The 55,515-nt window shown below is 58.9% G+C and carries 55 protein-coding genes, 1 tRNA gene and 1 pseudogene (1 of these 57 only partly in view); 31 read left to right on the top strand and 26 right to left on the bottom strand.

All coding sequences use genetic code 11. From position 1 onward, the window contains the following. From DTW90_RS11975 to DTW90_RS11955, 5 genes are all read left to right on the top strand, one after another. Positions 1 to 864, top strand: the final stretch of a protein-coding gene (locus tag DTW90_RS11975) for a hypothetical protein (RefSeq protein WP_149338560.1). It extends 1,581 nt beyond the left edge of the window; only the last 864 of its 2,445 coding nucleotides appear in the window; its start codon lies beyond the left edge, outside the window; the stop codon is at positions 862 to 864. Further along, entirely contained in the window at positions 861 to 2,804 is a 1,944-nt protein-coding gene (locus DTW90_RS11970) for a hypothetical protein (RefSeq protein ID WP_149338558.1), read from the top strand. The genes DTW90_RS11975 and DTW90_RS11970 overlap by 4 nt, the downstream gene beginning before the upstream one ends. 211 nt (positions 2,805 to 3,015) lie before the next feature. Beyond that, on the top strand, positions 3,016 to 3,357 hold the full coding sequence (locus DTW90_RS11965) for a hypothetical protein (protein WP_149338556.1): 342 nt from the start codon (positions 3,016 to 3,018) through the stop codon (positions 3,355 to 3,357). Between the two features lie 24 nt (positions 3,358 to 3,381). Then, entirely contained in the window at positions 3,382 to 3,618 is a 237-nt protein-coding gene (locus tag DTW90_RS11960; protein WP_149338554.1) for a hypothetical protein, read from the top strand. Positions 3,619 to 3,641: 23 nt separating this feature from the next. Beyond that, complete coding sequence (locus tag DTW90_RS11955; RefSeq protein ID WP_149338553.1) at positions 3,642 to 4,091, top strand: hypothetical protein; 450 nt, start codon at positions 3,642 to 3,644, stop codon at positions 4,089 to 4,091. 451 nt (positions 4,092 to 4,542) lie between these two features. Here DTW90_RS11955 and DTW90_RS11945 read toward each other — a convergent pair whose 3' ends face one another. From DTW90_RS11945 to DTW90_RS11930, 5 genes are all read right to left on the bottom strand, one after another. Further along, entirely contained in the window at positions 4,543 to 5,256 is a 714-nt protein-coding gene (locus DTW90_RS11945) for a hypothetical protein (RefSeq protein WP_149338549.1), read from the bottom strand. A gap of 153 nt (positions 5,257 to 5,409) precedes the next feature. Then, a complete protein-coding gene (locus tag DTW90_RS11940; protein WP_149338547.1) occupies positions 5,410 to 5,895 on the bottom strand; it encodes a hypothetical protein in 486 nt (161 codons plus the stop codon). 202 nt (positions 5,896 to 6,097) lie between these two features. After that, the gene (locus tag DTW90_RS37100; protein ID WP_188079933.1) at positions 6,098 to 6,262 is read right to left on the bottom strand and encodes a hypothetical protein; all 165 of its coding nucleotides are present in this window, start codon (positions 6,260 to 6,262) and stop codon (positions 6,098 to 6,100) included. Positions 6,263 to 6,679: 417 nt separating this feature from the next. Continuing rightward, entirely contained in the window at positions 6,680 to 7,057 is a 378-nt protein-coding gene (locus tag DTW90_RS11935; RefSeq protein WP_149338545.1) for a hypothetical protein, read from the bottom strand. Further along, positions 7,058 to 7,384: a transcriptional regulator gene (locus DTW90_RS11930; RefSeq protein WP_246664937.1), complete on the bottom strand. Its 327-nt coding sequence runs from the start codon at positions 7,382 to 7,384 to the stop codon at positions 7,058 to 7,060. It lies immediately after the preceding gene. Positions 7,385 to 7,902: 518 nt separating this feature from the next. Here DTW90_RS11930 and DTW90_RS11920 point away from each other — a divergent pair. The 3 genes from DTW90_RS11920 (at position 7,903) to DTW90_RS11910 (ending at position 10,464) form a co-directional block, all read left to right on the top strand. After that, complete coding sequence (locus tag DTW90_RS11920) at positions 7,903 to 8,433, top strand: hypothetical protein (protein WP_149338542.1); 531 nt, start codon at positions 7,903 to 7,905, stop codon at positions 8,431 to 8,433. A 91-nt stretch (positions 8,434 to 8,524) separates the two neighbouring features. Further along, a complete protein-coding gene (locus DTW90_RS11915) occupies positions 8,525 to 9,007 on the top strand; it encodes a hypothetical protein (RefSeq protein ID WP_149338540.1) in 483 nt (160 codons plus the stop codon). A 776-nt stretch (positions 9,008 to 9,783) separates the two neighbouring features. Next, on the top strand, positions 9,784 to 10,464 hold the full coding sequence (locus DTW90_RS11910) for a hypothetical protein (RefSeq protein ID WP_149338538.1): 681 nt from the start codon (positions 9,784 to 9,786) through the stop codon (positions 10,462 to 10,464). A 107-nt stretch (positions 10,465 to 10,571) separates the two neighbouring features. Here DTW90_RS11910 and DTW90_RS11905 read toward each other — a convergent pair whose 3' ends face one another. Then, positions 10,572 to 10,766, bottom strand: coding sequence for a hypothetical protein (locus tag DTW90_RS11905; RefSeq protein WP_149338536.1), 195 nt, complete (start codon positions 10,764 to 10,766; stop codon positions 10,572 to 10,574). A gap of 1,273 nt (positions 10,767 to 12,039) precedes the next feature. Here DTW90_RS11905 and ligD point away from each other — a divergent pair. After that, on the top strand, positions 12,040 to 13,092 hold the full coding sequence (gene ligD / locus DTW90_RS11900; RefSeq protein WP_149338534.1) for a non-homologous end-joining DNA ligase: 1,053 nt from the start codon (positions 12,040 to 12,042) through the stop codon (positions 13,090 to 13,092). Here the strand turns inward: ligD and DTW90_RS37095 are convergent. Together DTW90_RS37095 and DTW90_RS11895 are read right to left on the bottom strand one after the other, a co-directional pair. Continuing rightward, complete coding sequence (locus tag DTW90_RS37095) at positions 13,079 to 13,240, bottom strand: hypothetical protein (RefSeq protein ID WP_188079932.1); 162 nt, start codon at positions 13,238 to 13,240, stop codon at positions 13,079 to 13,081. The two genes, ligD and DTW90_RS37095, sit on opposite strands and share 14 nt — an antisense overlap. Before the next feature lie 68 nt (positions 13,241 to 13,308). Next, complete coding sequence (locus tag DTW90_RS11895) at positions 13,309 to 13,584, bottom strand: hypothetical protein (RefSeq protein ID WP_149338532.1); 276 nt, start codon at positions 13,582 to 13,584, stop codon at positions 13,309 to 13,311. Between the two features lie 47 nt (positions 13,585 to 13,631). On the opposite strand from DTW90_RS11895, the gene DTW90_RS11890 reads away from it, so the two are divergent. Continuing rightward, positions 13,632 to 13,892, top strand: coding sequence for a hypothetical protein (locus DTW90_RS11890; protein ID WP_149338530.1), 261 nt, complete (start codon positions 13,632 to 13,634; stop codon positions 13,890 to 13,892). A gap of 272 nt (positions 13,893 to 14,164) precedes the next feature. On the opposite strand, the gene DTW90_RS11885 is transcribed toward DTW90_RS11890, so the two are convergent. The 7 genes from DTW90_RS11885 to DTW90_RS11855 all read right to left on the bottom strand — a co-directional run bounded on the left by DTW90_RS11885 (position 14,165) and on the right by DTW90_RS11855 (position 19,320). After that, positions 14,165 to 14,797 carry a hypothetical protein gene (locus DTW90_RS11885; RefSeq protein WP_188079931.1) on the bottom strand — a complete coding sequence of 211 codons (633 nt, stop codon included), beginning with the start codon at positions 14,795 to 14,797 and terminating at the stop codon, positions 14,165 to 14,167. Positions 14,798 to 14,948: 151 nt separating this feature from the next. Then, on the bottom strand, positions 14,949 to 15,437 hold the full coding sequence (locus DTW90_RS11880) for a hypothetical protein (RefSeq protein ID WP_149338526.1): 489 nt from the start codon (positions 15,435 to 15,437) through the stop codon (positions 14,949 to 14,951). Next, positions 15,434 to 15,913, bottom strand: a complete 480-nt coding sequence (locus DTW90_RS11875; protein WP_149338524.1) for a helix-turn-helix transcriptional regulator — start codon at positions 15,911 to 15,913, stop codon at positions 15,434 to 15,436. Before DTW90_RS11875 ends, DTW90_RS11880 begins: the two co-directional genes overlap by 4 nt. A gap of 15 nt (positions 15,914 to 15,928) precedes the next feature. Next, entirely contained in the window at positions 15,929 to 16,303 is a 375-nt protein-coding gene (locus DTW90_RS11870) for a hypothetical protein (protein WP_149338522.1), read from the bottom strand. 171 nt (positions 16,304 to 16,474) lie between these two features. Continuing rightward, the gene (locus tag DTW90_RS11865) at positions 16,475 to 17,638 is read right to left on the bottom strand and encodes a hypothetical protein (RefSeq protein WP_149338520.1); all 1,164 of its coding nucleotides are present in this window, start codon (positions 17,636 to 17,638) and stop codon (positions 16,475 to 16,477) included. A 153-nt stretch (positions 17,639 to 17,791) separates the two neighbouring features. Continuing rightward, positions 17,792 to 17,876: transfer RNA gene (locus DTW90_RS11860), tRNA-Leu, on the bottom strand. A 145-nt stretch (positions 17,877 to 18,021) separates the two neighbouring features. After that, positions 18,022 to 19,320, bottom strand: a complete 1,299-nt coding sequence (locus DTW90_RS11855; protein ID WP_149338518.1) for an MFS transporter — start codon at positions 19,318 to 19,320, stop codon at positions 18,022 to 18,024. 243 nt (positions 19,321 to 19,563) lie between these two features. On the opposite strand from DTW90_RS11855, the gene DTW90_RS11850 reads away from it, so the two are divergent. Then, on the top strand, positions 19,564 to 20,160 hold the full coding sequence (locus DTW90_RS11850; protein ID WP_149338516.1) for a TetR/AcrR family transcriptional regulator: 597 nt from the start codon (positions 19,564 to 19,566) through the stop codon (positions 20,158 to 20,160). 23 nt (positions 20,161 to 20,183) lie between these two features. Here the strand turns inward: DTW90_RS11850 and DTW90_RS11845 are convergent, their stop codons facing one another. Next, positions 20,184 to 20,978, bottom strand: coding sequence for a class I SAM-dependent methyltransferase (locus DTW90_RS11845; RefSeq protein ID WP_132521728.1), 795 nt, complete (start codon positions 20,976 to 20,978; stop codon positions 20,184 to 20,186). 192 nt (positions 20,979 to 21,170) lie between these two features. Beyond that, on the bottom strand, positions 21,171 to 22,151 hold the full coding sequence (locus DTW90_RS11840; RefSeq protein WP_149338514.1) for an aldo/keto reductase: 981 nt from the start codon (positions 22,149 to 22,151) through the stop codon (positions 21,171 to 21,173). Between the two features lie 260 nt (positions 22,152 to 22,411). On the opposite strand from DTW90_RS11840, the gene DTW90_RS11835 reads away from it, so the two are divergent. Beyond that, positions 22,412 to 24,103: an AMP-binding protein gene (locus tag DTW90_RS11835; RefSeq protein WP_149338513.1), complete on the top strand. Its 1,692-nt coding sequence runs from the start codon at positions 22,412 to 22,414 to the stop codon at positions 24,101 to 24,103. Here the strand turns inward: DTW90_RS11835 and DTW90_RS11830 are convergent. The 3 genes from DTW90_RS11830 to secA form a co-directional block, all read right to left on the bottom strand. Beyond that, positions 24,081 to 25,352: a GNAT family N-acetyltransferase gene (locus tag DTW90_RS11830; RefSeq protein WP_149338511.1), complete on the bottom strand. Its 1,272-nt coding sequence runs from the start codon at positions 25,350 to 25,352 to the stop codon at positions 24,081 to 24,083. The genes DTW90_RS11835 and DTW90_RS11830 overlap by 23 nt on opposite strands. A gap of 2 nt (positions 25,353 to 25,354) precedes the next feature. Next, entirely contained in the window at positions 25,355 to 26,770 is a 1,416-nt protein-coding gene (locus DTW90_RS11825; protein ID WP_149338509.1) for a polysaccharide biosynthesis C-terminal domain-containing protein, read from the bottom strand. A gap of 215 nt (positions 26,771 to 26,985) precedes the next feature. Next, positions 26,986 to 29,709 (bottom strand): preprotein translocase subunit SecA, encoded by a 2,724-nt coding sequence (gene secA / locus DTW90_RS11820; RefSeq protein WP_149338507.1) that lies wholly within the window; start codon positions 29,707 to 29,709, stop codon positions 26,986 to 26,988. Positions 29,710 to 29,950: 241 nt separating this feature from the next. Between secA and DTW90_RS11815 the strand changes: the two genes are divergently transcribed. From DTW90_RS11815 to DTW90_RS11790, 6 genes and pseudogenes are all read left to right on the top strand, one after another. Next, a complete protein-coding gene (locus DTW90_RS11815; RefSeq protein ID WP_149338505.1) occupies positions 29,951 to 30,865 on the top strand; it encodes a peptidylprolyl isomerase in 915 nt (304 codons plus the stop codon). A gap of 53 nt (positions 30,866 to 30,918) precedes the next feature. Beyond that, complete coding sequence (argJ, locus tag DTW90_RS11810; protein WP_149338503.1) at positions 30,919 to 32,160, top strand: bifunctional glutamate N-acetyltransferase/amino-acid acetyltransferase ArgJ; 1,242 nt, start codon at positions 30,919 to 30,921, stop codon at positions 32,158 to 32,160. After that, a pseudogene (locus DTW90_RS11805) lies at positions 32,141 to 32,949 on the top strand (GNAT family N-acetyltransferase). The gene argJ and the pseudogene DTW90_RS11805 overlap by 20 nt, the downstream one beginning before the upstream one ends. Further along, on the top strand, positions 32,946 to 33,359 hold the full coding sequence (gene mutT / locus DTW90_RS11800; RefSeq protein ID WP_149338499.1) for an 8-oxo-dGTP diphosphatase MutT: 414 nt from the start codon (positions 32,946 to 32,948) through the stop codon (positions 33,357 to 33,359). The pseudogene DTW90_RS11805 and the gene mutT overlap by 4 nt, the downstream one beginning before the upstream one ends. A gap of 147 nt (positions 33,360 to 33,506) precedes the next feature. Beyond that, the gene (locus DTW90_RS11795; RefSeq protein WP_132522597.1) at positions 33,507 to 33,821 is read left to right on the top strand and encodes a hypothetical protein; all 315 of its coding nucleotides are present in this window, start codon (positions 33,507 to 33,509) and stop codon (positions 33,819 to 33,821) included. A gap of 69 nt (positions 33,822 to 33,890) precedes the next feature. Beyond that, entirely contained in the window at positions 33,891 to 34,064 is a 174-nt protein-coding gene (locus DTW90_RS11790; RefSeq protein WP_132521717.1) for a Flp family type IVb pilin, read from the top strand. Positions 34,065 to 34,096: 32 nt separating this feature from the next. On the opposite strand, the gene DTW90_RS11785 is transcribed toward DTW90_RS11790, so the two are convergent. Then, positions 34,097 to 34,981 (bottom strand): methyltransferase domain-containing protein, encoded by an 885-nt coding sequence (locus tag DTW90_RS11785; RefSeq protein WP_149338497.1) that lies wholly within the window; start codon positions 34,979 to 34,981, stop codon positions 34,097 to 34,099. A gap of 96 nt (positions 34,982 to 35,077) precedes the next feature. Here DTW90_RS11785 and DTW90_RS11780 point away from each other — a divergent pair, with 96 nt between their 5' ends. From DTW90_RS11780 to DTW90_RS11765, 4 genes are read left to right on the top strand one after another with little or no spacing between them, the layout of a single operon-like run. Beyond that, positions 35,078 to 35,854 carry a ComF family protein gene (locus DTW90_RS11780; protein ID WP_149338495.1) on the top strand — a complete coding sequence of 259 codons (777 nt, stop codon included), beginning with the start codon at positions 35,078 to 35,080 and terminating at the stop codon, positions 35,852 to 35,854. Positions 35,855 to 35,886: 32 nt separating this feature from the next. Then, positions 35,887 to 36,144 (top strand): glutaredoxin 3, encoded by a 258-nt coding sequence (gene grxC / locus DTW90_RS11775; RefSeq protein ID WP_149338493.1) that lies wholly within the window; start codon positions 35,887 to 35,889, stop codon positions 36,142 to 36,144. Positions 36,145 to 36,154: 10 nt separating this feature from the next. Then, positions 36,155 to 37,012, top strand: coding sequence for a carbon-nitrogen hydrolase family protein (locus tag DTW90_RS11770; protein ID WP_149338492.1), 858 nt, complete (start codon positions 36,155 to 36,157; stop codon positions 37,010 to 37,012). Beyond that, positions 37,009 to 37,437: a DUF1178 family protein gene (locus tag DTW90_RS11765; protein WP_149338490.1), complete on the top strand. Its 429-nt coding sequence runs from the start codon at positions 37,009 to 37,011 to the stop codon at positions 37,435 to 37,437. The genes DTW90_RS11770 and DTW90_RS11765 overlap by 4 nt, the downstream gene beginning before the upstream one ends. A gap of 60 nt (positions 37,438 to 37,497) precedes the next feature. On the opposite strand, the gene ubiG is transcribed toward DTW90_RS11765, so the two are convergent. From ubiG to DTW90_RS11750, 3 genes are all read right to left on the bottom strand, one after another. After that, positions 37,498 to 38,256 (bottom strand): bifunctional 2-polyprenyl-6-hydroxyphenol methylase/3-demethylubiquinol 3-O-methyltransferase UbiG, encoded by a 759-nt coding sequence (gene ubiG, locus DTW90_RS11760; RefSeq protein ID WP_149338488.1) that lies wholly within the window; start codon positions 38,254 to 38,256, stop codon positions 37,498 to 37,500. An 86-nt stretch (positions 38,257 to 38,342) separates the two neighbouring features. Further along, positions 38,343 to 39,572: a YbfB/YjiJ family MFS transporter gene (locus tag DTW90_RS11755; protein WP_149338486.1), complete on the bottom strand. Its 1,230-nt coding sequence runs from the start codon at positions 39,570 to 39,572 to the stop codon at positions 38,343 to 38,345. An 84-nt stretch (positions 39,573 to 39,656) separates the two neighbouring features. After that, entirely contained in the window at positions 39,657 to 40,274 is a 618-nt protein-coding gene (locus DTW90_RS11750; protein ID WP_149338484.1) for a TetR/AcrR family transcriptional regulator, read from the bottom strand. A 287-nt stretch (positions 40,275 to 40,561) separates the two neighbouring features. On the opposite strand from DTW90_RS11750, the gene DTW90_RS11745 reads away from it, so the two are divergent. Then, the gene (locus tag DTW90_RS11745; protein WP_132521699.1) at positions 40,562 to 40,864 is read left to right on the top strand and encodes a hypothetical protein; all 303 of its coding nucleotides are present in this window, start codon (positions 40,562 to 40,564) and stop codon (positions 40,862 to 40,864) included. 44 nt (positions 40,865 to 40,908) lie between these two features. On the opposite strand, the gene DTW90_RS11740 is transcribed toward DTW90_RS11745, so the two are convergent. Continuing rightward, positions 40,909 to 41,844, bottom strand: a complete 936-nt coding sequence (locus DTW90_RS11740) for an AEC family transporter (RefSeq protein WP_149338482.1) — start codon at positions 41,842 to 41,844, stop codon at positions 40,909 to 40,911. A 97-nt stretch (positions 41,845 to 41,941) separates the two neighbouring features. On the opposite strand from DTW90_RS11740, the gene DTW90_RS11735 reads away from it, so the two are divergent. From DTW90_RS11735 to clpB, 8 genes are all read left to right on the top strand, one after another. Beyond that, on the top strand, positions 41,942 to 42,838 hold the full coding sequence (locus tag DTW90_RS11735) for a LysR substrate-binding domain-containing protein (RefSeq protein WP_149338480.1): 897 nt from the start codon (positions 41,942 to 41,944) through the stop codon (positions 42,836 to 42,838). Positions 42,839 to 42,918: 80 nt separating this feature from the next. Beyond that, on the top strand, positions 42,919 to 43,266 hold the full coding sequence (locus DTW90_RS11730) for a hypothetical protein (RefSeq protein ID WP_132522593.1): 348 nt from the start codon (positions 42,919 to 42,921) through the stop codon (positions 43,264 to 43,266). Positions 43,267 to 43,507: 241 nt separating this feature from the next. Further along, entirely contained in the window at positions 43,508 to 44,761 is a 1,254-nt protein-coding gene (locus DTW90_RS11725) for an aspartate kinase (protein WP_149338478.1), read from the top strand. Positions 44,762 to 44,852: 91 nt separating this feature from the next. Next, positions 44,853 to 47,120, top strand: a complete 2,268-nt coding sequence (gene ptsP, locus DTW90_RS11720; protein WP_132521691.1) for a phosphoenolpyruvate--protein phosphotransferase — start codon at positions 44,853 to 44,855, stop codon at positions 47,118 to 47,120. A 28-nt stretch (positions 47,121 to 47,148) separates the two neighbouring features. Continuing rightward, entirely contained in the window at positions 47,149 to 48,228 is a 1,080-nt protein-coding gene (gene prfA, locus DTW90_RS11715; RefSeq protein ID WP_132521689.1) for a peptide chain release factor 1, read from the top strand. Next, a complete protein-coding gene (gene prmC, locus DTW90_RS11710; protein ID WP_149338476.1) occupies positions 48,225 to 49,097 on the top strand; it encodes a peptide chain release factor N(5)-glutamine methyltransferase in 873 nt (290 codons plus the stop codon). Before prfA ends, prmC begins: the two co-directional genes overlap by 4 nt. Before the next feature lie 336 nt (positions 49,098 to 49,433). Continuing rightward, the gene (locus DTW90_RS11705; RefSeq protein WP_132521685.1) at positions 49,434 to 50,126 is read left to right on the top strand and encodes a DUF4167 domain-containing protein; all 693 of its coding nucleotides are present in this window, start codon (positions 49,434 to 49,436) and stop codon (positions 50,124 to 50,126) included. Between the two features lie 294 nt (positions 50,127 to 50,420). After that, on the top strand, positions 50,421 to 53,024 hold the full coding sequence (clpB, locus tag DTW90_RS11700; RefSeq protein ID WP_149338474.1) for an ATP-dependent chaperone ClpB: 2,604 nt from the start codon (positions 50,421 to 50,423) through the stop codon (positions 53,022 to 53,024). Positions 53,025 to 53,091: 67 nt separating this feature from the next. Here the strand turns inward: clpB and DTW90_RS11695 are convergent, their stop codons facing one another. Continuing rightward, positions 53,092 to 55,041 (bottom strand): M23 family metallopeptidase, encoded by a 1,950-nt coding sequence (locus DTW90_RS11695; RefSeq protein WP_149338472.1) that lies wholly within the window; start codon positions 55,039 to 55,041, stop codon positions 53,092 to 53,094. Between the last annotated feature and the right edge of the window lie 474 nt (positions 55,042 to 55,515).

Raw genomic sequence — 55,515 nt, 5'->3', positions numbered from 1 at the left:
CCGGTATCCGGCAGGGTTATCGCCGACTACAGCAGCCCTTCCACAAGCACAGTGGACGGCACGGTGATTGACAATCGGACGGGTCAGCCGATCTACCAGAGTCACACGCCGATGAACGTCAACGGTCACCTGATAGACCCCGTCACCAGGCAGGAGATCGGCGACTACAGCAATCCGAATGTCTCGGACGTCGATGGTGCGCTGGTCGATCAGCGAACTGGGAATGTGATCTACCAGGGCGCACCTAAGGGTGTCAGCGTCGAACCCGGCAATACGCTCGTCAATCCGCAGAATGGCAAGGTGCTCTATCAGGGTACGGGTTTCAAGCCGGGTGACGTCTCCGAGATGCGCAAGGAATTCGAGAGCCTGCCGAACTACAAGGCCTACCAGCAGGCCGCGCCGGTTTATCAGTCGATGATCGACACGGCGAAGACGGACAGCAAGGCATCTGACCTCAACCTCGTCTACGGCCTTGGCAAGATCATGGACCCTAATTCTGTCGTCCGCGAGGGCGAAATGGTGATGGTCAACAACACATCCAGCCTGCCTGACTGGTTCATGGGTGCGATCAACAGCGTCAACGGCGGATCGAAGTTGGAGCCACCCACGCGCAAGGCCATCCTGAACGAAGCCCGTAGTCGCATGGGCGCTTACCGCGGCGCTCTGGATAACGACATCAACCAGTATACGGGCATTGCCCAGCGTCGAGGCATGAACCCGCAGGACATCATTCCCGTGGTCAACCCGATCGCCGATGTACCGGATCTGACGTCAAAGGCCGACGCCGGCCCTGCACCTGACGGGGTTCCATCTGATGTGTGGGGGGTGATGACACCTGAGGAGCGTAAACTATGGCAGAAATGACGCTCGATCAGCAGAAGGCCCTGGCGCTAGCGACGGCGCGTCTCAGGCTCCAGCAGCAATTGAACTCCGACCCGCAGCCGCAGGGCGGCGCCCTGTCGGCAGACAATGCCACCAGGGCGGTCGCGACCGGTGTTCCAATCATCGGCGGTTTGCTGAACAAGCTCGATGCGGCCACAAACGCCACGCTTGCGCCTGCGGTAGATCCGGTGCTGCCCGACAGCTTCCAGAAGCTTCCCGAACAGAACTGGAACGACCGCTATCAGCACGCTCTCGACATTCAGCAGGGCAAAGACGAGGCTTTCCATCAAGAGCACCCATACGTTGACACCGGCCTACAGGTCGCGGGAGGCGTTGCCGCTACCGCTCCCGTCATGGCGGCGGCTCCTGGTCTTTTCGGCCTTGGACAGGGTTCTCGCGTCGCGAAGATTGCTGCTGCGGGCGCATCTGGCATGGGGATTGGAGCAACGGACAGCGGCATTCGTTCGGACTTGGATCCGCGGCAAACGGCAACGGGCGCAGTAGTGGGGCTTGGAGCTGGCGCTGCCGGTCCGTATCTTGGACAGATGATTGGTTCTGGCGTGCGTTATTTCACCAGTGCCGGAGAGGATGCCTTGTCCGGGCTGTCAAAGGCAGCTCAGCGTTACATTTCGGATACACTTGGCTCCCCGGACAAGGTGGCTCAGTTGCGGGATGCGCTGTCGAGGCTGGGCGATAATGCGATGCTAGCGGATGCATCGCCAGAGTGGCTAGGCGTGGCCAGAGGCTCCGCTGCGCAACCCGGTATGCGCGATGCTATCGTCACTCCTCTCGCCGAGCGAGCTGCCGGTGCAAATTCCCGACTTGCCACTGCCATGGATGAGAATCTCGGTCCAAATGTCGTACCGTCAGAGGTCCAGAGGGGCATCGAGGCAAACCAGCATGCCGTGGGTCCGAGTTATCGGGAGGCGTTTCGAGATGGTAGACCCTACGACATGCAGCCGATAGCAGATGCGATCGACGCCGACATCGGGCGTCTTCGCGGTCCCGCGCAGAACTCGTTGCGCCAGGTGCGCGGTATGCTCAACGTCAACGGGACACAGCAATTGTCGAGCGATCCGAATGTCATGTTCGAAACCCGCCAGGCCATCGATGGGATGCTCCAGACAGAACAAAACGTTAAGGCAATAAGTGCGCTGGTGGACGCGCGGCAAATGCTTGACGACGGTCTGACGCGGGCCGTCCCTAGCATCAAGGAACCAGATGCCGTGTATGCGGAGCTGGCCCGGCAGAAAGCCGCCCTGGGACGAGGCCAACAGGTTCTGGACAGCGGGCGGACGTCCCCGCGACCCTCCGAGCTTGCTCAGGAAGTCGAGCAGGGCGTCCAGCCGCAAGGGCTTCAGATCGGTCCATCTGCTGTTCCGTTACGGCTGTCACAGGGTGCCCGCGCTGAAGTCGATCGTATTGTCGGCACTAATGCCAACGATGTCGCCCGAATGAACCAGCTTATCAAGGGCGACGGCGACTGGAACAGATCCCGTCTGGCTACGCTTTTCGGGCAAGAGAAGGCCGACCGGTTGTTCCGTGTTCTGGAGGGCGAAAAGATTTTCGCAGATACCAATAACCGGGTGACGCGGGGGTCAGACACAGCAATGGCTAATCGATTCGGCGCGATGCTCGACGATGTGTCCAAAACCTCGGAAATACCTGCTGATACGACGCTGACAGGCCTTGGGCTGCGTGCAGCTCATAAAACGATCAAGAGCGCTCTTGAGGAGCGAGCGGAGCAGGCTGGAGCACGGTTCGCAAATGACCTTGGCCGGGTTTCCGTCGCTCAGGGGGCGCAGCGTGACGCCATCGTGCAAGCCTTGGTCCGCCGTTCACAGTTGCCGCCGACTGATCCTCGGATCCAAGCACTCGTGAACGCAGTTACGACAGCGAGCGCGCGGCAGGCATCACGATAGGTTCCGGAAGTCCTTCGATATGATCCCAAAGCCACCAATGGCCAAGAGAAGTCCCGACGCAAACCCCAAGGCGTATTCGAGGCCCATGAACTTAAGGAACCACGTCAGGCCAGCCATCAGGACGGCAAGAAGTACAAAACAAACGCAGATCAGCAGATTCTTACGGTCAGCGGACATCCTGGCACCACAACGAGAAGACGAGGCAATATAGATGACACCTGTTACGGCAAATATCAAATCGGTCGCGGAGCAGATTGCCGATATTCATTCCATCCGAGCTTTCCCTGCAACGTCAGAGCAGCGCGAGAAGCTTCAAATTGCCACGGATCGTCTGACTGTGACGCCATGCCAGACCGTTGATGATGCAATGGCGCTTATCTCGTTTTCCGGGCTGCTTTCGGAACTGCTGTTCAACAAGGTGGCTGCCGATCCAGACAGCGAGGAGGCGGCGCTTGCCTGCTACCTCTACACCTATCTTGGCCGAGCTGCGTCCTTCCTCGAAACGATCCTGAAAGACCATGCCGTCCAGAACGGTGTGGCAACTCTCAACTAGCCCGAAGGCGAACAGGAGGCAGCGATGCAATCCATATCAAAGCGGCTCGAAAAACTTGAAGCCTCTTCCGGCATTCGAAAAGGACGCTCGATCATCATAGAAGCCGCGGCTGACGTCGCTGACGAGGAGATTGACGAAATGCTCTCCTCGCACGGCCTCACCAGGACTTCCCATGATCAGACGATCATCTTTCAGATCGTGGCGCCGGCCGGCGAAGTGATGGACCGCCCGGCACCAAGGCTAGTGGCCTGCCATCCGTGATGAAAACAATCAGGAAATATTGAATGGCGAAAATCGGAGGCGCGAGAGCAGGGGCAGGACGAAAACCGGGGTCGCTGAACCAGCGAACGGTTGAGATGGCGGCTGAGATCCTCGGTTCCGGGAAGTCGCCGCTTGCATACCTGCTGGAGGTGATGATGGACGAAACCGCCGAGCAGAAGCGCCGCGATTGGGCAGCCGAGAAGGCCGCAGCCTATCTGCATCCACGTCCCGCGCCGATTCCGCGATCGATCAATATCGAAATGCCCGCTGTCGGTAATGCCAGCGAAGTCGCGGCCGCCATCGGGGTTGTGGTCGATGCCGTCGCCGGCGGCAAGGTGTCACCAAGCGAGGGCCAGAGCCTAGTCTCGATCCTCGAAGCCCAGAGGAAGGCGATTGAAACTGAGGACATCGTCAAGCGATTGGACGACCTTGAGGCCAGGTTGGGTGACCGTAAGCGAGGGACAAATGACTGACACTAGAGTAGTGAAATCTACCGCGCGCAAGCCACCGAGAGCCGGTATGGGTCGCGTCAAAGGTACGCCAAACAAGACGACGGCTGTCCTCAAGGATGCAATTCTTTTAGCCGCGGACAGCGCCGGGCAAGACATGAACGGCAAGGACGGGCTCATGGGATATTGTCGCTTCCTGGCAGAGAAAGAGCCCCGGGCATTTGCCTCTCTATTGGGCCGCGTCATGCCCCTACAGTTGTCCGCCGCAGTCTCAGTGGACGACGGCGTGGCGGAACTGCTGAGACAACTCAACGGCCGAACCCGAGGATTACCAAGCGAACAGTGACGCCAATTCGCCCGACAACCTAAGAGATTTGCCGACGTCGCGGGTGATCTCCTGGAGCGGCTAGAAGCTCGCGAAGCTGGCTCCGGAGGAGGTGGGCGTCTAAAGCGGAAAAACCAAAGCATTGCGAAACTAGTCGATGGGATTGCTGACAAATTTGAGGAATCTGTCCCCGGTTTCTGTCGTGCGCTTGGTCAGCATTGACTCTCCGCCGGTCATCATACCGCTCAATGAGCCGTCAATGAACCTGTCCTGACTGAGATCCTGCAGGACGTTGGCAAAGACTTCTTCCGACATTTCTTGATTGGTGATTTCTGCTCGGATAACGGTGGATTGTGAACCTGCAAACATAGATCTGGCCGAGGTCAGGCACCTCTCGTAACCTCTCGGGTTGCTCAGAACCGAGAGCACTCTAATGTGCGCGTCAGAATAGCGATCGATGCATGAAATGAATCGGCCGCGAAGCGTCTCGTCGAGCGAGAAACCAAGCGCCGTATTGACTATAGCATTCTTCAAGGCTTGCCGTTTGAATTCGCGGTGGGTCTTCATTGCGAGATGAGTGGCTTCGTAGACGCAACTGACGAATTCTTCGTTCTCTGAAAGAGAGGACGGATCAAATTCTTCGACCGTTCCTTGGAGGTCGAGAATAGCCTGTCCCACAAGTCTGAACCACTCCTCTCGTCGCTTTGCCAGTGGCTCGCCGACGAGGTGACCAACTATCTGCTGAAGAGCGTAACCTGCTCCTGGCAAAACAATATCAGCGCTACCGAGAGCTGTTTGGGCAACATGATAGCCAATGCCTCTGGCATCTTCTTCCGGAAAATCTGGCAACTTGCTCTCGGTCATACAGTGCTCCTTCAAAGACTTTGATTGGCCAGGGGGTGACTGCAAGGGTAGTTGGTTGCCGACACAGCACCGGGCTCCATGATGGCCCGTATCATCGCGGCCATCATGAACAAGCATTTCGGCAGACTGTGCGCAGCGACAATCCTAAACATGTCAGCTCGCGCAGGTAATCACGCCGTCCTTCACGATATCCGCCCACTTCGGCCCCAGCGTCTGCTTGGCTGACAGGGCGTTTTGGCTTCCTAGCTCGCCTTCCTTGAACATGTGAACGGCTAGGTTCTGGTGATGATGTCCCGCAACAAACATCGGGCCTGGCTGGTAGACGGTATTGGCTTGATAGAACCCGGTGTTTCCGGAGAATGACGCGGTGCCGGTGGTGGAATATGACCCCGGCATCTGGACGAGATGAGTGGTGTCCTGCCCCTGCTGGCCTATGATGATGTACCGATCGTATCCCGCCTTGATGGTTTCGATCGCGGCCTGCTTTTCGGCGACCTTCAGCGCGCCCTCATCGCCACAGACAGGCGCCGCGGTCGTGCTGATAATCGCCTCGTTTTGGGCCGTTCGGATCGCACTGGACCGAGCGCAGCCGACCGTAAGCAAGCAGACGCCTACCGCAAAAATCGCCCTATGACTCATGAATATTTCCCCTGACCCTTCGCCATAAGGTTGATTGACCAGGCGCATAAGTCAACCGAAGCCGATCACTCGGCGGCGGCCCTAAACTTCAAAAATCATCAGGCGCGATTTTATTGCAACTGTTCTCAGCGCCCGAGAGGCTTGAAGTATCTTCGGCGGAAAGCTTAAAGGAAGACGACACCTCCAGGTGCCTCAGCGGGGCTCAAGAATCCGCGGCTTTGCGTTTTCCCTCGTCGTATCCGTGCTGGTATTCTGTCTTTCCCGCTGGAATCGCGTGAGCAGGAATGCCCGGCAATGCTGCTCCGGCACCTTTTACAGAGCGATAGCCATCAATAAAGCCCTCACTAAATGTTTTCTGCTGAGACATCTTTTTTCATCCTCCACTCTTCGATTCTCGCAAAATAGGAACTGCCGATCCGCGAAGTAAAGTTCATTCCGGCCGTTGGTTATCGAGAGCCACGCATCGAGCGCCGTCGCCGCTTCCTGGCCGCAGAGATATAGCTTGTCGTTCTGATAAGTACAGATTTGATCGTGCTCGGGAGCGTCAACCCCACTTAGTCGGATACGTGTTTGACCGATTTCCAAAGTGTCCCCATCAATGACGGTCGCGCGTCCAATGATCGGGCTCGCGGTCGCTACTGACGGAAGAAGAAACGAGAGAGAGAAAATCGCACCGATCATTTGCGTTCGTCTGAGGGTGCGACGCATTCCCCCCATTACTTCATACTCAAGAATCGGGTTTGTCGAATCATGAATCATGAAAATCGAGTTTTGAATCGGTGCTTCACGCCTGCCTGTGGACGCGACCTGCGATAAACATGCACCATTTTACGGTCCGGATGATCCACGCGCAGAGATAAACGAGGACAGCGAAAAAGGCTTCCAAGAGGATAGGTACCCCTATCAAGCCGTCTGCCGGACCTCCGGTCTCCTCGTCATGCATTGTGGGCATGCCCACCACGGAAAAAATAACAACCGAGCAAAGCACCCACAGGAATGCGATAAAATGGGGAAGCCACGTAAGCGACTTCATACGGCGGCTGATAAACAGCGCGATGCACGGAATTACTAAGTTTGACGCAAATACGATAACAAGAGCGAGGCCAGGAGGAAGAACCGTCGGATATGCCGGATCGATGTCCAGAAAAGGAATCATCGCCAACTAACCGCCACTTCCGGGGCCGCCGTCACCGTCCTTGAATTCGGGGTACTGAACGACCTGCTGCTCATTGGTATCGAATTGACGAGAAGAGGGTTTCGCAAGGCGTACCCCGGGTCCCCCGCCGTTTTCCGGAATAAATTGGACCCCTGCCTTCTCCATAGCAACTCTAATCGCTTCGACGGTGCTCACGCGCGTGGCAGTAAGTGGCCCGTCCATCTGCTCAAGCCTTTTGATCGAAGGCAACGATACGCCTGCCCTCTCAGCCAACTCTTTCTGTTCCATTCTGAGCAGGGCGCGGCCAGCTCGGATTTGCTCGGCAGTAAGCATTTAACCCTCAGGTATAAAAAAATGTCCGCAAGGGATTGACGACGGTGCAACGCGGAATTATTCTCTAGGTATAAATTGAAAGCCCTGAGGAAGCAATTCTACAAAAGCTACACCCTCAGGAAATTGAGAACATTATAGCTTCTGGAGCAACCGATGCCGAACAGTCGAGTTCAGGGCGCCGCCGAAGGTATGCCAAAATTTAGTCCTCGCAGCATCATGGGTGAGGCTTGGTCCATCTATCGGCGAGAAACGACGGGCTGCCGTCCCAAGTTCGCGAAAGACCGCAGGAAGCTTTTCGCTCGCTGCCTTCGCACCGCTTGGGCGTGGGCAAAGCATCGGATTGCCGAAAGCCTCAAGACGTTGGAGCAGCGCGCCGCGGAACGAGTTCAGGAACTTTCGCTTGAACTCATGCGGATCGATGCCAGGCCGTGGAAGATGCACGTCATTGCCGATCGAGCCACCATCCTTTCCGAAATTGCCAATCTGTCCAGGAGCTGAACATGCAAAGGAGAAACGTTTTGAAAGCTGCCGTCGCACTTGGTGCATTTTCCGTTAGCAGTTCGGGCGGCGCTACGCCCGAAGAGGTAAGTATACCACCAGCTCCGAGCCTTGGGATGCTATCGGCCATCCAAGCCTATGAGCATGCGTACGATGCTTGGTTGGCTTCGACCGATGATGATGAAGAGAACTGTAACGGTCCGCTCTACAGAGCGTTCGATGCTGCCGAAAATGATCTTTACTCGTTCCCCTGCCGGTCATCTGCTGATGTCGCGACAAAGGTCCGGTACCTTTTTCTTCAGGAAAACCAAAAAGCAAAAGGCGCCTTCGAAGGTCTCCTCAACGCAAAATGGGATCTTCGGCAGTTTCTGAACTCTTTGCTCGGAAATGAGCCGCTGGTTTACGAACCCAAGCCCACGCCCGACGCGCCAGAGGAGAAACAGAAGCCTGACGTAGTGGCTCAGGTCGAAATGCCACATCCTTATCGGACCTGGCGCGACATTCCCGAGGAGTACCGCACGCTGAATTGCGCCATGCCGAATTGGACGTAAGAGCGGCATACGAAGCTATCGACAGGGCTTGGGACAACGCTAGCCGCATAGCGCAGCCTATTCTGACCTCGCTCAATGGAGGGATCGCGGCATGACGGCGAAAACCAAAGACAACTCCAACAAGGCTCTCTTGATCGGCCATTATGATCCTTTGGTCCCTACCGGGCGCGGTTCATGGGTGCCTTACAGCCAGACCTCTCTCGAAGATCTGTTGTTTAAATTCGATCGGGCATATCCCGAGTATACCGACGAACCTCGGGAAGATGTCATCGCGGCATGGGAAGCGGCCAACGAAATGATGACGGATACCCAACTCTTGCACCTGGAAGAGGAATTGAAGAGCGCCTGGGCGTACGAGAAACGTGCTGAAGATGAGGATTTTGCGGCGGCCTATGCCGTCTCCGAAGCCATTGTGAACCGCATGCTGAAAATCGAAGCGCATACATTGCGGGGCTTCAAAGCAAAGGCGCTAGCTATCTCCTGGTGCCACAATGGCGACGAGATAGACTTCGGTGAAGAAACCACTGACCTGCAGTTGGTGGTCAGTATTATCAACGATCTACTGGCCGCCTAAACAGGCTGCCTGAACCATCTCTTAATGTCGAAGGAAATTCCAATGTCAAACCACATGGTTTTGGCACAACGTTCGCCTTTCTCGGCTACCGCCAGGATGGCCCATCCGATGGGTTCCAGCTGGTTCCTACTCTTCCTTGAGAGAGCCAAAACCTTTTTCGCGCAGCTGTTGGGCAAACGCGCATTTACCAGTGATCTGGAGTTCGCGCAGTGATTATCCCTTTCCCCATGAGGCTCCGCGGCCCGGACATTCGTAGGTGCGCCAAGTCCCTGATGCGGCTCGGTAGTCAGGAGGGAGCCAAATATTTCCGCCGCGAAGTGGCGGATGCCGCCGCTTTGATGAGGAGTCAGGGTGTCAACGAGTCCCGAATTGCAAAGGAAGTTGCGGAATTTTCGATGGCGGTCCAGTTGGTCCTCCGACACCTACATGATGCCGCCATCGCCCGCAGAGTGCTCGATCGCCACAACATCCCGAAGGAGGATTGAATTTTCAGCGAGAGTTGGCTTTGATGACCTGCATCATCAAGCTCGGTCCCGCCAATGTCAATTTCACTACGACACTATCTCTTTCCGGACGGAGCGGAGCCGCTCCGCATGTCTCAGCGGCTAGTCGAGGGGCTCGTCCATGGACATGACGCCATGCCGCAATATGCGGGCACACAGCAGCGAGTGATTTCGGCGGCTGTTCGCAACGAAGATGGGCGCCCCGCGGAGATAACGAGGACGTCAGGATCGATTTGGACATTCGATACCGATGGGGGCATTCGGAAAGGCCTTTTGGAAGGCGCTTCCCTTGCGATGGAATTCGCGGAGCAGGCGATATCGCCGAGTTCGTCGGATACCGTCGTTTCGATCCGGCCCCAGCTCAACAAAAAGAAGCTGGCGGAGAAATTCCGCTGGAATCCTTCCAACGCCGATCTTGATCGGATCGTAAGTGATATCTGGCCAAAATCGAAAGCCGATCGGCTCAAGGATGCGAAAGGTATTTCCAGGCGTAGGCCGCCGCTAACGTCCGAAGCGCAGTATGCTCTCCGTGAGATGACGGAGGGGTTTTTTAAGATTTCGTTCAGGATGGACGAATTGACGGAGCCGGCCCTCAAGGGGTTGGCGTTCGAACTGCGGCAACGGGCTGATGATTTTCGAGAATCTCGCCATTTGTATAATGCGTTGGCAAGCATGGCGGATGATCAGATAGAGCTTATTCGCCGGAAGCGCTCCGGCAAAGGCATATGGTATGCCAATGTCGAGGTCACTTACTGGCGTGAAGAAAGCGAGGGTGAGATCCTCGAAAGATTCCACGAGCGTTGCGAAGGCAAAGCTGCAGCACTGGAGGCCGCTCGTCGGCTGTTCGTTGAAAACGCCCATAAGTTCGCGGACCAGATCACGGTTTCCGCTGAAGTGCTCACTGACATCGAATGGGAAACGGCGCGCTATGGGGATAGTCCTGTCCTTCGATAACCTCGACAATGGGGAAGAACAAATTCATCGATTGGAGGCCGGTGGTCGAGACGCAGTGTGGCGTCGCCCTAACCAAAAATGGGGGTTGTTCCGGCTAAATGGGAACGTCATCGAATAAGACTGCCGACCAATTCAAGAATATCCACTAGCCGCATGCATCCCAGAACCAGACCGCCGAGCGCTCCAAGCGGGGCGAAGAGGATCATGGCGATAATGCCTGCCAGGTGAAAGCCGAGCCAACCTGCAAGGACAAGGCCGACGCAGCTGAAGGTGAACGCAACGATTTTGCGCACCTTTGACATTCGATCCAATCCAGGTAGCGAGGTCATGTATTCTTCGGAGCGTTGATGGCTGATTGATCGCAAGTCATCCATGCGAGAGAGAGTTCGTTGAGAAATTGATCGTTGGGCGTTCCGGGCAATCTCGAAACCCCACCTTAGAAAATCAATCACAACGTCCTCAAGGGTATGTTGCTCTTTATAGAGAGCAACGGATCGGGAGGTCGCACATTCGATGACGCCCCTCACCAAGCAATTTCGGTACCCGCCCATCCCACTCAAAACCTTGATATCGCTTCCCTGTGTATCGCAATGCATATGCGCAATTTGATTCACTGCAATATCGTTGGAGTGCAAATTGCGGCAATTCGCAGCCTGACGTTGAGATTTAAGTCGCATTCCGAGCGTGGATGTGCGATAAGGTATTTTAGAGATATCTCATGTAAATCCACAAAAGCTTGTCGGTAGGAGAGTGCCAATGCGCCCCTTCATACTTTGCCTTGTATTTGCACTTCTTCCCTTGGCCGCAGCCAATGCGCAGTGCGCCATCGAGTATGACTACAGGTCATGCGGTACTGGAAATTTCGGAGATTTGGCCTATCAGAAAAACAATTCTTCCACGCACCGCTATAGAGTAACATCACGCATGGATCAAAACGGAAGTTTTTTTAGGAATGACACCAATAATGTAGACGCAGGCGATAGAGCGGTTGTCGGATGTACGAGGGGAAGTGGAAACGATACATACACATTTCGTATAACTGGTTGCGTTAGTCTTGACAACTAGCTTCGGAAGGATCTGACAATGTTGAAGTATGCTGTGCTTTTGACGTTTGTTGTATTAGCCACTCCAAGCTCTGGTGGAGCTCAGGATAACCTCTCGTGCAGTGGGCCCTATGGTCAGTCCGACAAGGAGCCGATTATCAGCGCCAGAAAAGACGTAGCGCCCGGTGCCTCGGCGGAAATTTGCACCGATGTCGCGAGCGATAAGCAGATCGTCGAGGTTCTTTGCTACATCACGCGCGGCCACGGCGCTAATCGCAAGATATACCGGTGCCCTCTTGATCAAAACTGTTCATCATTGGGAACCTTCACTGAGCTTGTTAGGCGTGTAACTGGAAACGCGAAGCCTGATACAGTCTGCATCACTCATAAGAACACTAGTGCTGCAGAAAACGGTGCGGCTTTCAGAATTAAGACGCCATAGTCGCGCGGCTATCCTTGGATCTTCCAGGGTGGTTCAGCAGCCGCTGTAACAGACTCGACTCTCTCGCCGTTCTCTGTTGCACTTTGGGACATGACAAAGGTTCCGCGTAAGTCATCCCAACCGCTCCTTCGTGAGACCGACGCGCCCCTGCGCAGCCAGGCGCGCAAGCCGCGCGATCCGGATCAACCGCAGCTGCAGTTGGATCCCATGCCAGACAGGATCGAGCCCTGCTTGGCGCTGTTAAAGCCAAAGGTGCCGGTCGGGCCGGATTGGCTCTATGAGATCAAGTGGGACGGCTATCGGTTGGCGGTGCACATCGAGCCGGGACACGTCCGGATCATCACTCGCGGTGGGCACGACTGGACCGATCGCTTCCCCTCGATCGCCGAAGAGGCGGTCTCGATCGGCACAACCGCCATTCTGGACGGCGAGGCGGTCGTTCTGGATGAGCAGGGCCGATCAGACTTCGGCGCCCTGCAGCAAGCCCTTGGAGGCCGGAGCGGCAAGCGTCATGCGTCGGAGGCTATTTTTTTAGCCTTCGATCTGCTTTATTTCGATAGTCATGACCTTTCGCGGCTTGACCTGAGCGACCGCCGGCACTTCCTCGAAGACCTCCTTGAAGGGAGTGCCGGCGGCATCAGACTGTCCGAAGAATTCGAAGGCAATGGGCAGGCACTCTTTGATGCCGCTTGCGAGCACGGCCTGGAAGGTATCATCGCAAAACGGCGTGATTCCCCTTATTGTTCCGGCCGTCTGGGCGATTGGGTCAAGGTCAAATGCATCCAGAGCGACAGCTTCTTCATCGTTGGATACGAACCGTCGACCGCGGCGTTGGGCGGTATCGGCCGACTGCTGCTGGCGGCATACAAGGGCGACAACCTAGTCTATGTCGGCGGGGTAGGGACTGGCTTCAAAGAGCGACCCACGTTGAAGCTCCGCGCCGATCTCGATCGCCTCAAGACATCTCGCCCGCCGATCGACCTGAAGCGCAAGGGCGTGGTCTGGGTTCAGCCGACGCTCATAGCGGAAATCGAGTATCGAGCATGGACGGATGACGGGAAGCTTCGCCACGCCTCATATAAGGGGCTACGGGACGAACAGGATAATGCTGCCGTCTATCAGGTGGACCCTACCGCTTCTTGATCTCGTCGAGAACCGCACTGACCCGGCCGTCAGCGATCAGGGCGAGCATATTGTTGTCCGCAAGGTTGACCACGGCGGTGGCTATCTCGTTGTCACGCCAACCGAGCGATTTGGCCCGCTGCACCAGCAGCAGGAACTCAGCTTGCATGGCGAACTCGCACCAGACAAGACGGTCAGGGTGATCTTCAGTGACGATTGGCGGCAATATATCCATCGCTACAGAATGGTGCTCCGCGCTTTATCTTCAAGTCCGTTGTGGGCGAGCAGCCGATCATAGTACTCCTCGGCCTTGGCGGCGGCAGCGCGGGGCGTTTTCTCATAGCCTTGGTGCGGCAACAGCCGTTCACGCACCGCTGGACCGTGGCCGCTCCACTGCCAGTAACCTTGTTTCGGACCATTCGCCTCGTAGCGGATGCGCCCGACCTGGGTATCGCCATCCCAGCCCTGAAAATCGGTTTTCCAGCTATCGCGGTCGAAATGGTCGGTGAACACTTCATCGACTGGACTGCGACAGTTCGAGCGACCGGAGGACTCCGCTCATGAACGCATTCCCATGCATGGCCCAATTCCGCCGAGCCGTCATCGAAGGATGGATCGAGCAGCTTATCGCGCTGCTCGACGAGCTCGACGGAGACGAGAACATGGAGTCCGAGCTTGCGGGCTTCAGTCCGGAATGCATGGATGACCGCGAGGGAGACGACGAGCGGGAAGACGAACCGGCCGAAATGGGCATCGGGGACCAAGACGGCATTGCTGAACAGTTCCCTAGTTTTGCCGGCGGCTGGGGGTATGCCCTTTGAGGTGTTCTTGCGGCCTTTGGGCGCTGCTGCCAGCTAAAAAGACTGAAGATTGCTGATCCGGCAGTGAACCTCTCTGGATTCGGCTATCTTGACTGGATCTTGACGGATCTCGGCTCAAGCTTCAGCTAATTGCATGTTTTTCAACAATTTCCTGAATTTTCGCCGATCGCCGGTCAAGAACTAATGCTGGATCCGATCTTGCGAGAGGCAACCGCCTGCTAAGAAGTGCTAGGTGGATGCTGCAATTTCGACCTAGATGAAGCCGTTCGTCGCTACTCAGGGTTTTCGCGAAAATCCTTAATGGCCGCATCGAGGAGATCCCACGATTCAGAAGGAAATAAGGGAGTTCGAGCGCGTCCCTCGGCGAGTTCGTCAGCCGTTAGGTATTTCCTCTCTTCCAATATCTGCGAGACGAACTCAACGACCGCCCAAACACTTGCCTGTTTCATCAAGTGGGTCGCGATGGCAACGTAGGCATCCAAATCCGTCCACTGGGTTTCCCCTAGCTTTTCCATATGGCGCCTCGCATTGGAAAAGTCGGAATTGGTCCCCTTTAGTATGGCATGAGGATTCGTCGGCAGCGATCCGGCATGAATGCCATCCGCGGCAACGCCGCCGGTGGCTATCAAAGTCAGTGATTTTAATGCCCGCCTATCGTCGGCCGCGATTGCAGATGCTTGACCCTCCGAGAACTCCCACCGCACGTGGCCTTTGCTGTTATAGACAACGCTGGGGACTGTTGTGATCTCGACCACCTTGACCCCAAGCGCCCACGCCATAACAGCGTGCCCTGCTTCATGGTAAGCAGTCACGACGTCGTCTTCGCGCTCGACAAATTCATCAGTGCCTACCATAAGAAAAGCCTTTCCCAGGGCCGAATGGACATATCGCGGTTCGTGTTCCATGGAGCAGCCAGCTTTGGCAAATAGCCTGGGCTCGTCATCACCTCGGCGACCCTGCAGCGCAGTGCGATGAGAGTTTTCAAAAAACCTGCATCTCATCCCCTTAAATAGAATCGACTGGCCATCAAGGTGAGCGCATTTCTGCAGAAGGCTGCTATTTCAGAACAGGCATGATCGGGAGTTCGGCACTCGACTCCCACGAGAGATGAGACACCAGCCCCCGAAAATAAGGATAGGTAGCAAACCGGCCGACCTTGCCCATGTAGGCTTCTAAATGCTGTCGATCAACGGGAGGTACATCCGAGTATGTAATGTAGTATTCCGCATCGATGGAGAGAACTTTTTTCTTTTTGATGTTGACCCGCGTGGACCACAAGAATTTGCCGATAAGCAAATTCATGCTCTCGTCATAATTCATCTCTGATAGATCAGACTCAAACGCATGCTCGAGACGGCCGTCTTCATTTTCGGCCTGCGAAAGAGCGTTGAAATACTCGTGCTTAACCTTGAATTTTAGATCAACTAATCGAAGATCCAGCAGCGAAGCGTGCTGCACGATGTCGTTGTAAGCGGCTAGCGCCTCTTCCTTAGAGAAAGTTTTCTTGGCGGGGCTGTCATTGCCCGCTTTCGCGACGTCGCTCATGCAACTTCCATAACAAGGTTCGCGAGAGGGGCCGAGTGGTCGTTTGCCACGACCACCGGACGCCTGACCCTAGCACTGCTCTGAATGGCTGCGAACAACATTCCAGCGGTGCTGTTCGCGCTCAAAACCTTAATTTCAGCGCTGATGTGCTGCTTTACTTCTCGCCATGCTTCCGCGGCCTGAGGTCCGGAGGTCTGATCGGTATTTTCGATGTTCTCCTCGGCCGGAACATAGCTCAGCTTAGGCTGATAACCGCAGGCTCGGAAGAATCTTGCGACGCTTTCCGCGGTAAGATTCGCATCGTCTCCAAGAATCTGAGACACCTGAGCCGCGCTGATTCTCATGCGCTTCGCGAGCTCGGCCTGGGTCAAGCCAGCGGCCTTCATCGCTCGGAGCATTTCATATTGGATATCGGCGCGGTACTCTTCAACAGCGAAGATTTCAGCTTCACGCTCATCAATAGGTCCGAATCCCATGTTCAAATCTCCCAATCACAAGTAGCCCGCCAGCTTCTTAGCTGCGAGGCTGAGCAGATGCTGGTCTGCTCCGTCCTGTTTTTTTGCTGTATCAATCTCGGTGGCGATAAAAGTGTCGCCGTTCACCAATCCGCCGTACACACGGAGCTGCCAAGCTTTGAACGCAAGTATCGCAACTTTCGTTCCTGACTTTTCTCCGGTGGAAAATTTGCCCTCATGGCGCAACTTTTCTTTATCAAGGTTGTCCTGCCCATCTTCAGCGAAGAACTCCATCCACTTGAGACAGCGAGCTCGCTGCTTAGGGTCGGCTTGTTTGAACTTCTTCGCGACTTCCGGCGTCATCTTCACTTTAAAGCGCTTGCCAGCGCATACGTCGATCAAATCATCCATACTGCGCTTAGCCGACGATTAAGTTAAAACTTAATTCTTGACAACAGGTGAATCAAGGGCTGCGTTGGGATTACTTCGATGTGATAAGATAACAACATCCATTCCTCGCCCTCACGATGGTAGAGGAATCATTTATGTGCTTCTCTCTCAAATTGCAACGCACGGCCACTTTCATAACTTCGGCGCGCGCAAATGGCTGATATACTGGCCGGATAAAATTGGATCGATCTGGTCCGCTTGCTCTGATGCCCATTTTTCCCACGCCTCAAGAGTTGCTGAATCTACGTCCGCCGTCCCGTTGATCATTGCTGAGCGAACACGATTTATTAGCGCTCTGATATCCTCCGCTTGCCGTAGCAGCTCACCCGAGGTCGCGAGGTCCTTCAAGCGCTGCTGATTTAAAGCCTTGAGATGCTCTAAGCGGCGCCTTTCAGCCTCCAGATGTTCTTTTTCTTCGCGCTCTTCAGCCTCTCGCAACGATCGGCGGAAGCTTGCTTCGCCCTCGACGATGATGGATGCAGCAATCGTTGCAAGCTTGTCCTCTAGGTTCCCGCCCTTATCGTCTTGCCATGTCTTTGCAGCACTTCCTTCGAAGCCACGCGAGAGGCTGAGTGTAAGCGGAGTGGACAACGGCATACCTACTGCGAGGGGCTGCCAATTTTGTCGGCGCGGATCTTTACCGATAACTGCTAAATTGATCCCAACACGCGTGTCGCCAATTACAGCGGAGCCGCGGATGAATCCGTCTTGTTCAAAGACGTGGCCCTCATGTTGGCGTTTAGTCAGCGCCCGGCACAGCGCATTGAGAATTCGCAATTGACGTTTCGCAACTGGGCTATCAAAGAGTGGCGCGTCGGTGCTCCATCCACGTTCTGAGAATTTGGCTCGACGCTTTTCTTCCTTCCGCAACAGATCAAGCAAAGCGGGGTGAGGGCGGTCGAGGGTCTTGGGAACGGCTACGTGGCCAATCGCCTTCAGCTCTTGGGAATAAAGTTCCTCAAGGCTTTCCGGCGTTTCGCTTGAAGCAAAAGGCCCCGTCGAGGGTAAATGACCCGCGAGGGGAATAACCTTTCGAAATTGCTTGTCGACCTTGAGGCGCCCAACTTGTCCCGGCCGCCTCGGCTCCGGTAGAGGGGTGGGAGGCAAAGGCTTTCCGGCATGAACTTTGTTCCAGTAACCTTGCGGTGGTAGCGGCACTCCGGAACCGTTCAACTTCTTTCGCAGCCCAACATCTGAAAGGCCGACCTGAGGCGCCAGGTCTCTCATTGGCGCCGACCAGGCAAAAGCTATCATATCTTCCGGTAACACCAATATCGTATCCCACCATTGCCCCATCGGTGATCATCCTCACAATTAAACTGATTCACTGGCTCAACAACGCAGTCAGCTAGGTGGGCCACGAAACCACAAAAGGTGGGCGGAAGGGTGGATCCAATATTTTAGGATTAACTAAATATAAAGCTTTATCATGGACTTAATGAGATTTAATGGTGCCCCATGCCGGAGTCGAACCAGCACTTCTTTCGAAACTCGATTTTGAGTCGAGCGCGTCTACCAATTCCGCCAATGGGGCAACGGGATACTGACGAGCGCGGTGTCTAGCATGTGATCGCCGGGGCGCGCAAGACGGGTGGGCGAACTAATGGCGAGCGTTTTCGGATAGTTGGCTTTTCGTACATGGCGGCTGATGCCGCCATGTACGTTCGGGTTTACCGATCTCAGTGGGCGACGGCAGCGCCCCTGATCGTGATACCTGGCTTGCGAAGGGTGATCGCAAGGATCGCGGCGAGCAGGCAGAAGGCGCCGGCGACGAAGATACCGGGCAGGTAACTTTCGAGCTCGGTGCGCGACAGGCCGGCGCCGAAGGCTGCGGTGGCGGCGCCCAGCTGGTGGCCGGCGAAGACCCAACCGAAGACGAGCCCTGCCTTTTCGCGACCGAAGCGATCGGCGGCGATCTTCACGGTCGGCGGCACGGTCGCGATCCAGTCGAGGCCGTAGAAGACGGCGAAGATCGACAGGCCGTAGAAGGTGAAGTGGCTGAAGGGCAGGTAGAGCAGCGACAGGCCGCGCAGACCGTAATACCAGAAGAGCAGCCAGCGATTGTCGAACCGGTCGGAGAGCCAGCCGGAGCCGATCGTGCCGAAGAAATCGAAGATGCCCATGACGGCGAGCATGCTGGCGGCTGCGACCGGCAGGATGCCGAAATCGCCGCAGAGCGTGACGAAATGCGTCTGGATGAGGCCGTTGGTGGAAAGGCCGCAGATGAAGAAGGTGGCAAACAGGATCCAGAAGGTCGATGTGCCGGATATTTCCTTCAGCACTGCGAGCGGCGAGGCGAGCAGCGTCGCCAGTCCGGTCGCCTGCGGCGGGGCGGGCGTCACGTGGATTTCGCCGACCAGCGGCAGGTTGAGATCGGCAGGCCGATCGCGCATCAGCGCCAGCACGATCAACGCCGCCACGGCGATCATTCCGCAGACGAAAAGGACGGTGGCGCGCCAGCCGTAGCGCTCGGTCAGCTCCGCCATCAGCGGCAGGAAGACGAGCTGGCCGGTTGCCGAGCTTGCGGAGAGCATGCCGACAACGAGGCCGCGATGCTTGGTGAACCAGCGCGTCGAAACCGTGGCCCCCAGCACCATGGCGGTTAGGCCCGTTCCGAAGCCGACGATGACACCCCAGAACAACAGAAGCTGCCAAAGGTGTGTCATGAACAGCGAGCCGACGAAGCCGACGCCGATGGTCGCAAGTGCGAAGACGATGACGCGGCGGACACCGAAGCGGTTCATGAAGGCGGCGGCGAAGGGACCCATCAGGCCGAAAAGGATCAGGCGGATGGCGAGCGCGGAGGAGATTTGCGATGTCTCCCAGCCGAACTCATCCTGCAACGGCTTGATGAGAACGCCCGGCGCGCCCATTGCGCCGGCGGTGACCAGCATGGTGAGGAAGGTAGCCGCCACGACGACCCATCCATAATGGATGTTGCGCCGGGCGAGAGTGGAGGCAAGTGCTGTGGAGACCATGTCGTCCTTCCAATCACGCGTTGAGTTCTGGTGTGCTGTCCAAGAAGACGGCCCGTAAGATCAGTTTTTGTAGTCGACAAATTCCACTGCTCCGCTCGGTGAGCCGGGCGCAGACGGATACGGCATAATCACTCTTCTGCCTTGAACGATTGTGCAGAAGATTTAGATGATAGCCATCATATTTGTTGCTTATTGATGATGGCTGTCATATAAATTGTCAAGCAGCAATTTTGGAGACTGTCGATGAGAGTGAGCCGCGAGAAATTCGCGCAGAACCGGGAAAAGATCATTGAGGTCGCGGGCGAGCTTTTCCGGAAGAAGGGCTTTGACGGCATAGGCGTTGCCGAGATCATGAAGGCAGCCGGGCTGACCCATGGCGGTTTCTACGGCCACTTCGATTCCAAGGACGAGCTTGCCTGCGAGGCCAGCAAGAACCTAGTCATGCGGACGGAAGAGCGCTGGAAGGCTGTGGTGGAAAAATCCCCGGATGCGCCGCTCGATGCATTGCTGGACCACTATCTGTCGCGCCGCAATGTCGTGGACCTTGGCGATGGCTGCGTCTTTGCTTCGCTGTCACAGGAGGTGAGCCGTCACGGTCCCGCCATGCAGGAGGCCTTTACCGGCGGACTGATGGCGCTTGCGGGTATTTTGGAGGATGTCGTTCCCGGCGAAACGCCACAGGAGCGGCGCAGGCGCGCGCTTGCCAGCCTGTCGAGCATGATGGGCGCCGTCATCCTGGCGCGCGCCATGGATGATCCAGCTCTCGCCGATGAGTTCCTGTCGGCCACCCGGCAGGAACTGTCCCTGCCGGATAGTCCCGGAAGCAAAAAGGACGAATAGCGTCCTTTCCGCAATTACTGCCGTTAATCGCGGAAAGCGAGGAGTCCTCGGGATTCAACGATCTCAGTGACCTTGCCGTCGGGAGACACGGCCTGAAGCTCGGAGCGCAGAATTCTTTCGAACTCGCCTGCCTTGTCGCCCAGCGCCTGCGGCGAGGTGCCGGACATGGAATAGACGCGGCCGATGATGTCTTCGATATCGAGCTGGCGTTCGACGATGATGCCGATCCGCTCCAGATTGCAGAACCGCGAGCGCAGCAGTATCGCTTCGTGCGGCAGCCAATCCTTGCTCTTGCGCAACAAGTGGTTGGCACGCCGCTCCGGCGCATAGGTCTCCGCCAATTTTTCGACGATGCCGTGCCAATTCGGGTTGGCCAGAACGCCCTTGTCGTGAAACAGCACCACGGCGCCGCCGGGCTCGATCAACTTGTCGAGTGCGTCGAGCGTGGCCGAGCGATCCATCCAGTGGAACGAACGGCCCATGACCGTCAGATGCAACTTTCCGATATCCGGACCGATATCGTAGGAAGAGCCCTGGCGGATAGCGATATCGACGCCCGCTTCCTTTGCGCCTTCAGCCGCTGCGGCGAGCATTTCCGGCTCCGGGTCCATCGCCGTTACTTGGGCGGCGGCAAGCCGGGCAAATGCGATGCCGAGCTGGCCGGGGCCGCAGCCGAGATCCAGCACATGGTCGCCGGCTTTCAGGCCGCTGCGTTCGGCAACGCGGCTGATGAGCGCATCCGGATAGGGGACGCGGTAGCGAAGATAATAGGCGGCAGTGGACTGGAACCGCCTTGCTTCAAAAGGAATGGTGGTCATGGATCTGTCCTTGTAGGGGCGTCAGGCAATGCGATCTTACTGCCTGTTAGGACCGAACTGTGACTGGCTCGTGAAGAGATTTTTGCGCGAGGCTTTGCTGGCCCGAGCCTGACATTCCGGTACCGGTGGCAGATGCCTCCGGCCTAAGTAGTGGCGGCCGCCGGTCGTCGAACGGGCGGCCCGATATGGGTCTTATTTGAAGCCCGCGACACGGTGCGGGATGTAGGGCTGCTCCAGCGCCTCGATTTCGTCAGGCGTCAGCTTAATCGCGAGCGAGGCGACGGCGTCGGTCAGGTGACCCGGCTTGGAGGCGCCGATGATCGGGGCGGTGACGGGGCTTTTCTGTAGGATCCAGGCGGTGGCGATCTGGGCGCGGGGAACGCCGCGGGCCTTGGCGATCGTACCGACGGCCTCGACAATCCTACGATCTGCTTCCATTGCCTGGGTGTAGAGCGTCTTGCCGAATTCGTCCGTCTCGGAGCGGGCGGTCGTTTCGTCCCAGTCGCGGGTCAGGCGGCCGCGGGCAAGCGGGCTCCAGGGGATCACAGCGATCTTCTGGTCCTGGCAGAAGGGCAGCATTTCGCGCTCTTCCTCGCGATAGAGCAGGTTCAGGTGGTTCTGCATGCTGACGAACTGGGTCCAGCCGTTCAGGCGCGACGTATAGATCGCCTTGGCGAATTGCCAAGCATACATGGAGGAAGCGCCGATATAGCGGGCCTTGCCGGCCTTGACGATGTCATGCAGGGCTTCCAGCGTTTCCTCGATCGGCGTCGTGTGGTCGAGCCGATGGATCTGGTAGAGGTCGACATAGTCGGTGCCGAGACGGCGAAGGCTGTTGTCGATCTCGTCGAAGATCGCCTTGCGCGACAGGCCGGCGCCGTTTGGGCCGGGGCGCATGCGGTTGAAAACCTTGGTTGCGAGCACGATGTCGTCGCGGCGGGCGAAATCCTTGATGGCGCGGCCGACGATTTCTTCCGAGGAGCCGTTGGAATAGGTGTTTGCGGTATCGAAGAAGTTGATGCCGAGTTCGATCGCCTGCCGGATCAGCGGGCGGCTCATTTCCTCGTTGAGCGACCATTCATGCGTGCCGCGATTCGGGTCGCCATAGGTCATGCAGCCGAGGCAGATGCGAGAGACCTCAAGGCCGGTCGCGCCAAACTTCACGTATTCCATCGATGCTCTCCATCCTGTTGTAGGTCCGATGCAGAAACCTTCCGTCTCCTCTGGGAGGCTCACTCCCTGGGGAGGCAGAGTTTACCCATGATCATACGCCAAGCTAACGAAGAGCGGTTGCGGCAATTAGCTCAATAATCCGCAATAGGTTTTAAGGCAGACTTACAAATAAGCTCGCTCCGATCGAAATAGCCGACAAAATACTTTTCCTGACGCAGCCATCGGTGTTAGCTGCAATGCAGCATTTATCGGATTTCGGTATGAAACTGCTTTTGCAAGATAGTTACGACGCGCTTTATCGCGATTTTCGCTGGGATATCCCGGCGCGCTTCAACATAGGCGATGTCATCTGCGATGCCTGGGCCGCGCGTGAGCCCGATCGTGTTTGTCTTCAGCATTTCGATCCGGGCGGGCGGCACTCGTCGCTGACCTATGGCGAGCTTAAGGATCGATCGGATTCCCTTGCCAATGCGCTGCTTGCGCTCGGCATCAAGCGCGGCGATCGGGTCGCGCTGCTTCTGCCCCAAAGTTTCGAGACGGTCGTGGCGCATGCGGCAATCTACAAGATGGGTGGCATCGCCCTGCCGCTTGCTCTGCTGTTCGGGGCGGAAGCGCTGGAATATCGGCTGACAGTGTCCGGCGCTCACGCGATCGTCACGAATTCCTTCGGTCTGGAGCGACTGGCACCGGTTCGCGACGGCCTGCCCGGTCTCGCCCACGTCATCAGTATCGATGGTGCCAAGGGAGATGTCCTGGGTTTTGCCGATCTGGTAGCCGCCCATCCGTCCCGTTTGACTGTCGCCGATACCGGCCCCGACGATCCGGCGTTGATGATCTTCACCTCGGGCACGACGGGTCCACCGAAGGGCGCGCTTCACGGCCACCGGGTTCTCGCCGGTCACATTCCAGGCATGCAGTTTGCCCATGAGGGCTTTCCGCAGCCGGGTGACAGGCTCTGGACGCCGGCGGACTGGGCCTGGGCCGGCGGTCTTCTCAATGCGTTGCTGCCGAGCCTCATGCTCGGCGTCCCCGTCATGTCGTCGCCGGCGCAGAAGTTCGATCCGCACATGGCGTTCCGCATCATGGCTGAGATGGATATCCGCAACGCCTTCATTCCACCCACGGCATTGCGATTGTTGAAATCGGTCGAGAACCCTCGCAGCATCTATGATCTGAAGCTGCGGACGATCGGCTCTGCCGGGGAAGCGCTGGGCCGCGAGACCTATGAGTGGGCGCACGCAACGCTCGGCGTTTCCGTCAACGATTTCTACGGGCAGACGGAGTGCAATTTCGTGCTCTCGTCGAGCGCCGCCTTCGGCGTCAGCAAGCCCGGCGCCATCGGCAAGCCGGTGCCCGGGCACAAGGTCGCCATCGTCGATGATAAGGGCAGGGTGCTGCCGGCAGGCGAGACGGGCCAGATCGCCATTCAGCGGCCGGACCCCGTCATGTTTCTCGGCTATTGGCAGGATAAGAAGGCGACCGAGGCCAAATTCGCCGGCGATTGGCTGCTGACGGGTGATCTTGGAAAGCAGGATGCCGAGGGCTTCATCTCCTTTGTCGGTCGCGATGACGATGTCATCACCTCATCCGGTTATCGCATCGGCCCAAGCGAGATCGAGGACTGTCTCGGCGGCCACCCCGCCGTTCAGATGGCGGCTGCTGTCGGCAAGCCCGATCCGGTGCGCACGGAGATCGTCAAGGCCTATGTCGTGCTTATCCCGGGTCATGAACCGAGCCTGGCGCTCGCCGAGGATATTCGTGATTGGGTGAAGACGCGGCTTTCGATGCACGAATATCCGCGCGAGGTGGAATTCGTCGATGCGCTGCCATTGACCACCTCGGGCAAGGTGATCCGCCGGCAATTGCGCGAACGGGCTTCGATGGAGGTTGAGGCGGGGGAGCTTGAAGCAGGCGAGCTTGAAGCGGGCTTTAGCGGCCAGCCAGCGACATGATCTTTTCGCGCAGGCGCTTGGCGATATTGCGTGTGCTTCGGTACATGTGAAGCTGGGCTGCCACCTGCCGGACGTCACGGTCTCCGTTCTGCGACAGACCGATGATCAAAGTGCCCATCTCTTCCCGTTCCTGCCAAAAGCGGCTCATGATCGGGTGATCGGGGATGGCACAGGAATCCGAGCGCACGATGTTGGCGTCGTCGAGATGCCATTCGGTCAGTTCGCCCATCAGCAGCTTGCCGGGGGAAAAGCGGGCGTATTCCTCGTTATAGGCGGTCTTCCAGGTATAGGCTTCGCCGCCCATCATCAGAACGATCATCGATGCGATCGCTGCGCCGTTGAGGTCGATCGTATGAATGCGCACCGCGTCGACAGCGGCGAGATTGGAGACCGCTTCTCTCGCAAAGGCGGCGTGATAACGGTCGAGGACCAGCGCGCTGCGCTTCTTGCCCTTCCAGCCGCTCGCCTCCAGCGCCAGGAATTCTTCCATGCGCAGATGCACTTCGCCCGGCTGGCGGGCAAGATTGTAGGTGACGGTGCCGTGCTGCTCCAGCAATCGCCATTGCCGGCGCATTTCGCGCAAATGCGATGAAGAGATCGTCCGGCGCAGGTAGGTGTCGGCGTCATCATAGCTTTGCAGCATCGGTCGATGATACGGATTGGAGATCGTGACCGGCAGGTTGCGGCTGAGTGCCACGGCCTTTGCCATCTGCGCGAAAATGCCGTTGAGGCGCAGATCCGGCAGGACCAGCGTGGCCGGCAGACGCGCCTCGGGCCTTGCCAGCGCCTCGAACAGGTTGTCCATCGTTTCGGCTGCTTCCTCGCCGTCGACCAAGGGGGTTCCGAGCGGGGCGAAGGAATTTGCCCATACGCGAATGATCGATGGACCTACCGCCAGACCCGGCTTGTCGACCGTGAACGGCATCAGCAGGCGCATGCGGCTGCGTTGGCCGTTGTCGTCGCGCATCAGCGCAAGACGAACCTGACGGTCTTCCAGACGCGGCATGGCAGGCGCGAGAAACCGGCCGGAGAAGAATACGTTCGGCTCCATCGCCCGGTTCGAGAGAAAATCGAGTTCGTCCTGGAGTTCATAGCCGAGCTTGGCCGGATAGAGCGAAAGCTCGCGGCCCGGCCGGCCGATCTCGACGCGAACCTCGGCCTGCGGCGCCTCGAAATGCAGGGAGGCCAGCCCGTGCATCATGGCATTGGCCTTGCTGTCGGTGCTTTGGGTCAGCGGGGGACGCGCCATTATCAGGAAGCCTTGGCGTTCATGGTTGTCATATGTGAGCGGATGAAAGCAAAAAGGACGATGCCGAGCGCATGGCGCACCGCGATATGCAGGAGAACAGCTTCGACCACCATTGCGGAAGCCGTGGCGATTGCAGCGCCCTCGATGCCGAAATGCGGGATTAGCGTCACGTTGAGGCCGATGTTGGCGGCAAGGGCAGCGGCGTAGAGATAGACGCAGAGCCTCTGCTTGCCGGCCATTATCAGCAATACTTCGCCGGGGCCTACCAGAGCCTTTGCGAGGATGCCGACAAGAAGAACGGCCATCACCAGATGCCCGGACATAAAGGCGGCGCCAAAGAGGGAAAGCAGGAATTGCCCCGCGGCAAGAACCGCGAGCCCGACCGCCAACGCCGGCCAGAACGTCCAGCGCGCGGTCTCGGCGGCAAAGGCGGCGAGCTTGCCTCGATCGTTTTCGGCAATGATGCTTGCAAAGCGCGGGCCAGCCGCTGCCTTGACCGAGAAGTAGACGAAATGAACCAGCGCCATCGTCTTTGCCGCTGCGAAATAGATCGCGACCTGCTCCGGATCGAGAAAGATACCGACGACGACGACGTCGGAATTGGTGAGCAGGTAGCTGACGCCCTCGATCAGGAAGATCGGAAAGGCGACGGCCAGCCAGGCGGGGAAGTCGATGACTTTCGGGCCCGTCGAATAGTGATGGCGCAGCCGTGCAGTCACGGCGAGATATTGCATCAGGACAGTGGCGAAGGTGGCGGCGAGTGCTGCCTGCATGGCGGTAACGGCGCTATGGGATGCGCCAGCGAGGATTGCCGCCAGCATGAAGGTGATGATCAGCGTCGGACGGATGAGGAAGGTCGGGCTCAGCGCCATGACCGGCCAGTGGTTTGCCCGCGCCGTGCCGTCGAGAATGTCGCCAAGTGCGATCATCGGCATGGCGATGAGGCCGAGGAAGATCGGCATCACATAATAGTTTTCGATCATTCCGCCGAGGAAGTGCAGGGCGATGATACCCACTAGGGCAAGGCTGCCTGAAAGCGCCAGTGCGAAGCGGCGCGCGGTGCTGGTGAGCCCGCGGATCTCGGCATGCGCGCCATCGGCCTTGTATTGCGGAAGAAAGCGGATGACGGCGGTGTGGAACCCGAGGCAGGCAAGATTGCCGAAAAGGATCATCAGCACCCAGACGAAAACGAAGATGCCGTATTCGAACTCGCCCATCATGCGGGCAAGGAAGATCTGGGACAGGAAGGCGAGTGCTGCGCTGGCGATGCGGATGACGAAGGCGACGAGCGCCATTCTTTGCGAGGCGGCCTTTTCGCTGCGGTCGCCAAGGATCGCGCCGAGCTTCTGAAGTGACGGCGACAGCGTTGCCCGCAGCCCAGAGGGCAGCATTCTTTCCGCTGTTTCGATGACCGCCATGAACAATACGCAATACTCTAAACAAAGCTCTGACTGTACATCAGTCATGCCAGATCAGGGTTAAGAAACGGTGTTGTTGCAGGCATTTTACCCAATGTGATGGGCTCAATTCAGGTGCTTTTCGAAAAATCGAGCACCGACCGTAAGTATTGAAACTACAAAGCAAAATGCCGCCCGAAGGCGGCATCTGAAATGATAAATCCTGTTGCAGAAGATCAAACAGTTTCCTGGTGCTCGAAAGCGCCATGGCAATGCTTGTACTTCTTGCCGGAGCCGCAAGGGCAGGCCTCGTTGCGGCCGATACGACCCCAGGTGGCGGGATTCTGCGGATCGCGCTCGGCCGGTGCCACGAAAAGATCATTGGCCGGGAGGATGCTGCCAAATTCGTCCTCGCCGGTCGTCGCGTTGAGGTGATGAACCTGCATGACCGGCGGCTCGGGTTCCGGAGCCGGCTGCTGGACCAGCTCAACGCGCGACAGCTGAGCGGTAACCGCCTGGCGCAAATTGTTGAGCAGCGAGTTGAACAGTTCGAAAGCCTCGGCCTTGTATTCCTGCAGCGGATCACGCTGGGCATAGCCGCGGAAGCCGATGACCGAACGCAGATGGTCGAGGTTGACGATATGCTCGCGCCACAGGCCATCCAGCGTCTGCAGAACGATGGAGCGCTGGACGTAGGTCATGATATCGGGGCCGAAGCGTTCGGCCTTTTCCTGGGCGGCCTTGTCTGCGGCTTCGGTAATGCGTTCACGAATGTCGTCCTCGGCGATGCCTTCTTCCTTGACCCAGTCATGAATCGGCATATCGAGGTCGAAGTGGTTGGCGAGGGCTATCTTCAAGCCATCCGCATCCCACTTTTCCGCATAGGCGCGTTCGGGAATATGCTTGGTAACCAGGTCCTCGATGACCTCGTGGCGCATGTCGCCAACGGTCTCGTCGAGGTTCGTTGCATCCATCAACTCGACACGCTGCTCGAATATGACCTTGCGCTGGTCATTGAGCACGTCGTCATACTTCAGGAGGTTCTTGCGGATGTCGAAGTTGCGGGCTTCGACCTTCTTCTGGGCGCGTTCCAGAGCCTTGTTGATCCAGGGATGGACGATTGCTTCGCCTTCCTTGAGACCAAGCTTCTGCAGCATGCCGTCCATACGGTCGGAGCCAAAAATGCGCATCAGGTCGTCCTGGAGCGACAGATAGAACTTCGAACGGCCGGGGTCGCCCTGGCGACCGGAGCGGCCGCGCAGCTGGTTGTCGATGCGGCGGCTTTCGTGGCGCTCTGTCGCAATGACGTAGAGACCGCCGGCAGCGAGCGCCTTTTCCTTCAACTGCTTGATCTCTTCGCGGATCGCTTCGATCTTCGCGTCGCGTTCCGGACCGGGCTCGACATCATGGAGGTCCTGCTCGACGCGCATTTCGAGGTTGCCGCCGAGTTGGATGTCGGTACCGCGACCGGCCATATTGGTGGCGATCGTCACGCCGCCGGGCACGCCGGCCTGAGCGACGATATAGGCTTCCTGCTCGTGGTAGCGGGCGTTCAGGATCTGGAAGTTCGTAAAGCCTTCCTTGCGCATCCGCTCGGCAAGATATTCCGACTTTTCGATCGAGGTCGTACCGACAAGAACGGGCTGGCCGCGCTTGTGAGCGTCCATGATCTCCATCGTGATCGCCTTGTACTTCTCCTCGACCGTCCGATAGACCTCATCGTCCTCGTCGATACGCTTGATCGGCAGGTTGGTCGGGACCTCAAGCACTTCCAGCTTGTAGATGTCGCCGAATTCCTCGGCTTCCGTCTGCGCCGTACCGGTCATGCCGGCGAGCTTCTGGTACATGCGGAAATAGTTCTGGAAGGTGATCTGCGCCAGCGTCTGGTTTTCCGGCTGGATCTGGACCTTTTCCTTGGCTTCGATTGCCTGGTGCTGGCCTTCCGAGTAACGGCGGCCCGGCATCATGCGGCCGGTGAATTCGTCGATGATGACCACTTCGCCGTTGCGGACGATGTAGTCCTTGTCGCGGGTGAAGAGCTTATGGGCCTTCAGCGCGTTGTTGATGTGGTGAACAATCGCGACGTTCTCGATGTCGTAGAGTGACTCGCCCTTAAGGAGCCCGGCTTCCCTCAGAAGATTTTCGAGCTTTTCGGTGCCGTCCTCCGAGAAGTTGGCCGAACGCTGCTTCTCGTCGATCTCGTAGTCATCCTTCGTCAGCATCGGAATGAAGGCGTCGATCGTGTTGTAGAGTTCCGAGCGGTCATCGAGTGGGCCGGAGATGATCAACGGCGTGCGTGCTTCGTCGACCAGGATCGAGTCCACTTCGTCGACGATCGCGAAATTGTGACCGCGCTGGACCATCTGGCTGCGGTCGTACTTCATATTGTCGCGCAGATAGTCGAAGCCGAGCTCGTTATTGGTGGCGTAGGTGATATCGCAGGCATAAGCCGCGCGGCGCTCGTCGTCATCGAGGCCATGGACGATGACGCCCGTTGTCAGGCCGAGGAAGCTATAGAGGCGTCCCATCGTCGCGCTATCGCGCTGCGCCAGGTAGTCGTTGACGGTCACCACATGGACGCCCTTGCCGGCAAGTGCGTTCAGATAGACCGGCAGGGTCGCAACCAGCGTCTTGCCTTCGCCCGTCTTCATTTCCGAAATGGCGTTCGAGTGCAGGATCATGCCGCCGACGAGCTGTACGTCAAAAGGCCGCATCCCCAGCACGCGGCGCGAAGCCTCTCTGACCACTGCAAAAGCGGGTATCAACAGGTCGTCCAGCGATTTACCATCGGTGAGCTGCTGGCGGAATTCAGCCGTCTTGGCTGCCAGTGCTTCATCCGACAATGCGCGCATGCTCTCTTCGAGCGCGTTTATTTCTGCGACGTTGGGCTGAAACGACCGGACACGGCGATCATTGGCCGAGCCAAACAACTTTCGGGCTATTCCACCAAAGCTGACCATATGACTGGTCCTTTCTGATTTACATCCGACGTTCCGCGCAATATCCGTCCCGAAAAAATCGGCCTATTGCATGAAACGTCCGGAAACTGTTCTGGACGCGAGGTTGCGTGACAGATAAGAGGGGGGTCGATTGATGTCAACGGGATTGGCCGATACAGAAAGGCCACATTCTGATGCTGAAGGCTTTTTTCCGGCCGGTTTCGCGTGGTTGAAGCCGGTGCGAACTCCAAAGGGATACTTTATGTTGAGCTACAACAAACTTGCCGCTGTTGCTTTTGCAACGGTTGTTGCGTTCCAGGTCCCGGCCTTCGCTGCCGATGCCACGGACGCGGTCGTCGCCAAGGTCGGCAATGTGGAAATCCATCAGTCCGAACTCAATCTGGCCGTTGCCAATCTCGATCCCCAGCTCGCACAGCTTCCGGACGATCAGAAGAAGGTTGCTGCACTGTCGGCCGCCATCGACGTCAAGCTGCTGTCGCAGAAGGCTGCTGCTGAAAAGCTCGATCAGACCGACGACTTCAAGAGCCGCATGGCCTATCTGAAGGACCGCGAACTGCACAACGCCTATTTCAAGGCCCATGTCGTCGACGCCGTGACGCCGGATGAAGTCAAGGCTCGCTACGACAAGGAAGTCGCCGCTCTTCCGAAGCAGGAAGAAGTGCATGCCCGTCATATCCTCGTAAAGACCGAGGACGAGGCCAAGGAAGTCATCAAGGAACTGGACGCGGGCAAGGACTTCGTCGCGCTCGCGAAGGAAAAGTCCACCGACCCGAACAAGGCTGACGGTGGCGATCTCGGCTATTTCACCCGCGGTCGCATGGTCAAGGAATTCGAGGACGCAGCATTCTCCATGCCGGTCGGCACCTATTCCAAGACTCCCGTCAAGACCGATTTCGGCTATCATGTCATCAAGGTCGAGGACAAGCGCGACGCCCCCCCGCCGCCGTTCGACCAGGTCCAGGATCAGGTCAAGCAGCTCGTCATGCGCGACAAGTATCTTGATCTCCTGAAGGACGCCAAGGCTTCCGAGAAGGTTGAAATCACCGATCCGGCGCTTGCCAAGGGTTATGAAGACGCCAACAAGCAGCCGCAGCCCGGCGACGCTTCGGCGGTTCAGCCGGATGCGGCACAACCCGACGCGCAGCCGCAGCAGTAACAACAATCAGGGCCCGGTTTTCCGGGCCCTTTATTTACTATCGAGGTTGTCCCATGTCCGGTTCCGTGTCCCCGCTTGCTCCTAAATCCTTCGCTTCGCTGCCGGCCTTACGCGGCGTGCGGATGGCGACCGCGTCCGCCGGTATCAAGTACAAGAACCGGACCGATGTGCTTCTCATGGTCTTCGACAAGCCGGCGTCCGTCGCCGGCGTCTTCACCCGCTCGAAGTGCCCTTCGGCTCCCGTCGATTTCTGCCGTGGCAACCTTTCGCATGGGACCGCGCGGGCTGTTGTCGTCAATTCCGGCAACGCCAACGCCTTTACCGGCATTAGGGGTCGCCAGGCGACCGAACTGACGGCGAAATCGGCCTCTGCCGCGGTCGGTTGTGGTGAGAACGAGGTCTATCTGGCCTCGACAGGCGTCATCGGTGAGCCGCTCGATGCCACGAAGTTTGCGGGCGTGCTTGGCGACATGCATAGCGAGGCGACCAGCGATTTCTGGTTCGAGGCCGCCAAGGCGATCATGACGACGGATACCTATCCCAAGGTCGCGACGCGCAGCGCCCAGATCGATGGCGTCAAGGTAACGATCAACGGTATTGCCAAGGGCGCCGGCATGATCGCACCTGACATGGCGACCATGCTCTCCTTCGTCGTCACCGATGCGGATATCGCCTCGCCGGTCCTGCAATCGCTTCTTTCTGCCGGTGTCGAACCCTCCTTCAACTCGATGACGGTCGATAGCGATACCTCCACCTCCGATACGCTGATGCTATTTGCGACAGGTGCGGCCTCGGTGGACGGCCAGGCGCGTGTCGAACGTGCCGACGATCCACGCCTCTCCGCTTTCCGCGCTGCGCTTAACGATCTCCTGAAGGACCTCGCCATTCAGGTTGCCCGCGATGGCGAAGGCGCCACGAAGATGCTCGAGATCACCGTCACGGGTGCTGAGAGCGATGCGGCAGCCAAGACGATCGCGCTGTCGATCGCCAATTCGCCATTGGTCAAAACGGCGGCCGCGGGCGAGGATGCCAATTGGGGGCGCGTGGTCATGGCCGTCGGCAAGGCCGGCGAAGCTGCCGATCGCGACCGGCTGGCCATCTGGTTTGGCGATGTCCGCGTCGCTGTCAACGGCGAGCGCGATCCGGCCTATTCCGAAGAGGCTGCCTCAGATGTCATGAAGCGGCAGGATATCCCGTTGAAAGTCGATCTGGGTCTGGGCAATGGAAAAGCCACGGTCTGGACCTGCGACCTCACGAAGGAATATGTTGCCATCAATGGCGATTATCGGAGCTGACCGTCGTTGATGCATGCGCTTACCACTTTGAATAATCTGCCGCTGGTGCGGAGGCTCGAAGCCGTCGGCTTCCGGGCCTGGCCGGCTTCGTCCGTTCAATATGACGGAAGCTGGCAGGTGCGGCTGACGGCTGGCCATCCTTCCAAGCGGCTGAACTCCATCGTTCCGCTCGATCCATCCGATCATCGCGACGTCGAAATCCGCCTGCAGAAGGCGCAGCGCAAGTTCGAAGCATATGGACGGCCGATCGTGGTGCGCGAAACACCACTCGCACCGCCTGTCCTGATGGATCTTTTGCGCCGCGAGGACTGGACCTGCTTTGAGGAAACGGTCGTGATGACCGCCAGCCTTGGCGATATCGAGCTGCCCGATATGCTCGATCACCTGCCGAGCCACGATGTCGGTCGTTTCGTCGATGCCAACCTGCTGGTCGATCGTTCCGATCCGGCGCTCAAGCCGGCTCTGGCTGAGGTTGTCAGCGGCATCAAGCCGCCAACCGGCCTGTTTGTCATCGAGGACGCCGAGGCGGGGCCGATGGCGACCGTGCTTTGCGTGCAGGACAATGATCTCGCCGGGATCATGTCGCTCTCTGTTTCAGCCGACCACAGGCGCAAGGGCCTTGGCGTCGAGATCCTTTCGTCAGCATTGCGCTGGGCGCGGATGCGCAGCGCCAAGATCGGCTGGCTGCAGGTCGGCGCGAGCAATGCGCCGGCACTCGGCCTTTACGCCCGCTTCGGCTTTCGCGAAGCATATCGTTACCGCTATTGGCGGCCGAAGGACGTCCGGTGAGCGAAGGCGGCCGCAAAATTCTCCTCGTCGCCGCCTGTGCGCTCATCGATACGGATGGCCGTATTCTTTTGGCACAGCGCCCGGAAGGGAAATCGCTGGCCGGCTTGTGGGAATTTCCGGGGGGCAAGGTCGAGGCCGGAGAGACGCCGGAGGAGACACTTGTGCGGGAACTCGACGAGGAGCTCGGGATCACGACGCGCATCCCCTGCCTTGCTCCGCTGACCTTTGCGAGCCACACCTACGACAGCTTCCATCTCCTTATGCCGCTTTACATTTGCCGTCGTTACGAGGGCATACCGCAGGGCAGGGAAGGCCAGGCGATCAAGTGGGTTCGGCCGCAGGCATTGCGTGATTATCCGATGCCGCCGGCGGACGAGCCGCTTATTCCTTTCCTGCAGGATCTCCTCTGATTTGAATCTCAACTAATTTAGCGTATTACTTAAATGTGAACGCAATGCAGCGCTTTTGGCTGTGGATATTAAGAGATCGTTTAATACCTTCTGGCAAAGATCGGCCTCAATCAAGCGGTTGTCGTATGAGTAAAGAGGCTTGACATGATGGACGACGATTTCTGGAAGGCTGTCCGCGAAAAGGAACAGACTTCTTTTACGTCGCGCAAGACGGGAGCATTGAACATCGCCCTGCTGTTCGGCACGGCGGCTGTTGCGCTTTCGCTCATCCTGACGCCCATGCTTTCCGATAAGTCCAAGTCGAGCGTGCTGGCAAGCGCGCCGGATTTCGATAATATTACCACCGGTTCCATCCCGAAGACCGAAAACGGCAAGCGTTACACGATCCGCCGCAGCGTGCTGCAGCAGGAGCCGGGTTCGGTTTGCGTCGTCCAAGGTTATGGTGCGGATAGCGGTTGCTAGAATTTAACCAGCTTATCGGATGCTCTTCGCATCGGGTTCGCTGATATTTAATTGATCAGGGGACCTTTTATGACGTTTTTTCGGAATTTCCTGAAGGACAGAACCGGTGCGACTGCCATCGAATATGGCCTTATTGCCGCACTCATCTCGGTCAGTCTTATCGCCGGGGTCGGAGCGATCGGGAGCAGTCTCCAGAACGTATTCGGCACGGTGGCAAACAACATCGAGCAGCCTGCTCCGTAAGCTTTTGCTGCCGGCCTGCCAATTATCGAATCCTATTGTTTCAGCTTGTGTTCCTCGACCTTGAGGGCATCGGCAAGCCGCGCCTTTGCCGAGCCGGGGCGCAGGGGTTTCTGCTGGCTCTCATGCGGTGTCCAGCCTGAGGCATAGATGATTGAAAACGTTGCCCTGATCCTGCCATCAGGGTCCGAATAGCGTTCCGCATAGATTTCGGCCGCGCGCATGAAGAAGGCGCGCGTCAACGGCTTGCGGCTGCGGTCGGCAAGCGGATTGGCCATACCCATGGCGCGCAGGTCCTTCATCAGCGGAAACAGGGAATCGTAGCGAACGGTATAGGTTTCCGCGTCGATGACCGGCAGGCTGAATCCCGCCCTCTGCAGCAGCCCGCCGACATCGCGAACATCGGCAAAGGGAATGACGCGCGGGCTCGCGCCCCCGCTCAGCTCGATCTCGGTCGACAACAGGACATCCCGCAATTCCTGAAGCGTTCCCGCGCCGGGGATTGCAGCCAGAAAGAGGCCGTCCGGCTTCAGAGCCCGGTGGATCTGGATGAAGATGCCGGGCGTGTCGTTGGTCACATGCAGATTAAGGGGCGCCAGCACGAGATTGACGGATTGCGGAGCCAGCGGCACCTCTTCCGACTCGGCCTCGATGATGTCTTCGCCGGAGGCCGCGAAAGCAGCGTTGCTCTCGATCCGGGCCAGATGGCCGATCTTGCCGGTCGCAAGCGCTTCCCGCCCGGCGATGCCGGTTGCCCCATGAAGTTCGACGGCCTCGTCGAAATGTCGCTCCACGACCGCCAGGCGCTCGGCCATTTCCTGTGCGGCAATCTCCAGAAGGAAATCAGCCTTGGCGCCCTGTTGCGCAAGGGCGCGGCGGCGGTTGGCGGCAATCAGCATCTGGTCGAAGACGATATCCATGGGTCATTTCCTGCATTCGCAATGTCGTGCTGCCCGGCTTTGCAGCCGACGCTTTTCCCTTCGCAAAGGTGGCGGGAAAAGGCTAGTCTTCTTCATATGGGGACGATCAAATTCGAATTCACGATATCCGGCTGGCGAACGGGGGTTGCGCGACCGTGGCTGGCGCTGGCCGATCTCCTCTACCCGCCGAGTTGTGCCGGCTGTGGCATTTCCACCGGCACGCATCGCAGCCTTTGCCCGGCCTGCTGGAGTTCCATTCGTTTCATCGAGCGGCCCTATTGCGAAGTGCTAGGCAGCCCGTTTTCGCATGATCTCGGCAGCGGCATTCTGAGTGCCGGTGCGATCGCGGAGCCGCCGCCCTTCGACCGGCTGCGGTCGGCCGCGATCCATGACGGCGTCGTTCGCGATCTCGTTCACGGGCTGAAATATCGCGATCGGACCGATCTGGCGCCGATGATGGCGGCGTGGATGCTGCGCGCCAGCGACGGCGCGGTCGGGCGATGTGACGCGCTCATTCCCGTTCCTCTTCATCGCGTGCGGCTGTTCTCGCGCAAGTACAATCAGGCGGCGGAGCTCGCGCGGCATCTCAGCCTGCTCACCGGCAAGCCCTTGCTCGCCTCAACTCTGCTTCGCGTCAAGCGAACGACCCAGCAGGTCGGCCTCGGAGCCCGCGCCCGTCAGGACAATGTGCGCGGCGCTTTCGCCATCGCTTCCAGTCGCGACAATGACATTTTCGGACGCCGGATCGTGTTGATCGACGATGTCTATACGACCGGCGCCACGGTCGCATCGGCAACACGCGTTCTCAAAAGGGCAGGTGCCGCGGATGTGACAGTTTTGACCTTTGCAAGGGCCTTGGCCGAAACTATATGACGGATAAAGGTCTTTTCCATCTGGAGTGCATCATGGCATCTGTTGTCATCTATACCCGGGAATTTTGCGGTTACTGTGCTCGCGCCAAGTCGCTGTTGGAATCCAAGGGCGTCGATTTTGTCGAGCATAATGCGACCTATTCGCCCGATCTCCGTCAGGAGATGATCAGCAAGTCGAATGGCCGCTCGACGTTCCCGCAGGTCTTCATCAACGGCGAACATGTCGGCGGCTGCGACGACCTGCACTCGCTTGACCGCGCCGGCAAGCTCGATCCGCTGCTCGCGGCGTGAGGAAATGACGATGAGTTTCAAGGCTGCAGCCATCCAGATGTGCTCCGGGGTCGACCCTGTAAGGAACGCTGCCGACATGGCGCGGCTCGTCCGTGATGCTGCGGGACAGGGCGCGGCTTACGTGCAGACGCCGGAGATGACCGGCGCTCTCCAGAAAGATCGCGCAGCCTTGCGCGCTGTCCTTAGGGATGAGGCCAGCGATATCGTTGCACGGACGGCTTCGGACCTCGCCAAGGAACTCGGCATCCACGTGCATGTGGGCTCGACGGCGATTGCACTCGAAGACGGCAAGATCGCCAATCGTGGCTTTCTTTTCGGTCCGAACGGCGCGCTGCTTGCCCGGTACGACAAGATTCACATGTTCGACGTCGATCTCGACAATGGCGAAAGCTGGCGCGAAAGTGCTGCCTATACGCCGGGCTCGCAAGCCCGGGTGGTTTCGCTGCCCTTTGCCGAAATGGGCTTTTCGATTTGCTACGACGTGCGTTTTCCGCAGCTCTTCCAGGCGCAGGCGGTTGCCGGCGCCGAAGTGATGACGGTGCCTGCCGCCTTCACGCGGCAGACGGGCGAGGCGCATTGGGAAATCCTGCTGCGCGCCCGCGCCATCGAGAACGGCATGTTCGTCATTGCGGCGGCTCAAGCCGGCGTACATGAAGACGGCCGCGAAACATTCGGCCATTCGATGATCATCGACCCCTGGGGCAAGGTGCTCGCATCTGCCGGCGGGACCGGTGAAGCGGTCGTTACTGCCGATATCGATCTCGCGGCGGTCAAGGCGGCGCGCGGCAAGATCCCAAATCTTAGGAATGCCCGCGATTTCTCGCTCGAAAAGGTGGAAGCACCGGCGACCGGAGGCGTTGCCGCGTGATCCGCTATTCGCTTACGTGTGACAATGCCCATGAGTTCGAAGGGTGGTTTGCGGCAAGCGACGACTTCGATCGGCAGGGGGAGAGCGGCTTCCTGACATGCCCGACCTGCGGCTCCTCGGCGATCTCGAAGCTTCTGATGGCGCCGTCGGTTTCGACCGCCCGCAAGAAGCAGGAGATGCAGACCCTTGCCATGGACACAGCGCGCAAGGAAGCGCTTGCCAAACTGAAAGAGGCCGTCGACGCGATAAAGGCCAATGCCGAGGATGTCGGCACCAAATTCCCGGAAGAGGCTCGCAAGATCCACTATGGCGAGGCAGATGCCAGAGGCATCATCGGCCAGGCAACGCCCACCGAGGCGCAGGAACTGATCGACGAGGGCATCGAGATCGCAGCGATCCCGGTCCTGCCGGACGACGTGAATTGAGGTGAACCGAAAGAATCTGCTCGGCTATGTCGCCGGCTTGCCCGTCTGATCGGCCGGATATCAGCCGGACACTTGATCCAATTTCCTTGCCAGCAGCATGTAGTTCACGTCCATGTCTTTCGAAAGGTTCCACTCGTTCTGGAGCGGCGAAAAGAAGACACCTGTCCGCGCGATGATTTCCATTCCGCCCGCTGCCAGCGGCTTCTCGATCTCTTCCGGGCGCACCAGTTTTTCATATTGATGCGTGCCACGCGGCAGCCAGCGCAGGATATTTTCAGCGGCGAAGATGGCGAGTGCTGCGGCCTTCATCGTGCGGTTGATCGTCGCGACGAACATCAGGCCGCCGGGGCGAACCATCTTGGCGCAGGTGGAGAGGAAGAACTCGACGTCGGCGACGTGCTCGACCACTTCCATGTTCAAGACGATATCGAAGTTTTCTCCCGCCTCGGCAAGCTGTTCGGCGGTCACCGGCCGGTAGTCGACGGCGACGCCTGACGCCTTTGCATGGGTGGAGGCGATGCCGATGTTCTTTTCGGAAGGATCGGCCCCGACGACGGAAGCACCCATACGGGCGATCGGCTCCGAAAGCAGCCCGCCGCCGCAGCCGATATCGAGGACGCGCAGGCCCTCGAGTGGCCGGGCTTTTTTCGGGTCGCGGCCGAAGTTTTCGCAAGCGCGATCCCTAATGTAGGCCAGACGGATCGGATTGAACTTGTGCAACGGCTTGAACTTGCCGGTCGGGCTCCACCATTCCGCAGCCATCGCGGAAAAGCGATCCACTTCGCTCTGGTCGATGGTGCTTTTCGCCGCTTCGCTCATGGGTCGCTCCTTCATCTGCTTCGATGTGAAGTCGGACGATCGGGGCTGGAAGTCAAGGGGCGGGACCGTCGCATCCCGCCACTGGCCTACGACTTGTGCTTCTTCAGGCTGAAGAGCGCGTCGCCCAGCAGGGCAAGCACGAGCGCTGCCGTCCCGCACAGGAAGATGATCGCGTAGTTCTGGCCGGTGTGGATGAAGAGATAGGAATAGCCGTAGCCGGCGAGAGCCTGGAATAGGGCAAAGCCTGTCGTCGCCTTACTCCAGGCGGCGCGCTGCTCGACATGGCTATGCGGGAGGATTTCGTGGATGCGACCGAGTGCTAGGGGAACGATACCGGGCGTGCAGACGCCGAAGATGACAGTTGCGATGCCGATCACGATCCAATTGCCGCTGGCTGCGAGCAGTGCTGCGGCGACGGCCTGAAGCAGCAGGGCGCAGCGATAGGCAGCGCCGAAGCCTATGCGGTCGGCAACGTAGCCTGAAATGACCGGGCCGGCGATGGCCGCGAGGCCGTAGATAACCCAGTAGGCAGCGCCGATATCGGCTCCGCGACCGAGGCCGCGGGCGACATAGTCGACAAGGAGAACCATTGCGGGCACGAGTCCCAGAGCGTTGGCCGCATATTGTCCATAAAGTATGCGCAGGGACCATTCGCTCTTGGCGGAGCGATGGTGCCCGGAGGGATGGGCAGCCGGCTGCGGCGGATTGGCCGCGGGCCAACCGAACCAGCTCACCGCAGTCAGGATAAGCGAAAGGACGCCAAGGCCGATCCACGTTTCCTGCAAGCCAAACCGCAGGAGTTCAGGAACGAGCGTGCCTGATGCGGCAATGCCGAGGCCAAGACCGAGAAAGATCATGCCGCCGACGAAACCGCGACGCGCGACCGGGATATGCGGAAGAATGCTGGTTGCGACCAGAACCATGATCGCCCCACCGGAAAGACCGGAGGCGAAGCGCCAGACAAAAAACCAGGGGATCGAGACCGGGAAGGCGCAGGCGAAGAATGCGGCTGTTGCCATCACCATCAAAAGACGCAGGGCTTGCCGGTTCGACAGGGCTGCCGCGATCGGCCGGCCGAGGAGGGCGCCGGCGAGATAGCCGGCAAAATTGGCGGCACCGAGCGTTACCGTGTCACCAGCCGAAAACCAGTGGGCTTCGATCAGCGACGGAATGAGCGGCGTATAGGCAAAGCGGGCAAGGCCGATGGCAACGAGGCTGCCGCAAAGGCCGGCTATGGTGGCAAACCATGCCGACCGGTCAAGAGAGGCGGCAGCGGCGGCATGGGCCGAAGATGTCTGGGTTCTGTCAGTGGACATGGCAATAGTCTCTGTTGCGGACCCGCTCGAAGCTGCGGTCCGTTCCTGGTTTCTCTGTTTCGCGATTGAGATGAAATCTAGCGCTTATCCGTCCGGCTGCGGCCCGGGCAGTGGCCAGGGCAGGGTCAGCATCGACATAACAGGCCTGATCATGCCATCGAGCAGTTCACGTTCGGGGCGGATGCGGACGAGGGTACGCAAGCCGAACTGAACGGCGAGCAGCATTTTCGCCAGATCCTCGGGAGGCACTGAATTCGGGATTTCGCCGCTCTCCTGAGCGAGAGTGAGATGACGGCGGAAGAAGGCCTCGATCTCTGTGGTTTCTGCAGCGATGACTCTCTGCAGTTCTACGTCGTCCGGCTGCGCTTCAAACGCCCCGTTGACAAGCAGGCAGCCGCGATGATCGGGATCGGCCAGCGAATCCCGTATGATCGATGAGAAGTAGGAAACAATGGCAAGGCCGGGCGTCGGAGCGCCGGTGCTGCGGGCGAATCGACCATAGAGGCGACTGTCGACATATTGCCGGAGCGCCTTCATATAGAGGCCGCGCTTGTCGCCGAAGGCATTGTAGAGGCTAGCCTGTGTCAGGCCCATGCCCTCGGCCAAATCGCGGGTCGACGTGGCCTCAAAGCCTTTCAGCCAGAAAATGTTTCCGGCGGCTTCCAGCACCTGTGTTTCATCGAACTGTCTGGGTCTTGCCATCAGGAGGCGCCCTCTTGCGGAAAAACTGATTTTGGAGCGTTTGCTCTAGAATTTAATTAGAGCGACCGATCTAAAATATCAAGAGGAAATTCGAGTCGTTATCCAAGCCATTTTCTACCCTTTGTTCACGCTTCCGTGCGTCAAGCAATAATTGCCGAGAATTAGACACAATTCGCGAACAGTGCGTTTGCCGAAAGGCTCTTTAAGCGTGGCCTTCAAAAGCACACATGATGCAGCGTAATCGAGAAAAGAACTTCTGCGGGGGCGGAGAAAGGAGCAGAAAAACCATGGCAAATTGCGATTTTTTCAGCCGCCAAGACGGGGCGTCTCGCGAATCTCATACGGGCACCGAAAAGGCGGGCGGCGAGAGGGATTATATCCAGCATGTCCGCAGCCATATCCTGTCGGCCGGCGAACGCCTCGTGCTCTTCCTGGTCGTGGCGCTCCTGACCGGCGTCGCAGTCGGTGGTCGTCTTTCGCCGCCGGCTCAGCCTCATCATACGCTGCCAGCCGCCAGTCAGACGGTAGGTGACTGGCATTACCACGTGCGTTGTGAGGAAGAGTCACCTTATGGCGGACGGTCCTGCTGACCTTTTGAGGCCGGCGCTTAGCACTTAAAATGGATGTAGGAAGCCTATTTTGCCAAGGCAAGATAGGCTGAGACCGTCAGGATCGAAAAGACGGTCGAGATCAGGATCACTCTTGATGTGACCGCTGCTTCGCGATTGTAGAATTCCGCGAGCATGAAAGGTCCCGTGCCCGTCGGCAGCGCGGCAAGCAAGGTTGCCGATTGCGTCAGTGTCGGCGGCAAATGAAAGACGAGAGCGGCCAGTACCCAGGTGAGGACGGGCTGCAATATCAGCTTGGCGCCGACGAGTACGGCGCTCAACCCTTCCGTCGAAGAGGTTTTCTCTCGTGGGGTTGCAAGGAACAGCCCCAAGGCGACGAGCGCGCTCGGCGAGGCCGCACCACCCAGAAGCTTCAGGAAAGTCTCCGCCGGCGCAGGGATAGGTAGCTGGATCAGTGAGGCAAGCGCGCCAAGGGCGGGCGAAATGAGCAGAGGATTCTTCACCAGCGCCCGGGCGACCTTGAAGACGACATTGCCGCGGTTCTTGTCCGTACGCAGTCCGATCTCGATCAGAACAATGGCGACGGCAAAGATCAGGCAGACGGTGATGATCGTCGCGATCGTTACCGAAGGCATCGCCTGGCTTCCGAGCGCGACCAGCGCAAGCGGAAATCCCATGAAACCCGTATTGGCATAGCCGGCATTCAAGCCGTCGATTGCAGCATCCGCCAGATGGCGGGCAGCCCGAAGCCGCACAAACACCGTCACCGCAAAGACCAGGAGGCTGCCGAGACCGAAGGCAGCGATGAAGCCGGGCTGCCACAAATCCGACCATTGGGCATGGGCCATGATATCGAACAGCAGCGCGGGCAGGGCCAGATAAACGACGAAGCGATTGAGCTCCGTCGTCGCATGAGGACCGAGAACGGCCGTTCGTCTGGCAACCCAGCCCGCAAGAATGAGCGCGAAGATCGGAATGACGGTGAAAAAGGTCGAGATCATGAGACGGTGCCGGAAAGAACAGGATGGCTTCCTCTACCGCCGGTGATTGATATAATCCAATGCCGTTTTCTGCCTCAATTCATACCGGATCGGTATCATGGTCGACATTCGCCAGATGCGTTATTTCATTGCGCTTGCCGAAACTCTGCATTTCGGTCGCGCCGCCGATCGGCTCAACATCACCCAGCCGCCCCTCAGCCGTCAGGTGGGGGCGCTGGAACGCGAGCTTGGGGTGAAGCTGCTCGAGCGGCATTCGCGCCGGGCGGTATTGACTGCCGCCGGTCAGCAATTTCTGGTGGATGCCCGCTCCGTCGTGTCTTCCTTCGATCAGGCCTGCCGCAATGTTCGTCTCGCCGATCGCGGCGAGCTCGGGGAACTTTCGATCGGCTTCATGATGCATGCTGCCCACACCGTCCTGCCCGGCCTCACCAAGCGATACATGGCGGCCTATCCGTTGGTGGAGGTCAAATTGCGCGAAGTCATCCCGAGCTCCCTGTCTGGCGATGTGGTGGCGGGGCGGTTCGATGCCGGGATCACGTTTTCGCCCGGCCCCGTCAGGGGGCTGGCAACCTATCCGGTGCATCGGGAGAACCTGTGCCTTGCAATCCATCGCGAGCACGAATTCGCGGCACGTGATGTCATCGGCGCAACGGCGCTTGAGGGGCAGCCGTTGATTGCGACGCCGGTCGATGTCGCACCGACGCTCCGGCAGGCGATTTCCGACTATTGCCGGCCCTACGGTTTCGAGCCGACCATCCGGCTGGAAACGCAGCTCCAGCAGACCATCATCAGCCTTGTCGGCGAAAATCTCGGCATCGCGCTCGTGCCGCAGTCGATGGCCAAGCTTCAGACCCGTGACGTCGTTTTTCGCGCGCTCGAGGATGCGCCGGCCATCGAGCAGGTGATCGCCTGGAGGCCGCAGAACCTCAATCCGGCCCTCAGAGCGTTTCTTACGGTGGCCGAGGTGCCCAAAGCCACGATGCAGCTGGACTGACATGGGTTTTCCCGCTTGCCGCCGTTCCGATTTTCTGACTTCCTGACGATCGGTCGCCACTGATGCAGAGCGAAACAGCCATGTCCGATCCGCAGCCGCAAGAGAAGATCGACTCGACATTTCGCAACGGCACGCTGACGGCTGTCGGGATCATTCTCGGTTTTTCGCTGAGCTTCATCAGCCATTGGGTTTCCAATCCCAACGACTGGAGCCGGGTCGATATCCTGCCGGCGGGATTTCTGCTTGTCGGCATTGTCCTGCAGGTAAAGGTTGTTTCCGATCTTCTTGCCCGCGACTCCCTGCTGGCTTCTAAATATGACCGGTCACGCAAACTCTTCATGATAGGGCTGATCATCGTTGCAGTCGGCATGGGCATCGCTCTCGTCAACGACATGCTCGGCCTCGGCAAGATGCCGATACTCGGCTGAGGGACCTGCGCCTATTGTTGAGCGCCGCTGTCATATACTCGTTACCGTTCCTGCGATCCCCATTGCCCTTACCCGACAAACTCGCTAAGAGACGCCGCAACTTGACGTCCGCTGTTCCGGCGACGGTGCCCTTCTCGAAAGTCCGCTTTCCCCAGAGGCCGTCCGCTTGAGGCGCGGGGCGCATTGGTATGCCGGGCTGTTTCGCCTTTCGGGCCGCTCGGCGCTTGATTGGTAGAGGCCTATGGCACGCATCGTAATGAAATTCGGCGGAACATCCGTCGCTGATCTGGACCGCATCCGCAATGTCGCCCGCCATGTGAAACGTGAAGTCGATGCCGGCCACGAGGTGGCAGTCGTCGTCTCGGCCATGTCGGGCAAGACGAACGAGCTGGTTGGCTGGACCCGCGATGCCTCGCCGATGCACGATGCGCGCGAATATGACGCCGTGGTTGCCTCCGGCGAGCAGGTGACCTCGGGTCTCCTGGCGATCGCTCTTCAACATCTCGGCATCAATGCTCGCTCCTGGCAGGGCTGGCAGATTCCGATCAAGACCGACAATGCCCATGGCGCAGCCCGCATCATGGAAATAAACGGCGACGAAATCATCCGCCGCATGGGCGAGGGCCAGGTGGCCGTCATCGCCGGCTTCCAGGGTCTCGGCCCCGATAACCGGATCGCGACGCTCGGCCGCGGCGGCTCGGACACCTCGGCCGTGGCGATCGCCGCTGCCGTCAAGGCCGACCGCTGCGACATCTATACCGATGTCGACGGCGTCTATACGACCGATCCGCGCATCGAGCCGAAGGCACGTCGCCTGAAAAAGATCGCATTCGAAGAAATGCTGGAAATGGCGTCGCTCGGCGCCAAGGTGCTGCAGGTGCGCTCGGTTGAGCTTGCCATGGTCTTCAAGGTGCGCACCTTCGTTCGCTCTTCATTCGAGGATCCCGATGCTCCGGGCATGGGCGACCTCTTGAACCCGCCCGGAACGCTGATTTGTGACGAGGAAGAAATCGTGGAACAGGAAGTAGTCACCGGCATCGCCTATGCCAAGGATGAAGCCCAAATCTCGCTGCGCCGTCTTGCCGACCGCCCGGGCGTCTCCGCCGCGATCTTCGGACCGCTCGCCGAATCCCATATTAATGTCGACATGATCGTCCAGAACATCTCCGAGGACGGCTCGAAGACCGACATGACCTTCACGGTGCCGTCGGGCGATGTCGACAAGGCGATGCGCGTGCTGTCAGAGCACAAGGAAAAGATCGGCTATGACGTCATCCAGAACGAATCAGGTCTGGTGAAGGTGTCTGTCATCGGTATCGGCATGCGCTCTCACGCGGGCGTTGCGGCGACTGCTTTCCGTGCACTTGCCGAAAAAGGCATCAACATCAAAGCGATCACCACGTCGGAAATCAAGATTTCCATTCTTATCGACGGTCCATATGCGGAACTTGCAGTCAGGACTTTGCATTCTTGCTACGGTCTGGATAAGAGTTGATTCATCATTAGGTTTGGCGGACCGCGACAGGGGGCAGTTTCGGCCGGCGCAAACGAGGGTGATATCTTTATTTTCGGGAGTTTGAGGCGCCATGAGAGACCTATCCGGCGGTCCACGCGTTCTGCTCAAACGGCTGCGAGAGCTCATGGCCGAGCCGCTCGAACCGCAGGAGCGGCTTGATCGGATCGTTCGCCAGATTGCCGGAAACATGGTGGCGGAAGTCTGCTCCGTCTACGTGTTGCGCGCCGACGGCGTGCTGGAGCTTTACGCGACCGAAGGTCTCAACAAGGAAGCCGTCCACCTTTCGCAGTTGAAGATGGGGCAAGGCCTCGTCGGCACGATCGCCGCGTCCGCGCAGCCGCTCAATCTTTCGGACGCGCAGTCGCACCCCGCCTTCCGCTACCTGCCTGAAACGGGCGAAGAAATATTCCATTCCTTCCTCGGCGTGCCGATCCTGCGTGCCGGCCGTTCGCTCGGCGTCCTCGTCGTGCAGAACAAGGCCAGCCGCAACTATCGTGACGAGGAGCTTGAAGCGCTCGAGACGACCGCAATGGTCCTGGCGGAAATGATCGCGACCGGCGAACTTAAGAAGATCGCCAAGCCGGGCCTCGAACTCGACCTTACCCGCTCCCTCACCATCGACGGCGATAGCTATAATGAGGGCATCGGGCTCGGTTACGTCGTGCTGCACGAGCCTCGCGTCGTCGTCACCAATCTCCTGAACGACGATACCGAGAAGGAAATCCAGCGCATGGCGGATGCGCTGGGCTCGCTGCGCATCTCTATCGACGACATGCTGTCGCGCCGTGACGTGCCGACCGAAGGCGAGCACCGCGAGGTCTTGGAAACCTACCGCATGTTCGCGCATGACCAGGGCTGGGTGCGCAAGCTGGAAGAGGCGATCCGCAACGGCCTGACCGCCGAGGCTGCTGTCGAGAAGGTGCAGTCCGACACCAAGGCGCGGATGATGCGCCTGACGGATCCTTACCTGCGTGAGCGCATGCATGATTTCGAGGATCTGGCCAACCGGCTGCTGCGCCAGCTAACCGGCTATTCCGGCCGTGCTGCCTCGGAAGGCTTTCCGAACGACGCCATCATCTTTGCCCGTGCCATGGGCGCTGCCGAATTGCTCGACTATCCGCGCACCAATATTCGCGGCCTGGTGCTCGAGGAAGGCGCGGTCACCAGCCACGTGGTCATTGTCGCCCGGGCCATGGGCATTCCCGTCGTCGGCCAGGCGACGGGTATCGTGGCGCTCGTGGAGAACGGCGATTCCGTCATCATCGATGGCGACGAGGGTCACGTCCATCTGCGCCCGATGCAGGATCACCAGCGGTCCTATGAGGAGAAGGTGCGCTTTCGCGCCCGTCGGCAGGAGCAGTTCCGAGCGCTCCGCTCCGTCGATCCAGTCACCAAGGACGGACAGCGAATCTCGCTTCTGATGAATGCCGGCCTCGTCGTCGACCTGCCGCAGCTTGCCGAATCCGGCGCCGAGGGCATCGGCCTCTTCCGCACCGAGCTGCAGTTCATGATCGCCTCGACCATGCCGAAGGCGGATGAGCAGGAAGCCTTTTATCGCACGGTGCTGAAGCAGGCCGGCAGCCGCGCGGTCACCTTCCGGACGCTCGATATCGGCGGCGACAAGGTGGTGCCTTACTTCCGCGCGCATGAGGAAGAGAACCCGGCGCTCGGCTGGCGCGCCATCCGCCTGTCGCTCGACCGGCCGGGCCTCCTGCGCACCCAGCTTCGCGCCATGCTCAGGGCTGCTGCGGACGGCGAACTGAAGATGATGGTGCCGATGGTCACGGAAGTATCCGAGATTGCGGCGGTCCGGGAGCTGCTGCAGAAGGAAGTGCAGCATCTGTCACGCTTCGGCTACGCGCTGCCGCGCAAGCTGCAATTCGGCGCGATGCTGGAAGTGCCGGCACTTCTCTGGCAGCTCGACGAGCTGATGGACGCCGTCGACTTCGTTTCCGTTGGCTCCAACGATCTCTTCCAGTTTTCTATGGCAGCCGATCGGGGCAATGCCCGCGTTTCGGACCGCTTCGATCCCCTGGGCCGGCCGTTCCTGCGTATCCTTCGCGATATCGTAAGGGCCGGCGAACGCAACAACACGCCGGTGACCCTGTGCGGCGAGCTTGCGGGACGGCCAATCTCGGCCATGGCCCTGATCGGTATCGGCTTCCGCTCGATCTCCATGTCCCCGGCCGCAATCGGTCCAGTCAAGGCCATGTTGCTTGGGCTGGATGCTGCTGCGCTGTCGAAGACCGTGGAGGAGGCGCTGGACGACACGCATTCGACGGTTGCGATGCGCGATATCCTTGTCGGCTTTGCCGAAAGCCACAATATTCCCCTTTAGAAAAACAAAAGAAGAATCGGAGTGAAGGGTGGCGAAGCTTCCCGTTGAAAAGATGCGCGAGCTGGAGCGCCGCTTCGGCGAAATCGAGGCGCGTATGTCGGCCGGGCCCTCGGCGGATGTCTATGTGAAGCTCGCGTCGGAATATTCCGAATTGCAGCCTGTCGTGACGAAAATCCGCGACTATGAAAAGGCGCTGGCGGAGCGGACTGATCTCGAAACCATGCTGGCGGAGAAGGATGTCGATCGCGAGATGCGCGAGCTTGCGGAAACCGAGCTGCCCGAGGTCAAGGACCGGATAGAGGGGCTGGAAACGGAAATCCAAATCCAGCTCCTGCCGAAGGATGCCGCCGACGAAAAGAGCGCCATCTTAGAAATCCGCGCCGGCACCGGCGGCAACGAGGCAGCACTTTTCGCCGGCGATCTCTTTCGCATGTACGAGCGATATGCGGCGACCCACGGCTGGAAGGTGGAAATCCTCTCGGCAAGCGACGGCGAAGCCGGCGGCTACAAGGAAATCATTGCGACGATCACCGGCAAGGGCGTCTTCGCCAAGCTGAAATTCGAATCCGGCGTCCATCGCGTGCAGCGCGTCCCGGAAACCGAGGCCAGCGGCCGTATCCACACGTCGGCAGCGACGGTCGCGGTTCTGCCTGAGGCGGAAGAGGTGGATATCGAAATCAAGCCGGAAGATATCCGAATCGACACGATGCGCTCGTCGGGTGCCGGCGGCCAGCACGTCAACACGACCGATTCCGCCGTGCGCATCACGCATCTGCCCTCCGGCATCGTCGTCACCAGCTCGGAGAAATCCCAGCACCAGAACCGCGCCAAGGCCATGCAGGTTCTGCGCTCGCGTCTTTATGATATGGAGCGCCAGCGCATGGACAGCGAGCGTTCGGCCGATCGCAAGAGCCAGGTCGGTTCGGGTGACCGCTCCGAGCGCATCCGAACCTACAATTTCCCGCAGGGCCGCATTACGGACCATCGCATCAACCTGACGCTCTACAAGCTCGACCGGATGATGGAAGGCGAAATCGACGAAGTGGTCGATGCTCTGATGGCGGATTACCAGGCGAGCCAGCTCGCCCAACTTGGCGAGCAGCAATGAGCGGCGAAGGGCGGACTGTGTCGGAGCTCCTGAGGCAGGCGCGCAGCCGCTTTGCCGAGGCTGGGCTCGACGATCCGGCCGCCGATGCGCGCGTTCTCGTTTCAGGCCTGCTTGATCTTTCGTCGACGGACCTTGCGGTCCGCGGCGACGAAGCCGTCGGGCCGGAACTGGCAGCCGCGGTGGAGGCAGCCATCGAGCGACGGCTTGGCCATGAGCCGGTGTATCGCATCCTTGGCGAACGGGAATTCTACGGGCTGCCGCTAAAGCTTTCGCCGGCGACACTGGAGCCGCGGCCGGATACGGAAATCCTGGTCGATACCGTACTTGTTTACCTGAAGGGTCTTGCAATTACGCATGGGAATATCCACATTCTCGACATCGGGACTGGAACAGGGGCAATCTGCCTCGCGCTCTTGAGCGAATGTCCTACAGCGACCGGCATCGGGTCCGACATCTCGGCAGATGCCCTTGAGATCGCGAAATCAAACGCAGAAAGCAATGGTTTATCGGGAAGATTCCAGACGCTCAGAAGTAGTTGGTTCGAGACTGTCCACGGTCAATTTCATGCGATTGTCTCAAATCCGCCCTATATTGCGTCCAGTGTCATCCCCACTCTCGCACCAGAAGTGAAGATCTTCGATCCTCCGGCAGCTTTGGACGGCGGCCAAGACGGACTTGACGCGTACAGGGCGATTGCCAACGATGCAGGACGTTTTCTGCATGCGGATGGTATTATCGGAGTGGAGATTGGTTTCGACCAGCGCATTGCGGTGACGTCGATTTTCGAAGGAACGGGATTTACCCTTGTCGAGGCAGCGCGCGATTACGGTCACAACGACCGGGCGCTCGTGTTCAGGCATAGTAGTTGAAGCGACAAATTGCAGCAGCTACCGGGATGTTATTGCTATTGCGAAGAAAAGGCTTGGATTTCCTGAGGAAGCAATATAGGTTGCGCTCACGCGTTGGGCAGCTGGAAGCAGACGGAGATTCGTCAAGGTTCCAGGCAGCCTCAGGGGTCCGCTCCGAAAGAGTGCAAAGGTTGATGATTACCCAATGCGTGAATCAGTTAATCTGATGTAGTCGAGCGGCAGACCGGCGCGATGGCGCAGTCTGCTTGCGGTGCGAAAGCTCTGGCACGGAAAATTCCGGCCACGGCGGCAGGTGCCGCATATTCATCACAGCAACGGAATTCAGGTGAAGGATCTATGAGGCCAGGACAGCAGAACAAGCGCGGTCGAGGGCGTGGTAACAACGGCGGCGGCGGTGGCGGCGGCAATAACAACAACAATAACAACTTTAACCGCAAGGGCTCGAATCCGCTCACCAGGACCTACGACAGCTCGGGTCCAGATGTGAAAATCCGCGGAACCGCTCAGCATATTGCCGAGAAGTATTCGACACTCGCTCGTGACGCCCAGAGCGCCGGCGACCGTGTCATGGCGGAAAACTATCTTCAGCACGCAGAGCACTATAACCGCATCATTGCAGCCGCCCAGGCTCAGATGCAGGAACGCTTCCAGCGTGATGACCGTCAGGATTACAACGATCGCGACGGCAACGAGCGCGATATGGATGATCTCGATAACGGCGACATGGACGAACAGCCGGTCGCTGCTGCGCCGGTTCGCACACAGCAGGCGGCGCCCGCTCCCGTTGCTGCTCCGGCAGAAGAGATCATCGATGGCACGGGTCCCCAGCCCGTGATCGAAGGTATCCCGGCCGAAGTCGCGATCGAGGAAGAGACCCCGGCAGCTGCAGCTCCGCGTCAGCCGCGCCGCCGTAGTACCGGCAGCCGTCCCCGCCGCCAGCCACGCAACAGCGGCGATGGCGCGCAGGGCGAAGGCGAGGCAGCTTCGAGCGAAGCGTCTCCGGCCCTCGCCGAAGCCACTTCGGAATAAGCTTTCCCTAGAAGTTTAAAAGCGCAGCAGCCTTTCGGGTTGCTGCGCTTTTTTGCGTTTATAGGCTAGGTGTTCGCCGGGCTTCTCAAGCCGGATTCGGATCTTTCCGAGTTGGTTTGAAATCGCAGGACTTTTCGTTTCCGCGCTCTTTAAACTGTCGAAATATCATCCCATATTCACGAAAAGTTGCCCGCCGCAAATCCCAATCGTGGCAGGCAGGGCTCGCCTCTTGAGGGAGCTCAATCTCAATCATCGTTTCGTGCCTTGAGGGCGGAGCGATCTATGGAGGTCATAATGGATATAGAAAAATACTCGGAGCGGGTGCGCGGTTTCCTGCAATCCGCTCAGACCAATGCGCTTGCCCAGGGGCATCAGCAATTCACGCCCGAACATGTTCTCAAAGTGCTGTTGGACGACGATCAGGGCATGGCTGCGTCGCTGATCGATCGCGCAGGCGGTGATGCAAAGGCTGCACGGCTTGCAAATGATGCCGCACTTGCCAAATTGCCCAAGGTTTCCGGCGGCAATGGCCAGGTTTATCTGGCGCAGCCGCTCGCCAAGGTGTTTGCGACTGCCGAAGAGGCTGCCAAGAAGGCCGGTGACAGTTTCGTCACCGTCGAGCGGCTGCTGCAGGCGCTTGCCCTGGAGCCCACAGCTTCCACGTCCACGACGCTGAAGAATGCAGGCGTAACACCGGTTGCTCTCAATCAGGTCATCAACGATATCCGCAAGGGCCGGACGGCCGACTCCGCCAATGCGGAGCAGGGTTTCGATTCTCTGAAGAAATACGCACGCGACCTCACCGCCGAGGCCCGCGAGGGCAGGCTCGACCCTGTGATCGGCCGCGACGACGAAATTCGCCGCACCATTCAGGTCCTGTCGCGCCGCACCAAGAACAATCCTGTGCTGATCGGCGAACCCGGCGTCGGCAAGACGGCAATCGTCGAAGGCCTTGCCTTGCGCATTGTCAACGGAGACGTGCCGGAATCGCTGAAGGACAAGAAGCTGATGGCGCTCGACATGGGCGCGTTGATTGCCGGAGCGAAATTCCGCGGTGAATTCGAGGAACGGCTGAAGGCCGTGCTTAACGAAGTCCAGTCGGAAAACGGCGAGATCATCCTCTTCATCGATGAAATGCACACGCTCGTCGGCGCCGGCAAAGCGGATGGTGCGATGGATGCGTCCAATCTGTTGAAGCCTGCCCTTGCCCGTGGCGAGCTGCATTGCGTCGGCGCCACCACCCTTGATGAATATCGCAAGCATGTGGAAAAGGATCCGGCACTTGCCCGCCGCTTCCAGCCGGTCATGGTCGAGGAGCCGACGGTCGAGGACACGATCTCGATCCTGCGCGGCCTGAAGGAAAAATACGAGCAGCATCACAAGGTCCGGATCGCGGATTCGGCTCTGGTGGCAGCTGCGACGCTTTCCAACCGCTACATCACTGATCGCTTCCTGCCCGACAAGGCCATCGATCTGATGGACGAGGCGGCTGCCCGCCTGCGAATGCAGGTCGATTCCAAGCCGGAAGAGCTCGACGAACTCGATCGTCGCATCATCCAGCTGAAGATCGAGCGCGAGGCATTGAAGAAGGAAACCGACCAGGCGTCCGCCGATCGGCTGGTGCGGCTCGAAACCGAGCTTGCCGGCCTTGAAGAGGAAGCCGATGCGCTGACCGCGCGCTGGCAGGCGGAAAAGCAGAAGCTCGGTCTTGCCGCCGACCTGAAGAAGCAGCTCGATGACGCCCGCAACGAACTGGCGATCGCCCAGCGCAAGGGTGAATTCCAGCGCGCCGGCGAACTTGCCTATGGTGTGATCCCGGGGCTGGAAAAGCAGCTTGCGGAAGCGGAAAGCAAGGAAGACAACAGCCGCAACGCGATGGTGCAGGAGGTCGTGACCGCCGACAACATCGCGCAGATTGTGGCGCGCTGGACGGGCATTCCGGTCGAGAAGATGCTGGAAGGCGAAAAGGACAAGCTGCTCCGGATGGAAGATGAGCTGGCTAAGTCAGTCGTCGGCCAGGGCGATGCGGTTCAGGCCGTATCGCGGGCGGTTCGCCGCGCGCGCGCCGGCCTGCAGGATCCGAACCGGCCGATCGGCTCGTTCATCTTCCTCGGACCGACCGGCGTCGGCAAGACGGAGCTGACCAAGGCGCTTGCACGCTTCCTCTTCGACGACGAGACCGCGCTGGTGCGCATGGACATGTCGGAATACATGGAGAAGCACTCCGTTGCCCGGCTGATCGGCGCACCTCCCGGCTATGTCGGCTACGAGGAAGGCGGCTCGTTGACGGAGGCCGTTCGCCGGCGTCCCTATCAGGTCGTGCTGTTCGACGAGATCGAAAAGGCGCATCCTGACGTCTTCAACGTCCTGCTTCAGGTTCTGGACGATGGACGCCTCACTGACGGGCAGGGGCGCACGGTCGATTTCCGCAACACGATGATCATCATGACCTCCAACCTGGGTGCGGAATATCTCGCTCAGCTTGGCGACAATGATGACAGCGACAAGGTTCGCGACCAGGTCATGGATGTGGTCCGCGGTCATTTTCGGCCGGAGTTCCTCAACCGTGTCGACGAAATCATCCTGTTCCATCGACTGCGTCGCAGCGAGATGGGCGCGATCGTCGATATCCAGCTCAAGCGGCTGGTGGCTCTGTTGTCGGAGCGCAAGATCACGCTTGACCTTGATGAGGATGCGCGCAACTGGCTGGCGGACAAGGGTTACGACCCCGTCTATGGCGCAAGGCCGCTGAAGCGAGCGATCCAGAAGTTCGTCCAGGACCCGCTCGCCGAGCAGATCCTGTCGGGCAACATTCCGGATGGCTCGACGGTCAAGGTGACAAGCGGTTCGGACCGCCTGTTGTTCCGGCCTCGTCAGGCGACGAGCCAGGCGGCGTAAGGCTTCTCGCTATAAACGAATACGAAATGGCGGCTCTTGGGCCGCCATTTTCTTGCTCGGACTTATGTTATTCCTTGCTGGCGACCTGCTTCGACTTCTCGTCGCTGAGCAGCGTATCGACGCGCTTGCGTTCTTCCTCGAATTTCGCCAGCGCATCGCCGTCCAGCGTCTTTCCGCCCGGCAGGCGGATGCGCAGCGGATCGACCTTGGTGCCGTTGACGACCAGCTCGTAATGGAGATGCGCGCCGGTTGCCATGCCGGTCGAGCCGATGAAGCCGATCACCTGTCCCTGCACGACCTTGGCGCCCGGGACGATGCCCTTGGCGATGGCGCTCTGGTGATTGTAGGACGAGACATAGCCGTTGGCATGGCGGATCAGGGTCTGATTGCCGAAGCCGCCGGAATCCCAGCCTGCCTTTTCGACGACGCCGTTGCCGGTCGCGATGATCGGCGTGCCGCGTGGTGCCGCCCAGTCCACGCCCGTGTGCATGCGGGCAAAACCGAGGATCGGGTGGCGGCGCATGCCGAAGCCTGAGGTGAAGACACCGTTCGGCACGGGGTTTCTGAGCAGGAACTGCCGGATGCTCTTGCCGTTCTGGTCGAAATAGTCGACCGAATGGTCCTCGGGATCCTCGAAACGGTAGAAGCGTGTCTCGTTGTCGCCGAATTTGGCGTTGACGTAGAGCAGTTCCGAGTCTGCCGTCGCCTTGCCGTTCTTGTCGGCGACCGAGAAGAATGCTTCCAGCGAATCCGCCGGCTTCAGCTGGGCCTGGAAATCGACATTGCTGGCGAGCAGCTTGATGATCTGCGCGATCATCTCCTTGGTCATGCCGTAGGAAAGACCGGCGCGGTAGACGCCGTCGTAGACGCTCGGCAGGTCGCGGCCGGCCGTCACCGGCGCCATGTCATTGTCGAAGGCGCTGGCGACCGCATCCAGTTCGGGCGGTTCGGCGCCGGCGACGAAGCTGCCGCTGTCGTCCTTGGCGATGGTGAGAAGATGCTTGGTGCCGCGGTAGATGCTGGCCCTGATGATGTCGGTCTGTTCGCCCTGCTGGAGAATGCCGACGCGAAGCACGTCGCCGCGCTCGAGTTCGGACGAGCCGAAAAGCGGCTGGATACTGCCGGCGATGGCGTCCGCATCGGCCTGCGTATAGCCGGCATTGGTCAGCGCGGCCGCAATCGGCGTATCCTGCCGTGCCGGAATGACGTCGTCGGCATATTCCGGCATTTTCGACGTTACCTGTTCCGGCGTCGACACCGACATGTTTTCCTCGACGATGCGGGCAGCAAGCCCCGCCGTGAGATCGACATCGGTGTCATCTGTCGCAAAGCGCTGGGGATCGACGTAATAGAGCGCGGAAACCTGGGTGTTGCCGTCGGTCAGGACCGACCCGTTCGAACGGACGTTCTCTTCTACTTCATCAAGCGACATGGAAGCGGCAAGCGGAAAGCTAGCCTCCTTGATCGGGAAGGGGATCGTCTTGAGGCTGACTTCAGATTCTACGTCGGAGCCATAGATCGCTCCAGTGTGGTTGGCCGGGGCGGGAATGTTGGTATCGGCCGAGAAGATCGCGAGTGGATCAAATGCGGGATAGTCCTCCGATGTGACATGATTGGCGGCAAGCGCCATCTTCACATGCGCGAAGGGCTGCCTGCGCACGACCTCCTTCTCGCCGTCGCGGACGACGGTCGATACTTCGAGGATGTTGCGGTCGGATGGTTTGGCGGCAAGGGCAGTGGGGATAAGGCGTCCGCCACGAGTCACCTGTGCATTGTCCGCACTATCCTGGGCGCTATCGGTTGTCGCATAAGCCTCGGCGGGGATGGCGAGCTGTTGGCGACCGTCGAGCGCTGCAAAAAGCGCGACGCCCATCAGGATGCTGGACGTGATGCCCGTGAGGAACGTACCCGAAAGCCAGCGCAAGGAAACCTCGCGTCGGTCGGGCGCGCGTCGCCCGTCGGCCAGGATTGGCGGCTCGTTGCCAAGCGATCGGAGCATCATCTTGTCCGTCAACATGCCAATCCGATCAGGTTCCTTCTCCAGCAAGCCGTCCTGGCTGCGCAAAAGATGTGCATATTTATCACGGCGGAGTCAAATCCCGTGCGCGTGACGTCAAATTGTCTTGCCTGTGTGAATCCTGCGTCGCTCGGGCAATCGGGCGAATGGAATATGGAGGGACTTCCGTCAAAGGAAATATGCCTGCATCCACGTCTTTCTATCTCGCGAGGCGCTCATCCCCATGCCGGTCGGGCCTCCGTGCCGTCTGAAGGCTGGTATTTGTCGGTAAAATAGGGCGTATTTTAGGGCCTCTAAGAATTATCGTTCAAAATCAATAATTTGCGAATTTTTACAGTTTTTTGAAATTCGGCTGTTGACTAGTTCGTTGGGTAGGGTCTATAAGCCCGATCACTGACGAGGGCGGCGGCGCTGCTGGCGACGAATTGCCTCGCTCTGGAGTTTCGATAGAAACGACGGTTTGGTTGAGGGATG

The sequence above is a fragment of the Neorhizobium sp. P12A genome (assembly GCF_008365395.1).
Taxonomy (GTDB): domain Bacteria; phylum Pseudomonadota; class Alphaproteobacteria; order Rhizobiales; family Rhizobiaceae; genus Rhizobium.
This window is presented reverse-complemented; position numbering and strand designations above follow the sequence as displayed.

What these genes read in the sequence shown, in the direction of transcription:
- DTW90_RS11740 (WP_149338482.1), bottom strand. Translation starts at nt 41,844, where the DNA reads ATGATCTCGACCTTTTTCACCGTCATTCCGATCTTCGCGCTCATTCTT.
- clpB (WP_149338474.1), top strand. Translation starts at nt 50,421, where the DNA reads ATGGATATAGAAAAATACTCGGAGCGGGTGCGCGGTTTCCTGCAATCC.
- DTW90_RS11930 (WP_246664937.1), bottom strand. Translation starts at nt 7,384, where the DNA reads ATGCTTACTGCCGAGCAAATCCGAGCTGGCCGCGCCCTGCTCAGAATG.
- DTW90_RS11725 (WP_149338478.1), top strand. Translation starts at nt 43,508, where the DNA reads ATGGCACGCATCGTAATGAAATTCGGCGGAACATCCGTCGCTGATCTG.
- DTW90_RS11840 (WP_149338514.1), bottom strand. Translation starts at nt 22,151, where the DNA reads ATGGAATACGTGAAGTTTGGCGCGACCGGCCTTGAGGTCTCTCGCATC.
- DTW90_RS11835 (WP_149338513.1), top strand. Translation starts at nt 22,412, where the DNA reads ATGAAACTGCTTTTGCAAGATAGTTACGACGCGCTTTATCGCGATTTT.
- DTW90_RS11730 (WP_132522593.1), top strand. Translation starts at nt 42,919, where the DNA reads ATGTCCGATCCGCAGCCGCAAGAGAAGATCGACTCGACATTTCGCAAC.
- DTW90_RS11845 (WP_132521728.1), bottom strand. Translation starts at nt 20,978, where the DNA reads ATGACCACCATTCCTTTTGAAGCAAGGCGGTTCCAGTCCACTGCCGCC.
- DTW90_RS11965 (WP_149338556.1), top strand. Translation starts at nt 3,016, where the DNA reads ATGACACCTGTTACGGCAAATATCAAATCGGTCGCGGAGCAGATTGCC.
- prmC (WP_149338476.1), top strand. Translation starts at nt 48,225, where the DNA reads ATGAGCGGCGAAGGGCGGACTGTGTCGGAGCTCCTGAGGCAGGCGCGC.
- DTW90_RS11955 (WP_149338553.1), top strand. Translation starts at nt 3,642, where the DNA reads ATGGCGAAAATCGGAGGCGCGAGAGCAGGGGCAGGACGAAAACCGGGG.
- DTW90_RS11780 (WP_149338495.1), top strand. Translation starts at nt 35,078, where the DNA reads ATGGGGACGATCAAATTCGAATTCACGATATCCGGCTGGCGAACGGGG.
- DTW90_RS37095 (WP_188079932.1), bottom strand. Translation starts at nt 13,240, where the DNA reads ATGCAAGCTGAGTTCCTGCTGCTGGTGCAGCGGGCCAAATCGCTCGGT.
- DTW90_RS11855 (WP_149338518.1), bottom strand. Translation starts at nt 19,320, where the DNA reads ATGGTCTCCACAGCACTTGCCTCCACTCTCGCCCGGCGCAACATCCAT.
- DTW90_RS11905 (WP_149338536.1), bottom strand. Translation starts at nt 10,766, where the DNA reads ATGTCAAAGGTGCGCAAAATCGTTGCGTTCACCTTCAGCTGCGTCGGC.
- DTW90_RS11815 (WP_149338505.1), top strand. Translation starts at nt 29,951, where the DNA reads ATGTTGAGCTACAACAAACTTGCCGCTGTTGCTTTTGCAACGGTTGTT.
- DTW90_RS11915 (WP_149338540.1), top strand. Translation starts at nt 8,525, where the DNA reads ATGACGGCGAAAACCAAAGACAACTCCAACAAGGCTCTCTTGATCGGC.
- DTW90_RS11970 (WP_149338558.1), top strand. Translation starts at nt 861, where the DNA reads ATGACGCTCGATCAGCAGAAGGCCCTGGCGCTAGCGACGGCGCGTCTC.
- DTW90_RS11745 (WP_132521699.1), top strand. Translation starts at nt 40,562, where the DNA reads ATGGCAAATTGCGATTTTTTCAGCCGCCAAGACGGGGCGTCTCGCGAA.
- secA (WP_149338507.1), bottom strand. Translation starts at nt 29,709, where the DNA reads ATGGTCAGCTTTGGTGGAATAGCCCGAAAGTTGTTTGGCTCGGCCAAT.
- DTW90_RS11790 (WP_132521717.1), top strand. Translation starts at nt 33,891, where the DNA reads ATGACGTTTTTTCGGAATTTCCTGAAGGACAGAACCGGTGCGACTGCC.
- DTW90_RS11785 (WP_149338497.1), bottom strand. Translation starts at nt 34,981, where the DNA reads ATGGATATCGTCTTCGACCAGATGCTGATTGCCGCCAACCGCCGCCGC.
- DTW90_RS37100 (WP_188079933.1), bottom strand. Translation starts at nt 6,262, where the DNA reads ATGTCTCAGCAGAAAACATTTAGTGAGGGCTTTATTGATGGCTATCGC.
- DTW90_RS11705 (WP_132521685.1), top strand. Translation starts at nt 49,434, where the DNA reads ATGAGGCCAGGACAGCAGAACAAGCGCGGTCGAGGGCGTGGTAACAAC.
- DTW90_RS11945 (WP_149338549.1), bottom strand. Translation starts at nt 5,256, where the DNA reads ATGACCGAGAGCAAGTTGCCAGATTTTCCGGAAGAAGATGCCAGAGGC.
- DTW90_RS11865 (WP_149338520.1), bottom strand. Translation starts at nt 17,638, where the DNA reads ATGGGGCAATGGTGGGATACGATATTGGTGTTACCGGAAGATATGATA.
- ubiG (WP_149338488.1), bottom strand. Translation starts at nt 38,256, where the DNA reads ATGAGCGAAGCGGCGAAAAGCACCATCGACCAGAGCGAAGTGGATCGC.
- DTW90_RS11735 (WP_149338480.1), top strand. Translation starts at nt 41,942, where the DNA reads ATGGTCGACATTCGCCAGATGCGTTATTTCATTGCGCTTGCCGAAACT.
- DTW90_RS11695 (WP_149338472.1), bottom strand. Translation starts at nt 55,041, where the DNA reads ATGTTGACGGACAAGATGATGCTCCGATCGCTTGGCAACGAGCCGCCA.
- DTW90_RS11940 (WP_149338547.1), bottom strand. Translation starts at nt 5,895, where the DNA reads ATGAGTCATAGGGCGATTTTTGCGGTAGGCGTCTGCTTGCTTACGGTC.
- DTW90_RS11875 (WP_149338524.1), bottom strand. Translation starts at nt 15,913, where the DNA reads ATGGGATTCGGACCTATTGATGAGCGTGAAGCTGAAATCTTCGCTGTT.
- argJ (WP_149338503.1), top strand. Translation starts at nt 30,919, where the DNA reads ATGTCCGGTTCCGTGTCCCCGCTTGCTCCTAAATCCTTCGCTTCGCTG.
- DTW90_RS11770 (WP_149338492.1), top strand. Translation starts at nt 36,155, where the DNA reads ATGAGTTTCAAGGCTGCAGCCATCCAGATGTGCTCCGGGGTCGACCCT.
- DTW90_RS11755 (WP_149338486.1), bottom strand. Translation starts at nt 39,572, where the DNA reads ATGTCCACTGACAGAACCCAGACATCTTCGGCCCATGCCGCCGCTGCC.
- DTW90_RS11885 (WP_188079931.1), bottom strand. Translation starts at nt 14,797, where the DNA reads ATGGAACACGAACCGCGATATGTCCATTCGGCCCTGGGAAAGGCTTTT.
- DTW90_RS11795 (WP_132522597.1), top strand. Translation starts at nt 33,507, where the DNA reads ATGGACGACGATTTCTGGAAGGCTGTCCGCGAAAAGGAACAGACTTCT.
- ligD (WP_149338534.1), top strand. Translation starts at nt 12,040, where the DNA reads ATGACAAAGGTTCCGCGTAAGTCATCCCAACCGCTCCTTCGTGAGACC.
- DTW90_RS11870 (WP_149338522.1), bottom strand. Translation starts at nt 16,303, where the DNA reads ATGGATGATTTGATCGACGTATGCGCTGGCAAGCGCTTTAAAGTGAAG.
- DTW90_RS11880 (WP_149338526.1), bottom strand. Translation starts at nt 15,437, where the DNA reads ATGAGCGACGTCGCGAAAGCGGGCAATGACAGCCCCGCCAAGAAAACT.
- DTW90_RS11960 (WP_149338554.1), top strand. Translation starts at nt 3,382, where the DNA reads ATGCAATCCATATCAAAGCGGCTCGAAAAACTTGAAGCCTCTTCCGGC.
- DTW90_RS11890 (WP_149338530.1), top strand. Translation starts at nt 13,632, where the DNA reads ATGAACGCATTCCCATGCATGGCCCAATTCCGCCGAGCCGTCATCGAA.
- ptsP (WP_132521691.1), top strand. Translation starts at nt 44,853, where the DNA reads ATGAGAGACCTATCCGGCGGTCCACGCGTTCTGCTCAAACGGCTGCGA.
- DTW90_RS11825 (WP_149338509.1), bottom strand. Translation starts at nt 26,770, where the DNA reads ATGGCGGTCATCGAAACAGCGGAAAGAATGCTGCCCTCTGGGCTGCGG.
- grxC (WP_149338493.1), top strand. Translation starts at nt 35,887, where the DNA reads ATGGCATCTGTTGTCATCTATACCCGGGAATTTTGCGGTTACTGTGCT.
- DTW90_RS11750 (WP_149338484.1), bottom strand. Translation starts at nt 40,274, where the DNA reads ATGGCAAGACCCAGACAGTTCGATGAAACACAGGTGCTGGAAGCCGCC.
- DTW90_RS11850 (WP_149338516.1), top strand. Translation starts at nt 19,564, where the DNA reads ATGAGAGTGAGCCGCGAGAAATTCGCGCAGAACCGGGAAAAGATCATT.
- DTW90_RS11830 (WP_149338511.1), bottom strand. Translation starts at nt 25,352, where the DNA reads ATGGCGCGTCCCCCGCTGACCCAAAGCACCGACAGCAAGGCCAATGCC.